The 48,355-nt window shown below is 39.5% G+C and carries 43 protein-coding genes, 1 tRNA gene, 1 other RNA gene and 4 pseudogenes; 21 read left to right on the top strand and 28 right to left on the bottom strand.

Features of this window, described 5'->3' with window-relative positions; genetic code table 11:
* From tolA to pal, 3 genes are all read left to right on the top strand, one after another.
* A partial coding sequence (gene tolA / locus A7A69_RS16925; protein WP_241675278.1) for a cell envelope integrity protein TolA occupies positions 1-556 on the top strand: 556 nt, incomplete at its 5' end.
* Between the two features lie 98 nt (positions 557-654).
* Positions 655-1,938: a Tol-Pal system beta propeller repeat protein TolB gene (gene tolB / locus A7A69_RS15545; RefSeq protein ID WP_152878550.1), complete on the top strand. Its 1,284-nt coding sequence runs from the start codon at positions 655-657 to the stop codon at positions 1,936-1,938.
* 64 nt (positions 1,939-2,002) lie between these two features.
* A complete protein-coding gene (gene pal, locus A7A69_RS15540) occupies positions 2,003-2,572 on the top strand; it encodes a peptidoglycan-associated lipoprotein Pal (RefSeq protein ID WP_120370216.1) in 570 nt (189 codons plus the stop codon).
* A 58-nt stretch (positions 2,573-2,630) separates the two neighbouring features.
* Here pal and A7A69_RS15535 read toward each other — a convergent pair whose 3' ends face one another.
* Positions 2,631-2,822 carry an NF038105 family protein gene (locus A7A69_RS15535; protein WP_004986842.1) on the bottom strand — a complete coding sequence of 64 codons (192 nt, stop codon included), beginning with the start codon at positions 2,820-2,822 and terminating at the stop codon, positions 2,631-2,633.
* A gap of 185 nt (positions 2,823-3,007) precedes the next feature.
* On the opposite strand from A7A69_RS15535, the gene A7A69_RS15530 reads away from it, so the two are divergent.
* The 5 genes from A7A69_RS15530 (at position 3,008) to A7A69_RS15510 (ending at position 6,285) form a co-directional block, all read left to right on the top strand.
* A complete protein-coding gene (locus A7A69_RS15530) occupies positions 3,008-3,979 on the top strand; it encodes a class 1 fructose-bisphosphatase (protein WP_152878547.1) in 972 nt (323 codons plus the stop codon).
* Between the two features lie 49 nt (positions 3,980-4,028).
* Positions 4,029-4,805: a TrmH family RNA methyltransferase gene (locus A7A69_RS15525; protein ID WP_152878546.1), complete on the top strand. Its 777-nt coding sequence runs from the start codon at positions 4,029-4,031 to the stop codon at positions 4,803-4,805.
* A gap of 170 nt (positions 4,806-4,975) precedes the next feature.
* Positions 4,976-5,599: an RNA polymerase sigma factor gene (locus A7A69_RS15520; protein ID WP_151981103.1), complete on the top strand. Its 624-nt coding sequence runs from the start codon at positions 4,976-4,978 to the stop codon at positions 5,597-5,599.
* Positions 5,586-5,906 (top strand): hypothetical protein, encoded by a 321-nt coding sequence (locus A7A69_RS15515; RefSeq protein WP_151981104.1) that lies wholly within the window; start codon positions 5,586-5,588, stop codon positions 5,904-5,906. The genes A7A69_RS15520 and A7A69_RS15515 overlap by 14 nt, the downstream gene beginning before the upstream one ends.
* The gene (locus A7A69_RS15510; RefSeq protein WP_120370221.1) at positions 5,896-6,285 is read left to right on the top strand and encodes a DUF3106 domain-containing protein; all 390 of its coding nucleotides are present in this window, start codon (positions 5,896-5,898) and stop codon (positions 6,283-6,285) included. The genes A7A69_RS15515 and A7A69_RS15510 overlap by 11 nt, the downstream gene beginning before the upstream one ends.
* Before the next feature lie 43 nt (positions 6,286-6,328).
* Here A7A69_RS15510 and A7A69_RS15505 read toward each other — a convergent pair whose 3' ends face one another.
* Positions 6,329-7,585 carry a diguanylate cyclase gene (locus A7A69_RS15505; protein ID WP_151981127.1) on the bottom strand — a complete coding sequence of 419 codons (1,257 nt, stop codon included), beginning with the start codon at positions 7,583-7,585 and terminating at the stop codon, positions 6,329-6,331.
* A 151-nt stretch (positions 7,586-7,736) separates the two neighbouring features.
* Between A7A69_RS15505 and pyrC the strand changes: the two genes are divergently transcribed.
* The 3 genes from pyrC (at position 7,737) to A7A69_RS15490 (ending at position 9,515) form a co-directional block, all read left to right on the top strand.
* On the top strand, positions 7,737-8,771 hold the full coding sequence (gene pyrC / locus A7A69_RS15500) for a dihydroorotase (RefSeq protein WP_120370223.1): 1,035 nt from the start codon (positions 7,737-7,739) through the stop codon (positions 8,769-8,771).
* Complete coding sequence (gene rnt / locus A7A69_RS15495; protein WP_120370224.1) at positions 8,756-9,421, top strand: ribonuclease T; 666 nt, start codon at positions 8,756-8,758, stop codon at positions 9,419-9,421. Before pyrC ends, rnt begins: the two co-directional genes overlap by 16 nt.
* Before the next feature lie 18 nt (positions 9,422-9,439).
* Positions 9,440-9,515: transfer RNA gene (locus A7A69_RS15490), tRNA-Glu, on the top strand.
* Positions 9,516-9,625: 110 nt separating this feature from the next.
* Here A7A69_RS15490 and A7A69_RS15485 read toward each other — a convergent pair.
* The 6 genes from A7A69_RS15485 to A7A69_RS15460 all read right to left on the bottom strand — a co-directional run bounded on the left by A7A69_RS15485 (position 9,626) and on the right by A7A69_RS15460 (position 19,809).
* Positions 9,626-10,870: an NADH:flavin oxidoreductase/NADH oxidase family protein gene (locus A7A69_RS15485; RefSeq protein WP_152878545.1), complete on the bottom strand. Its 1,245-nt coding sequence runs from the start codon at positions 10,868-10,870 to the stop codon at positions 9,626-9,628.
* Between the two features lie 113 nt (positions 10,871-10,983).
* On the bottom strand, positions 10,984-12,582 hold the full coding sequence (locus tag A7A69_RS15480; RefSeq protein ID WP_152878549.1) for an ABC transporter ATP-binding protein: 1,599 nt from the start codon (positions 12,580-12,582) through the stop codon (positions 10,984-10,986).
* Positions 12,557-13,570 carry an ABC transporter permease gene (locus A7A69_RS15475; RefSeq protein WP_151981107.1) on the bottom strand — a complete coding sequence of 338 codons (1,014 nt, stop codon included), beginning with the start codon at positions 13,568-13,570 and terminating at the stop codon, positions 12,557-12,559. Before A7A69_RS15475 ends, A7A69_RS15480 begins: the two co-directional genes overlap by 26 nt.
* Positions 13,570-14,643, bottom strand: a complete 1,074-nt coding sequence (gene yejB, locus A7A69_RS15470; RefSeq protein WP_120370228.1) for a microcin C ABC transporter permease YejB — start codon at positions 14,641-14,643, stop codon at positions 13,570-13,572. The genes A7A69_RS15475 and yejB overlap by 1 nt, the downstream gene beginning before the upstream one ends.
* Positions 14,644-14,672: 29 nt before the next feature.
* Positions 14,673-16,502 (bottom strand): extracellular solute-binding protein, encoded by a 1,830-nt coding sequence (locus tag A7A69_RS15465; RefSeq protein WP_241675277.1) that lies wholly within the window; start codon positions 16,500-16,502, stop codon positions 14,673-14,675.
* Positions 16,503-16,563: 61 nt separating this feature from the next.
* A complete protein-coding gene (locus A7A69_RS15460) occupies positions 16,564-19,809 on the bottom strand; it encodes a LysM peptidoglycan-binding domain-containing protein (RefSeq protein WP_152878543.1) in 3,246 nt (1,081 codons plus the stop codon).
* Positions 19,810-20,019: 210 nt separating this feature from the next.
* Between A7A69_RS15460 and dnaQ the strand changes: the two genes are divergently transcribed.
* From dnaQ to nudC, 3 genes are all read left to right on the top strand, one after another.
* Complete coding sequence (gene dnaQ / locus A7A69_RS15455) at positions 20,020-21,414, top strand: DNA polymerase III subunit epsilon (protein WP_187349246.1); 1,395 nt, start codon at positions 20,020-20,022, stop codon at positions 21,412-21,414.
* A gap of 228 nt (positions 21,415-21,642) precedes the next feature.
* On the top strand, positions 21,643-23,289 hold the full coding sequence (locus tag A7A69_RS15450) for a chemotaxis protein (RefSeq protein ID WP_152878541.1): 1,647 nt from the start codon (positions 21,643-21,645) through the stop codon (positions 23,287-23,289).
* Positions 23,289-24,035, top strand: coding sequence for an NAD(+) diphosphatase (nudC, locus tag A7A69_RS15445; RefSeq protein ID WP_152878540.1), 747 nt, complete (start codon positions 23,289-23,291; stop codon positions 24,033-24,035). The genes A7A69_RS15450 and nudC overlap by 1 nt, the downstream gene beginning before the upstream one ends.
* Before the next feature lie 50 nt (positions 24,036-24,085).
* Here nudC and A7A69_RS15440 read toward each other — a convergent pair whose 3' ends face one another.
* The 4 genes from A7A69_RS15440 to A7A69_RS15425 all read right to left on the bottom strand — a co-directional run bounded on the left by A7A69_RS15440 (position 24,086) and on the right by A7A69_RS15425 (position 27,083).
* Positions 24,086-24,970, bottom strand: a complete 885-nt coding sequence (locus A7A69_RS15440; RefSeq protein WP_152878539.1) for an alpha/beta hydrolase — start codon at positions 24,968-24,970, stop codon at positions 24,086-24,088.
* Entirely contained in the window at positions 24,960-25,661 is a 702-nt protein-coding gene (locus tag A7A69_RS15435) for a BON domain-containing protein (protein WP_187349245.1), read from the bottom strand. Before A7A69_RS15435 ends, A7A69_RS15440 begins: the two co-directional genes overlap by 11 nt.
* Positions 25,662-25,728: 67 nt before the next feature.
* Positions 25,729-26,133, bottom strand: a complete 405-nt coding sequence (locus tag A7A69_RS15430; RefSeq protein WP_152878538.1) for a YraN family protein — start codon at positions 26,131-26,133, stop codon at positions 25,729-25,731.
* Between the two features lie 14 nt (positions 26,134-26,147).
* Complete coding sequence (locus A7A69_RS15425) at positions 26,148-27,083, bottom strand: penicillin-binding protein activator (RefSeq protein WP_152878537.1); 936 nt, start codon at positions 27,081-27,083, stop codon at positions 26,148-26,150.
* A gap of 12 nt (positions 27,084-27,095) precedes the next feature.
* Between A7A69_RS15425 and rsmI the strand changes: the two genes are divergently transcribed.
* Positions 27,096-27,938 carry a 16S rRNA (cytidine(1402)-2'-O)-methyltransferase gene (gene rsmI / locus A7A69_RS15420; RefSeq protein ID WP_152878536.1) on the top strand — a complete coding sequence of 281 codons (843 nt, stop codon included), beginning with the start codon at positions 27,096-27,098 and terminating at the stop codon, positions 27,936-27,938.
* Between the two features lie 35 nt (positions 27,939-27,973).
* Here the strand turns inward: rsmI and A7A69_RS15415 are convergent, their stop codons facing one another.
* From A7A69_RS15415 to A7A69_RS15395, 5 genes are all read right to left on the bottom strand, one after another.
* Positions 27,974-28,228, bottom strand: coding sequence for a hypothetical protein (locus tag A7A69_RS15415; RefSeq protein WP_120370303.1), 255 nt, complete (start codon positions 28,226-28,228; stop codon positions 27,974-27,976).
* A 172-nt stretch (positions 28,229-28,400) separates the two neighbouring features.
* Entirely contained in the window at positions 28,401-29,633 is a 1,233-nt protein-coding gene (locus A7A69_RS15410) for an FAD-dependent monooxygenase (protein WP_152878535.1), read from the bottom strand.
* Positions 29,630-30,835 (bottom strand): 2-octaprenyl-6-methoxyphenyl hydroxylase, encoded by a 1,206-nt coding sequence (gene ubiH, locus A7A69_RS15405; RefSeq protein ID WP_151981116.1) that lies wholly within the window; start codon positions 30,833-30,835, stop codon positions 29,630-29,632. Before ubiH ends, A7A69_RS15410 begins: the two co-directional genes overlap by 4 nt.
* A gap of 26 nt (positions 30,836-30,861) precedes the next feature.
* A complete protein-coding gene (gene pepP, locus A7A69_RS15400; protein ID WP_152878534.1) occupies positions 30,862-32,187 on the bottom strand; it encodes a Xaa-Pro aminopeptidase in 1,326 nt (441 codons plus the stop codon).
* A gap of 60 nt (positions 32,188-32,247) precedes the next feature.
* Entirely contained in the window at positions 32,248-32,880 is a 633-nt protein-coding gene (locus tag A7A69_RS15395; RefSeq protein ID WP_120370241.1) for a UPF0149 family protein, read from the bottom strand.
* A 64-nt stretch (positions 32,881-32,944) separates the two neighbouring features.
* Here A7A69_RS15395 and A7A69_RS15390 point away from each other — a divergent pair, with 64 nt between their 5' ends.
* From A7A69_RS15390 to A7A69_RS15375, 4 genes and pseudogenes are all read left to right on the top strand, one after another.
* A complete protein-coding gene (locus A7A69_RS15390) occupies positions 32,945-33,505 on the top strand; it encodes a hypothetical protein (RefSeq protein ID WP_120370242.1) in 561 nt (186 codons plus the stop codon).
* Positions 33,502-33,786: a cell division protein ZapA gene (locus A7A69_RS15385; protein WP_120370243.1), complete on the top strand. Its 285-nt coding sequence runs from the start codon at positions 33,502-33,504 to the stop codon at positions 33,784-33,786. The genes A7A69_RS15390 and A7A69_RS15385 overlap by 4 nt, the downstream gene beginning before the upstream one ends.
* Before the next feature lie 102 nt (positions 33,787-33,888).
* Positions 33,889-34,074, top strand: a non-coding RNA gene (gene ssrS, locus A7A69_RS15380) — 6S RNA.
* 136 nt (positions 34,075-34,210) lie between these two features.
* Positions 34,211-34,570 (top strand): annotated as a pseudogene (locus tag A7A69_RS15375) (Arm DNA-binding domain-containing protein); the annotation flags it as partial.
* Between the two features lie 500 nt (positions 34,571-35,070).
* On the opposite strand, the gene A7A69_RS16920 reads toward A7A69_RS15375, so the two are convergent.
* The gene (locus A7A69_RS16920) at positions 35,071-35,253 is read right to left on the bottom strand and encodes a helix-turn-helix domain-containing protein (protein ID WP_120370289.1); all 183 of its coding nucleotides are present in this window, start codon (positions 35,251-35,253) and stop codon (positions 35,071-35,073) included.
* Between the two features lie 200 nt (positions 35,254-35,453).
* On the opposite strand from A7A69_RS16920, the gene yddG reads away from it, so the two are divergent.
* Entirely contained in the window at positions 35,454-36,362 is a 909-nt protein-coding gene (yddG, locus tag A7A69_RS15365; RefSeq protein ID WP_152878533.1) for an aromatic amino acid DMT transporter YddG, read from the top strand.
* A 47-nt stretch (positions 36,363-36,409) separates the two neighbouring features.
* Here yddG and A7A69_RS15360 read toward each other — a convergent pair.
* From A7A69_RS15360 to A7A69_RS15330, 8 genes and pseudogenes are all read right to left on the bottom strand, one after another.
* Positions 36,410-36,948, bottom strand: a pseudogene (locus A7A69_RS15360) (MarC family protein).
* Between the two features lie 137 nt (positions 36,949-37,085).
* The gene (locus A7A69_RS15355) at positions 37,086-38,261 is read right to left on the bottom strand and encodes a hypothetical protein (RefSeq protein ID WP_152878532.1); all 1,176 of its coding nucleotides are present in this window, start codon (positions 38,259-38,261) and stop codon (positions 37,086-37,088) included.
* 203 nt (positions 38,262-38,464) lie between these two features.
* The gene (locus A7A69_RS15350; protein WP_152878531.1) at positions 38,465-38,818 is read right to left on the bottom strand and encodes a cupin domain-containing protein; all 354 of its coding nucleotides are present in this window, start codon (positions 38,816-38,818) and stop codon (positions 38,465-38,467) included.
* Positions 38,819-38,831: 13 nt separating this feature from the next.
* Positions 38,832-40,148 carry an NAD(P)/FAD-dependent oxidoreductase gene (locus A7A69_RS15345; RefSeq protein WP_152878530.1) on the bottom strand — a complete coding sequence of 439 codons (1,317 nt, stop codon included), beginning with the start codon at positions 40,146-40,148 and terminating at the stop codon, positions 38,832-38,834.
* Positions 40,149-40,165: 17 nt separating this feature from the next.
* The gene (locus A7A69_RS15340) at positions 40,166-41,371 is read right to left on the bottom strand and encodes an NAD(P)/FAD-dependent oxidoreductase (protein ID WP_241675279.1); all 1,206 of its coding nucleotides are present in this window, start codon (positions 41,369-41,371) and stop codon (positions 40,166-40,168) included.
* Positions 41,360-41,521: pseudogene (locus A7A69_RS16915) on the bottom strand (rubredoxin); the annotation flags it as partial. The gene A7A69_RS15340 and the pseudogene A7A69_RS16915, both read right to left, overlap by 12 nt.
* Before the next feature lie 28 nt (positions 41,522-41,549).
* A complete protein-coding gene (locus A7A69_RS15335; RefSeq protein WP_152878528.1) occupies positions 41,550-42,980 on the bottom strand; it encodes an aldehyde dehydrogenase family protein in 1,431 nt (476 codons plus the stop codon).
* 1 nt (position 42,981) lies between these two features.
* Positions 42,982-44,172 (bottom strand): aromatic ring-hydroxylating oxygenase subunit alpha, encoded by a 1,191-nt coding sequence (locus tag A7A69_RS15330; protein ID WP_152878527.1) that lies wholly within the window; start codon positions 44,170-44,172, stop codon positions 42,982-42,984.
* Positions 44,173-44,495: 323 nt separating this feature from the next.
* On the opposite strand from A7A69_RS15330, the gene A7A69_RS15325 reads away from it, so the two are divergent.
* On the top strand, positions 44,496-46,178 hold the full coding sequence (locus A7A69_RS15325; RefSeq protein ID WP_152878525.1) for a BCCT family transporter: 1,683 nt from the start codon (positions 44,496-44,498) through the stop codon (positions 46,176-46,178).
* Between the two features lie 56 nt (positions 46,179-46,234).
* Here the strand turns inward: A7A69_RS15325 and A7A69_RS15320 are convergent, their stop codons facing one another.
* Both A7A69_RS15320 and A7A69_RS16910 read right to left on the bottom strand, forming a co-directional pair.
* Positions 46,235-47,161, bottom strand: a complete 927-nt coding sequence (locus tag A7A69_RS15320; RefSeq protein WP_120370298.1) for a LysR substrate-binding domain-containing protein — start codon at positions 47,159-47,161, stop codon at positions 46,235-46,237.
* Between the two features lie 267 nt (positions 47,162-47,428).
* Positions 47,429-47,889 (bottom strand): annotated as a pseudogene (locus tag A7A69_RS16910) (transposase family protein); the annotation flags it as partial.
* Positions 47,890-48,355 lie beyond the last annotated feature (466 nt).

Below are 48,355 nucleotides of genomic sequence, written 5' to 3'. Positions count from 1 at the left end.
GGAAAAAGCGAAACAGCAGGCCGATACCAAAGCAAAAGCTGATGCAGCAGCTAAAGCAAAACATGAAGCGGATGCCAAAGCAAAAGCTGATGCAGCAGCAAAGGCAAAACAACAAGCAGATGCCAAAGCTAAAGCAGATGCAGCAGCCAAAGCAAAACATGAAGCGGATGCCAAAGCTAAAGCAGAGGCCGACGCCAAACGAAAAGCTGAAGCAGATGCGGAAGCAAAAGCCTCGGCTGCCAAGCAAGCCGCTGAAGAAGCTGCCCAGAAAAAAGCTGACGCTAAAAAAATTGCATCTACAGCAAAACGTGATTTTGAGCAGAAAATCTATCGCACTTGGGATATTCCAATGGGATCATCTGGTAAAAAAGCAACTGCGCGCGTCACCTTAACCGATAGTGGTGCTGTTGCCTCCGTGATTGTAAATGCAAGCGATCCAGATATGAAAGCGAGTGTAGAAGCTGCTGTTCGTGCAGCCGCACCTTACCCGATGCCTTCTGATGCAGATGCACGTCGTGAAGCAAGAACTTTCACATCAACATTTACTGCTAAATAATATTTTGGTCATAATTACATGGTTTAAATGGATTTTGACCCTGTAATTATGCTAAATACTTTTATTCCACAAAAATGAGCCGCTCTCACAATACGACTATGGATATGAATCGCAAACATCTCTTATCAATCGCTATCATTACTGCACTGAGTTCAGCTTTTGTTCCCCAAGCATTTGCACAACTGCATCTTGAAATCGCCAAAGCACCAGAACAAGCACCTAAAATTGCGATTGTTCCCTTTGCCAATGATCAATCCATTTATCCTATTGTTGAAAATGACCTAAACCGTTCTGGTCGTTTTACCAGTGCATCAAACAATTTACCTGTTACAGGTGCAATTGATCAGATTCAGACAGATGCATGGCAAGCGGCTGGTATTCCTTATGTTGTCGTGGGAAATATCAAGCCTGCCGCCAATAATAGCTCTGAAGTGCATTATCAACTTTATGACGTACAAAAAAAGCAGTTTTTGCTGAATGAATTATTAACCGTACCCAATTCGCGTGTGCGTCAAGCTGCACACATGATCAGTGATGCAATTTATCAGGCATTAACAGGGATTCAGGGTGACTTTAGTGGTCGTATTGCTTATGTCCTACGTAATCCAGTTACCCCTGAACAGCGTTATACTTTACAAATTGCAGATACTGACGGCGAGCAGCCCAAAACCGTGTTGTCTTCGCGTGATCCTATTCTTTCACCTGCATGGACACCAGATGCCAAAAAAATCGCGTATGTTTCATTTGAAACAAAGCGTCCAGCGATTTATTTACAAGATTTGGCAACAGGTCAACGTGAAGTGTTGGCTAGCTTTAAAGGTCTAAACGGCGCGCCAAGTTTCTCACCTGATGGTAAGTCGATGTTGTTTACTGCATCTATGCATGGCAACCCAGAAGTCTATCAAATGAATCTGGAAACACGTCAACTGCAACGTATGACCAATGACAGCGCGATTGATACAGAAGCTCGTTACGCGCCAGATGGCAAATCTTTTATCTTCACTTCTGATCGCGGCGGTTCAGCACAAATTTATCGCTATAGTTTTGATGATGCTTCTGTTAACCGACTTACTTTCCGAGGTGCTTTCAATGCCCGCGGAACTTTAAGTGCAGATGGAAAAAATATTGCACTGGTGCATCGCCCATCTGGTAGCAATTACAAAGTTGCCATTATGAATATTTCAACAGGCATCGTAAATATTTTGACCCCAACCAGTTTAGATGAATCGCCAAGTTTTTCACCAAATGGGCAAATGGTGGTTTATGCCACTCGCGAAGGTAATCGTGGCCTACTCTCTGTGATGTCGACAGATGGCCGATTCCGCATGAATTTACCAAGTGAACAAGGCGAAGTTCGTGAACCCGCTTGGGCACCCAAATAATAATTGGCCGCCTAAATCACGATGAAGCACTTTTATTTTTTAACTGAATTAGATGGAGATCACAATGAAAGCTGTTAAGTTATTCGTTTTACCCGTACTCGCAACTGCTGTCATTATGACAGGCTGTGCAAGCCGTAAACCTGCTGCTGAAATTCAAGCAGGAAATAATCCAAATAGTGCTGGCACAGTCAATACGTCTGGTTTGAGTGACGATGCTGCATTAAATGCACAAAACCTGACAGGTGCGTCATCAAAAGGCGTGACTGCTGCAAATCGTGCTGCACTTGCAAAACGTGTGGTTCACTTTGATTATGACAGCAGTGACTTATCTTCTGAAGACTATCAAACGCTACAAGCGCATGCTCAGTTTTTAATGGCTAATGCAAATTCACGTGTTGCGCTCACTGGACATACCGATGAACGTGGTACACGTGAATACAACATGGCTTTAGGTGAGCGCCGTGCCAAAGCCGTTCAGAGCTTTTTGATTACCAATGGTGTCAATCCGCAACAATTAGAAGCGGTGAGTTATGGTAAAGAAATGCCTGTAAATTCAGGTCATGATGAAGCGGCATGGAAAGAAAACCGCCGTGTAGAAATTAACTACGAAGCTGTTCCACCACTATTGAAATAATAATCGCTTAGGGTGAAAAAAATCGCTTAAAGCAATAGACTTTAAGCGATTTTTTAACTTATGGGCTTTGTTGTTCCTGCTCTGTTTTAGGCGGATGCATGGATTCAATCAAATCGTGTTTATTAAACTCTTTGTATTCAGGTTTCGCCTCATACCCTTTCCACGCTTCATCTACAGACTCTTTTGAAATTTCGTCGAGATTAATCGGTTCATTTGGGGTTGGCATCGCACCGAAGGTTTTGGTCGTCATGCCTCGTCTCCTCTCATACTTATACTGACTTTTCACATCCTTATTATTATTCAACATAACACGTTGCTGTACACTTGCAAGCATAAAATCGCAACAAATAAAGTCATATAATTTTTCTTTTAGGTCGATCTCATCTACACTATAGCCATTTCTAAACGACCCTTTTCATTTTGGAGTTTTCCTGTATGTCAAACCTGAATTTGACGCAATATTTACAACAACAATCAGGCCATTTGACACCTGAACTTGCTCAAGTGATTGAAACCATTGCCGCTACTTGTAATACTATTGATCAGGCATTACAAAAAGGTGCTTTGGCAGGCATTTTGGGTAGTGCAGAAAATGAAAACGTTCAAGGTGAAACTCAGAAAAAATTAGATGTTATCTCAAATGATTATTTAATTGATGCATTAAAAGTTCACCCACATGTTGGTGGTTTGGCATCTGAAGAATTAGATGATTTCACACCAGCTCAAGCAAACGGTAAATATTTGGTGTTATTTGATCCACTTGATGGTTCTAGCAACATTGATATCAATATGTGCGTCGGTACCATCTTTTCAATTTTACCTGCCAAAAATGCAGTCACTCAAGCGGCTGATTTCATGCAAGCTGGAACTGAACAAGTTGCAGCAGGTTATGTTCTTTATGGCCCATCTACGATGTTGGCTTTAACTGTTGGCAATGGCGTTGCATTCTTTACTTTTGATCCAGAAAGTCAACAATTTATTCTGACGGCGGATCAAGTCAAAGTCAGTGAAGAGACACAAGAATTTGCCATTAATGCATCTAATCAGCGTCATTGGGAACAACCTGTAAAACGTTATATTGATGAACTTCTTGCAGGGAAAACCTCAGTTCGCGCTAAAGACTTCAATATGCGCTGGGTCGCATGTATGGTAGGCGACATTCATCGTATTTTATGTCGTGGCGGTATTTTCCTTTATCCTTATGATTTAAAGGATCCGAAGAAAGCAGGACGTTTACGCTTAATGTATGAAGCAAATCCGATGAGCATGCTGATCGAACAGGCTGGTGGCGCATCAACGACAGGCCGTGCCCGTATTTTAGACATTCAGCCAACCGAATTACATCAACGTGTACCTGTGATCATTGGCTCTAAACAAGAAGTTGAGCTGGTGACCAGTTACCATTAATTATTTTTATAGCGATGATGCATCACAGCATCATCGTGGATCTTCTTTTATGGCTATTATTTTTCTTGAATCCAAAGACAACGCTAAAATTAAGCATTTGCGCAGTCTTATTGAGCAACAAGCCTACCGAAAAAAACAACGTCAAACGGTGCTTGAGGGAACTCATCTGTGCCTGTCATGGTTGCAGGAAAAAGGCAAACTTGTCTCCCTTTTTACCACTGAAGCTGCTTTAGAGCATTCAGATTTACAAGCGATTATTGAACAGTACAATGGCTCAGTTTTTGTCATCAGTGAGTCTTTATATAAAGATATTAGTACACTGGGAACCAGTTTGGCCTGCCTTGCTGTAATTGACTTACCGCAAAGTAGCAAAGCACTGGACTTTCACGCAGATACGCTTATTCTGGAAAACATTCAAGATCCTGGCAATGTTGGTACCCTTTTACGCTCCGCTGCTGCCGCCAATATTAAACAAATTATTTGTACTAAAGGATCGGCCTCACTATGGTCACCTCGAGTTTTACGTGCGGCAATGGGTGCTCATTTTAGTTTATATACTTTTGAAAATATTGAACTCGAAACGCTGCTTGATCAGTTTCATATTCCAGTATTTGTCACAAGTTCACATCAATCAAATAGCCTTTATGAACAAGATTTGACGACTCCTTGCGTCTGGGTTTTAGGTAACGAAGGTCAAGGCGTTTCAGATTATGCTTTGGCACATGCACAAGCACTCGCGATTCCACAACCTGGCGGTCAGGAGTCGCTTAATGTGGCTATTGCAGGATCAATTTGCTTTTTTGAAATGGTGCGCCAACGGCTATAAAAAACGTTAATTTATATTAAAGCTGCTTAATCATTGGGAAAAATCATTTAAACTTAAACCTGTAAAAATAACATTTTATATTGTCAACCTATTCTTTCTTTTTGGCGTTATATAGTAGGTAACTGTTAAAAAGGAAGAATGGGGATCGAATGACAGGATTTTCCATTTCTATGGACTTAGCGCCAAAGCAGTCTGGATCTAAAGTTGATAGTGTTCATGTGAATACGGCTGAACAACGCCTGAAACTTTTTATGAATGAGGTCACAGGACGCGCGCTGGTCATGATGGAAAGTGCTACACAGGGTCAGCAAGGTATTGCGATGGATTTGGTACAAGAAGCTTTTATTTCTTTACACAAATCTTATGCCGATAAAACCCTTGATGAATGGTATCCCCTGTTCTACACGATTTTAAATAACAAATTACAGGACTGGCGACGTAAAGAAGCGCGCCGCTCCAACCCTTTTTCGTTTTTTAAAAAGGTGAGTCTAGACAGTGACAATGACGAAGTTATTGAGATTGTGGATGAAACTACGCTCAATCCTTCTGATTTTTTGAGTCAAGAAGTCACCATTGAAGAAATTCAGGAAGCCATTGCAGAACTTCCACCACGTCAGCAACAAGCATTTATGCTACGTGCATGGGAAGGCTTTGATACACAAACAACTGCACAAATTATGAATTGTAGTGAAGGCAGTGTAAAAACGCACTATCATCGTGCAATTCAGGGGCTTCGTACTGCTTTAGCTCATTTAAATCCATCTTTGGGAGGTTCATCAGATGAATCGAGATGATTTTACCAAGCAGATAACGTCCAAGCTTGATGGACTTGCTCGTCATCATAAGCACAAACCGATCGTCATCGCCCATGTTTTGGACACGATCAAACAAGAACCACGTTCTTTTTATAGTATATGGAGAATGTCTGGATTTGCTCTTGCTGCTGCCATTACAGGATTTGTAATCTTGCCTAATAGCTTTGATGCTTCGGATAAGCCACAAAATCAGGTGATTGCAAGTCCAAAACTTTCACCACAAATGGTTGAAGATCTAGAGATGCTGAGTGTTTTAGGTGAGGACAGAGTTCCGCATGGTAGCTAAAAAAATAGCACTAGCACTTTGTGCGCTTAGTTTTTTACAAACCAGTTTCGCTGGGTTTGAACGCTTTTGGATATTTTCAAAAAGTGCAGATTCTCAGGTAAATGAAACGTGGAATACATTATCTGAAAATGAACAACGTGCATTGATTAAACGCTATGAATCTTTGAAAGATGCACCAAAAGATCAGACTGTTGATTTACAGCAACGCATGGACTGGTTTACCCAACTCCCCGAACAAGAAAAGCAAAAAATGCGTGATGTTTGGCAAAAAATGAGTACTCAGGAAAGGAACGATTTACGTAAACGGATGCAAAAAGCACCATTAGAAGAACGTGCAGCAATACGTGAAGAATATATTGAAAAGTACTTAACGCCCTAAATCTACTATTTAAAACCAGTTTTAGAAACTGGTTTTTTATTGGCTAAACCTTGTTACCGCGCAAAGAATGATAATAAATCTGATTACGACCCAGTTTTTTAGCTCGATATAATGCTTGATCGGCATAAGAAAGTAATTCTTTCTGATCGATATTGGGTTCTCCCCTATACACTGTAATTCCTAAACTAATGGTGACCTGATTTGAAACATTTGATTTTTCATGAAGAATTTCAAGTCTTTCAATGGAACGATAAATATTGGATGCAACCGCATAAGCCCCTTGTGCATCGGTTTCTGGCAATAACACCACAAACTCCTCTCCGCCATAACGCGCTACAAAATCCATATGCCTGATCGAATTTTTAATGGCTTTTGCTAAACTAGCAATGACATGATCTCCAAGCTGATGTCCATAAAAATCATTATAATTTTTAAAAAAATCGATATCGATAAACAGAATTCCTAACGAACTGTTATCTCTTCGGGTCTGTAAGTAAAATACATCGAGCATTTCATCAAAACTACGACGGTTGGAAATTTGAGTTAATCCATCATGCTGACTCAAATGCAAAAATTCAGAGGCGTGAATTCTTTGTATATTTTCATTAATTTCTGCCAATTTTGCATTCAAAAACAACATTCTTTCTTTAGACACCAGCATTGAACTAATGGCAAATCCAAGTAAACAGCTTCCAATTAATGCTCTGGTTAAAATTATCAGATGAAAATAGACATTAAACATCGAAAGCCATGCCAAAGTGATCAATGCAGATACCATTCCCACCATCAGCATATGTATTGGTTTTAGTCCACTCAAGATAAAACCCAACATATATATAAATGAGATCAATAGCATGGCTTGATTTTTGAGTGCCTCGCTTTGAACAGTCATCATCAGAATTGAGGTTAAAACGATTGCCCAAAGTACGATAAAACATGCTGCTTTATAAAAATAAGGCTTCAATGATGGAATCATGGCAAAGGCAAAATAAGTCAATAAACATACTGCCCCATTGATCACGCTTAAAATGCATCGAATAAAATCCGAAACAAAATAGCGCTGCTCAATAACCATATAATCGCCTGGCACTGTAAACAGCATGAAAATAATATAAGTGACGAGACCACTCCAAAAAAATTGAATGGTATTCAAACGCGTACGTTCAATATGCATCTTCCAGAACTGCTTTTCCAATACCTTTGGTAGAGCGCGATTCGTCAGTTTTTCACGTACAAGCGAAAGCTTTTCAATTTCTTCTTTTGTTTGATGCAGCTCGTCAAGGTTGTATTTGTAATCCATTACACCCTGCAAGAATTTATCCTTATATGAATAAAAATAGCACACTTATCGTGAATTTTATCAAACCGATTTCGCTTTTTATCCATAAAACTGTTTACCATTTTGGACGTATATGGATTATCATCTGTTTTATTTTTCAGTTTGAATCGTCTTGGATACTATTACTCTTCTTCAGCCCGATGACTGGCATGCTCATTTACGTGATGGTTTAGCACTACAACGTACTGTTCCTGATTTAGCTCGACAATTTGCCCGCGCAATCTGTATGCCTAATTTGGTTCCACCTGTAAAAACAGTCGAAGAAGCTCAGGCTTATCGTGAACGCATTATGGCGCATGTACCTGAAGGGATAAACTTTGATCCACGTATGGTCTTGTATTTTACCGATCACACATCTCCAGATGAAGTGAGTAAAATTAAAGCTTCAGAGCATGTCAATGCGATTAAATTATATCCAGCAGGTGCAACCACCAATTCAGATAATGGTGTCAGTGATATTCGCAAAGTGTATGCAGTGATTGAGCAATTGGAAGAACATCAGGTTCCATTGTTATTACACGGTGAAGTTACTCATCATCACGTTGATATTTTTGATCGTGAAAAGCGTTTTCTTGATGAAGTGTTGTCTCCATTATTAAAACAATTTCCAAAACTTAAATTAGTATTGGAACATATTACGACCAGTGAGGCAGCACATTTTGTTCTTGAACATGATCGTAATGTAGCAGCAACCATTACGCCTCAGCATTTATTGTTTAATCGTAATGACATGTTGGTTGGTGGAATTAAACCACATTTTTATTGCTTACCTATTTTGAAACGTCAAACTCATCAGCAAACGTTGATTGAAGTCGCAACCAGTGGCAACCCTAAATTCTTTTTAGGGACTGACAGCGCACCCCATTCTAAAAATGCCAAAGAAAATGCATGTGGCTGTGCAGGCTGTTATAGCGCCCCCACAGCAATTGAACTATATGCACAAGCATTTGATCAAATGGGTAAACTTGAACGGCTTGAGGGCTTTGCTAGCCACTTTGGTGCTGACTTTTACGGTTTACCGCGCAATACATCGACGATCACCTTGGTCAGAGAGGAACACACTATTCCAGAACAACTTGAATATCTGGATGGTGAAAATATTATCCCACTTTATGCAGGTAAAACTCTTCAATGGAGGAAAGTGTGAACCAACAAATTAGCGCTCCACCTGTTATAGGACAGCGTTTCCGTGGTTTTTTACCTGTCGTGGTTGATGTTGAAACAGCAGGTTTTAATTCACAAACCGATGCTCTACTTGAAATCGCATGTATTCCTATCGTTTATAACGAAACAGGTCAATTCGTACCAGGTGAAGCCTATCATGCGCATATTAATCCATTTGAAGGGGCTAATCTGGATCGCAGATCTTTAGATTTTATTGGCATCGACCCCTTTAATCCAATGCGCGTTGCAATGGCGGAAGATGAAAAAACAGCATTAAGACGTATTTTTAAATCAATCAATGACGTTCGTCGCCAACAGCAATGTACTCATGCGGTATTGGTTGGTCATAATGCACATTTTGATCTTGGCTTTTTACAAGCGGCTATCGCACGCACATCCACTAAAAATCAAAATCCATTTCATAGCTTTTCGGTTTTTGATACAGTCACTTTAAGTGCAGTCATGTTTGGTCAAACCGTGTTGGCAAAAGCCTGTATTCAAGCTGGAATCGAGTTTGATGGCAAAGAAGCACATTCTGCTTTGTACGATACACAGAAAACAGCTGAACTGTTTTGCTATATTTTGAACAAACTCGCACCTTACTTACTTGACACTTTAACGGCAGATTCTTAATATACCGCCATCCTCAACGTCCCTATCGTCTAGAGGCCTAGGACATCGCCCTTTCACGGCGGTAACCGGGGTTCGAATCCCCGTAGGGACGCCAGATTCTAAAAAGCCACTACATCATGATAGTGGCTTTTTTCTAAGTAAATCTAAGTATCTATAAAATTTAAGATCATAAAAAAGGGATTCTCAAGAATCCCTTTTTTTACATTATGCAGACTTACGTGAATTGACCTGACCTTTAATGACCGCTTTGATATTACCTTTGGCATAATTTAAAAAGACCAAAAGCGGAGATAATTTTGGATTCGGTTTTTTTCCTTTACCGATACTCCTAAACTGCGCTGCATACCAGATAATTTCCATAATCGCCATTTTATCGACGAAAGGTAAACCTGTTTTTATAGGTTTAACCGCATACTTCACATCGTGACCTGCAATTAAACGATTCGCCAAATCTGTTTCTACTGCAAACGGGCGAGCAATACCAATAAAATCACAAGCACCACTCTCTAATGCAGCATTCATACCTGCAACTGTACGAAAACCGCCCGTCACCATAAGCTTACATTTCACCTGCTGACGAATTTTCTCAGAAAAGTCTAAAAAGTATGCTTCACGCGCAATAGTGCTGGCTTTACGCTTTTCCGATTTCGCGCCAGCCATTGCAGGCGCTTCATAAGTTCCGCCAGATATTTCAATTAAATCGATTCCAACGGCGTCAATGGCTTTAAATACTGTAATTACATCTTCTTCAGTAATTCCGCCGCGTTGAAAATCAGCCGAGTTAAGTTTGACTGAAATGATAAAATTTTCTGAAGTTGCTTCACGTACTGCTTTATAAATTTCTAGCAGAAAACGCATACGATTTTCAATCGAGCCACCCCATTGATCCTGACGCTTATTCGTCAATGGTGATAAAAACTGACTGATCAAATAACCATGTGCACCATGTAGCTGTACGCCCTCGAAACCTGCTTTTTCACAAATACTTGCGGCTTTCGCAAAGCGCTGAATAATATCCAGAATCTCATCTTCTCGAAGCTCACGAGGTGTTCCAAACATTGTGGCAAGCATAGGACTAAATGGCACAGCAGAAGGTGCAACAGTTTCTTTATTCAATCCCTTTGGACACTGACGCCCTGGATGAGATAACTGGATTAACTGTACCATTTCGTACTGCTTGCCAATATCAGCCCATTTTTTTAGTTCAACTAGATCACGTTCACTTTCAGCTACCACAACGCCAGGCTCATTTTTAGCACGGATATCTACCATGACATTGCCTGTAATGGCACAGCCTAGACCACCTTTCGCCCATGCTTCATAAAGCCCAAGATGCAACTGATTGGGTTGTCCTGCATCATTGGCAAGTGCTTCACTCATCGCACCTTTAATTAAGCGATTTTTAAATGTGGTATTTCTGATTTGAATTGAATCGGCGATCTGTGTCATGTTTTTCTCTTTTAAAAAATCGGAGCCATTACTCCAATTTGAATTAAAAAATGCGTTAAAGTCATTTTATATGTACAAATTGACAATATCACATGTCAATTATATGCAAAAGTTTAATATTGACTTGCAGCAATCAACTGCCGTGTATACTCTGATTGGGGCGATAAAAATAATTGTTCAGTATCTTGATATTCCACGACTTTTGCATGACGTAATACTAAAACTTTTTGGCATAGAGCGCGGACGACTTGTAAGTCATGACTAATAAATAAGTAACTAAACTGCTGCTCTTGTTGTAAACGGCGCAATAACTGGACGATTGAACGCTGTGTCGTACGATCCAGTGCAGAAGTTGGCTCATCCAATATAATAAGTTTGGGTTTTAAAATTAATGCACGCGCTAATGCAATCCTCTGGCGTTGTCCACCTGATAATTCATGCGGATAACGGTGTTTAAATTCAGTCGGCAATTCCACTTGCATCAATGCATCATCAATTAAACCTTCGATTTCGTTGGCTTTAGTCTGTTTTATAACCAACCCCTCACCAATAATCTGTGCGACTGTCATTCGTGGATTTAAACTACTAAAGGGATCCTGAAACACTATTTGAAAATCTGCACGTAATGGTCGTAATTGATTTTCCTTGAGATGATTTAAATCCTGACCAAGTAAAATAATTTGTCCATCACTTTCAATCAATCTGGTCACCGCTAGCGCAAGTGTGGTTTTACCCGATCCACTCTCTCCCACAATGCCTATCGACTCTCCCTGATGGAGCACTAAATCCATCGGTTCTAATGCAACCACATAATCTTTTATACGATTAAGCAAACCTTGTTTAATCGGAAACTTGATTCCCAATTGTTGAAGTACAAGCAGTTGCAATTCAGGATTTACACTTAATGCACGGCCAAAGTCATGATTAAGCAAATGTTGCGTATACGTGCTTTTAGGATGATTAAAAATATCCAGTACTTGACCTTGTTCTTCAACATACCCTTTATTCATCACAATAACCTGATCAGCATAACGCTTCACCAGATTCAAATCATGACTAATCAAAATCATCGACATATTTCGTTTTTGCTGCAAAGTTTTAAGCAAACTTAAAATTTGTGCCTGTAAAGTAACATCCAATGCAGTCGTTGGCTCATCAGCAATTAAAATCTCAGGCTCTTGTGCCAACGCCATCGCAATCATGACTCGTTGTCTTTGACCACCCGATAATTCATGCGGATAACGTCTCAACTTAGTTTCAGGCTCAGGAATCCCCACATCTTCAAGTAGCTCAAGCACACGCTTTCGAACTTGCTGCTTTGACCATCCCTTTAACATCAAGGTTTCACCCACAATTTTTTCTACCCGATGCAACGGATTTAAGGCCGTCATCGGTTCCTGAAAAATCATGGCAATTTTTTGACCACGAATCCGTCGATATTGCGTTTGATTCAAATGCAGTAGATCTTGATCTTCAAATAAAGCTTTGCCTTCTATCTTTAAATGCTGAGGGAGTAGTCCCAGTAAGGCGAGACTACTAATTGACTTTCCTGAACCGCTTTCACCCACAATCGCCAGGGTTTGACCCTGTTTTAGCTCAAAATCCAATTGCTGAACCAAAACTTGACCCATTTCATTTTCAATATGTAAGCCACTTACTTTCAGGCAGGTCATTTGCTGCATTTGATTATTGTCGTCTTGGATCGAATGCATCACGCGTTGCCTCCCCGACATAGATAAGTAGTGATAACACCAGAGCCAAACTAAAGAATCCAGATAACGCTAGCCATGGTGCGGTTAAATTATTTTTACCCTGTAGCAATAACTCACCTAATGAAGCAGCATCAGGCGGTAAACCATAGCCTAAAAAGTCCAGTGCGGTCAGTGCAGTAATATTTGCGGTTAGCATAAAAGGAAGTTGCGATAAACTTGAACTCATGGCATTGGGTAAAATATGCCGAAACATAATCGTTCGATCTTTTACCCCTAAAGCACGTGCTGCACGAACATAATCGAAATTTCTTGCCCGCAAAAATTCTGCTCGAACCAATCCGACCAAAGCAGGCCAACCAAAAAGTAACATAATCAAAAAAAGCCAGTACACATTTGGGGTAAACATACTGACCAAAATCATGACCATGAACAGCATGGGTAAACCACCCCACACTTCAAGAATACGCTGACCAATAAGATCAATCCATCCGCCGTAATAGCCCTGTATTGCGCCAACAATGATTCCAATTACAGCGGAAAGGAAAGTTAAGGCAAAACCAAAGATCAACGATACACGCAAACCATAAAGAATCCGTGCCAATACATCGCGTCCCTGATCGTCTGTTCCAAGCCAGTTTTGTTGGCTTGGTGGTGATGGCACAGGTACGGCCAGATCCAAATTTGGAGTTTGATAAGCAAAGGGAATCAGCGGCCATACTGCCCAGCCTTTATTATCTATCAGCTTTTGTACCGCAGGATCTTTGTAATCCGCTTCGGTTTCAAATACACCACCGAAAGTTGTTTCTGGGTAGGATTTGATAACGGGGAAATAATAGGTCTGATCGTATTTGACCAAAATCGGTTTATCGTTGGCAATAAATTCTGAACTCAACGACAAAATAAAAATAAGCACAAATAAAATAAAACAGCTAAAACCCAAACGATTTTGCTTAAAGCGTTTAAAACGCGCCTGCATCAAAGGAGACATTATTTAGCTCCTCGTGATTCAAAGTTAATCCGCGGATCAATCACCTGATACAACACATCACTGATTAGCCTTAAAACCAGACCGAGCAAGGTAAATAAAAATAAAGTACCAAAAATTACGGGATAATCGCGTTGGGTAATCGCCTCAAAGCCGAGTAAACCTACGCCATCCAGATTAAAAATGATTTCAATAAATAAGTTGCCGACAAAGAAAATTCCAATCAGTGCTTCTGGCAAACCCGCAATCACAATCAGCATTGCATTGCGAAAGACATGTCCATAAAGAACCCGATTTTCAGTTAAACCTTTTGAACGTGCTGCCAGTACATATTGTTTATTCAATTCTTCCATAAAAGAATATTTAGTCAGATAAGTTAAGCCTGCAAAACCACCCAAGACCATTGTTAACAAAGGCAAAGTCATATGCCAAAAGTAATCTTTAATTTTATCGAAAAAACTAAGTTGTTGAAAATTTTCAGAGACTAAGCCTTGCAATGGGAACCAGTGAAAATAGGAACCACCTGCAAAGAATACGATTAACAACACACCAAACACAAAAGTTGGCACAGCATACCCGACTGCAAGCAACATAGACGTTGATTTATCAAAAAATAAACCATGCTGTTTGGCTTTGCGGATTCCAAGTGGAATTGATACTAAATAAATCAGTAAGGTACTCCAAAGCCCAAGTGAAATGGTCACTGGCATTTTTTCATACAACAATTGAGTTACTGGTTTATCTTTAAAGAAACTCGTGCCAAAATCTAACGTAACATAGCCTTTGAGCATTAACCAAAAGCGCTCTGGTGCAGATTTATCAAAACCATACTGGGCTTTTATCTGTTCAATCATTTCAGGACTTAGACCTCTAGCCCCCTGATACGACCGATCAGCTGCAACACTTACTGTTTCACCACCGCCTGTATTATTCATTCCCTGAAAATTTTCAGCCTGATGAATTGCTTGCTCAACAGGTCCACCTGGTGCAATTTGAACCACCAAAAAATTAATCAATAAAATCAGAAATAAAGTCGGAACAATGAGTAAAAGTCGCTTAATAATATAGGTGCCCATATTTGGTTCCTTTGGCGTCTTTTGATGATTTATTGTCTGCGCAAATAATTTGCAACAGCTTGAGCTTTTTTAGGATTTGACCACCAATAATCTAATCCGACCGAAAGTTTAGGTAAAGTTTGTGGATGCTCATACATATCCCAATAGGCATACCAGTTTTCACCTTTTCCATAGGTTAAGATTTGATAATAACCTGCACGTAACAAACGATCTAACACTTTTGTATTGGTAATCAATTCCTCACGACTAGAAGATTTCACCAGTTTTTGAATGACTGCATCGATCACAGGATCTTTAATGCCCGCGAAATTATAATTGCCTACCTGATCTGCGGCAGAACTACTCCAGAATTGAAATTGTTCATTTCCTGGGGTTAGAGACTGCGGCATCGCCATTGTAGTTAAATCAAAATCATTACGGCGCATACGCTCTAAATACTGTGGCACATCGACCTGTCGAATCGATACTGTAATTCCGAGACGTTTAAGATTTCGCACCAATGGCATAAGTGTACGCTGTAAGCCATCTTGATGGATTAACAATTCAAACTGAATCGGTTTGCCTTGATGATCACGTAATTGACCTGCTTTAACGCTATAACCAGCATTGATCAATAACTGTCTTGCTGTTAACAAGTTATGACGATTGAAACCACTACCATCACTGGTTGGATATTTCCAATCGGACAACACCCCTTGTTTCACAATCGGATTTAACTTGGATAGATAAGGCTCCAAGACTTTAATCTCTGCTGCTGAAGGCTTTCCTGTCGCAGCCAATTCGCTATTATCAAAATGACTTTGTAAACGTCGATATTTGCCATAAAACAATGCTTTATTTTGCCATTCAAAATCATAGGCATAACTCACAGCACGACGAAATTGAATGTCATTGAGCGGGGCGCGCCGACTATTCAATACAATGCTTTGCATGGTCATTGGATTACGATGTTTAAACTCAAATTTTTTGACCATTTGATTATTCATGGCTGGAAAATTATAAGCTGTCACCCATTTTCTGGCAGTAAATTCTTCTTGCCATGTATATTGCCCAGACTTAAATCCTTCAAAGGCAATATCCATATTACGGTAATAAACATATTTGAGGCGATCAAAGTTATAACGCCCACGATTCACGGCTAAATCTTTACCCCAATAATCTGGATTACGTTTATAAGTAATACTGCGTCCCGCATCGATCCGCTCAATCAGATAAGGACCTGACCCTAAAATCGGCTCCATGGTGACGCGGCTAAAATCTTTATTTTTCCAGTCTTTTTTGGAGTAAATCGGGAGAGTCGCTAAAATCAACGGCATTTCAGCGTTATTTTCAGACTTAAAGCTAAATTTCACTTGATACTTAGACAGCACCTCGGTTTTGGCTAAGTCTGCAATGTACATTTGCAAGCCCGGATTAGCCTTGGTTTGATACGTGTCAAAGCTAAATTTAACATCTTCTGCGGTGAGGGGCTGACCATTGCTAAACTTAGCTTTTGGATTTAAATCAAAAATAACAAAATTGGTATGTTCAGGGTCAAAGGTTGCCGTTTTTGCCAAAAGCGGATACATCACCGCGGGTTCATCCAATGAAGTCGACATCAGAGAGTCGAAGATAAAATTTACACCATCCGTTGAACTACCCTTACCATTCATACTATTGAGGTTGTCAAAAGTACCATTGCTATATTGACTGAGTATTCCACCTTTTAGTGCCTGCGGATTGGCATAAGGCATATGAACCAATCCACTATATTTTGCAGTTGAATGGATGGCGATATAGGGTGTCGTCTGCACCGCAGCATTTCCCGCACTGCAATAAAAAGTAACTGCAAATACAGCACTTTTTATCACCTTAGACATTATTTTGTTTTGTCTGCTTTGCGAGTTTCGTCCTGAAATAAAATCCATCACCAGATGCAACTTATAAGTTCGGAACTTTAATCACATCGCCAATACGAAGCTGCGCATTTTGTTTCAGATCATTAAGATCAGCCAACTCCGCAATTGCCATACCAAACTTACTTGCTAAACCAATTAAAGTGTCGCCACGCTTAACAGTGTATTCGGTAATGGTTTTTGGAATTTGCAAAGATTGTCCACGCTGTAAAGATGCACGCGCATTCAAATTATTTAAATCCGCTAAATCTTTTGCACTCATGCCCAAACGACTAGCAATACTATTTAAGGATTCACCCGACTTCACTGTATAAGATTCAGTATTGGCAGATGCTTTGCTTTTAGAGGATGTTTTGGGACTGTCCTCTTTGGCAGTTTCAGGTTTAGGCAAATCGCCGGTTATCTTTAACTTTTGTCCAACACGTACATTTGAGTTACGACTTAAACCATTTAAAGCAGCCAGATAATTTAACTGAAGATGATAGCGACTTGCGATACTGGCAAGTGTCTCACCAGATTTAACAGTATGCGTCTCTGGTGAAGTCTCTTGTAACTCAACCTTAGCCGAAGGCGAAATTTCACCTGTTAGTTTCAAACGCTGCCCTACGCGTAATCCAGCGTTACGACTTAAACCATTGAGTTCAGCAAGATCAGCAAGCTCTAAATCAAACTTATTGGCTACACTATTTAAACTATCACCCGCTTGAACAGTATATTGCTCAGGGGTGGTAGAACCCGCAGGAATTTTTAAAGTCTGTCCAACTCGAACACCGCTATTAGCTGCAATATTATTCAAGCTTGCCAGTTCAGCCAAGCTCATTTTCGACTTGCTTGCAATACTGGATAAAGTATCGCCACGCTGCACTTGATAATTTTCGGTTTTAATCTGGCTAGACGCATTACTACGGCTTTCTTTTGTTTCAGCTTTGTCACTGTCCTGAGCAGTTACTTCATGCAATGGAACATTAATTTTTTGTCCCACATTTAAGTTACTAGTCGCGGTTAGACCTGAGGTTAGATCAGCCAATTCCTGATTGGATAAAGCGTAACGATCTGCAATCAGTTTTAAATATTCGCCGCGTTTGACTGTATAGGATTTGGTCGCAACACGTGTGCTCCTGGTTTCATTCGTTTTCACATCATTACGGCTAGTAGTAATGGTATGTGCATTACGTGAGGTCGTATTATCTTTTAACGCCAACTTCTGACCAACAAACAAACCACTGGTTACAGACAAATTATTATAATCTGCCAATTGCTTAACAGTTAAACCAAATTGATCGGCCACGCCTGTCAAATTGTCATTGGCTTTTACTGTATAGCTTTCAGGTTTGACCTCTGGCTTAGGAGTAGAAGGTCGATCTATAGCCTGTGGCTTTGCATCATATAGATATAAACTTGCACCAACAAATAAGGTGTTGTTTGGGTCAATCTGGTTCCATTTAGCAATATCACGCCAGCTCACACCATTTTTTGCAGCAATAATCGCTAAAGTATCTCCAGCCTGAACAGTGTAAGTTGAACGTTTTCCAGAAGGTTGAACGACCACGATATCAGTATCAGTTTTGATATAGGGTTTACCCTGATTATTCTGTGCTTCATAACTGTCTGCACTCACTGTTTCAGCCACTGCTTTTGGATAAGCAAACCCTTTGGTGACTTCCTTACCTTCTGTATCAGCAACGGACTGACTAGTTTGAATCGCAGTTAACCTGATTTTACCATCATAAGGATCGACAATTTCTGTACCTTTAGGTGCAATCGCTTTTAGTTCAGCAACCACTTGATCTTTCTCAGCCTGTGTCGGTTGTGGTTCGAGAGCCTGTTTAACAGTTTCTTTTCCCCCTTCCTGTTTGACCAAAGTCACAATTTGTTCACGCTCAGCTTTAGAAATAGGCGGCTCAGCACTAACAGCTTTAACATTTGTCGCAGGAGTTACTGCAACAGGAATACGTGGTGCACTTGGTATATCCGCACTGGCCGCAAACGCAGCCAACTCATCAGCACTACGCGGTGTGGTTTTTAAAGGCCGAGTAATCGAGGAAATAACATTACTTGTGGTTGAAGGTCGACTACTGCTACTTGCTGTCATCACAGGAGGTTGAGTACGACTTGGTGTTACAGTTTGAGTTGAACCACGAGTTGATGTGCTCACGGTTACATTGGCATTTGGTGCAGGTGTAGTCGTATTACTTGCCCAAAACCCAGAGGATGCTTTTAAAGCTTTGAGCTTGGCATCGACTGATGGATTGACATCCGCAGGAATCAAAATCCGCATCGGGCTTTCTGGATCAATACGCTCACCACGATAACCAGGGTTAAGTGCATACAATTCAGTACGACTTAATCCTGTCAAAGAAGCAATTTGGTTCAAATCGACTGGTGCACCTAACGTGACTTCACGGAAGTGAGGACGGTTGGCAATAGGGGGTAAATTTACATTATAAGCTTTTGGATTTTTAATAATTTGAGCAACTGCCAGAAAACGCGGAACGTAGTTCATGGTTTCCTGCGGCAATTTGAGTGACCAATAATCTGTTGGCAACCCTGCTGCCTGATTTCGATTGATCGCTTGCTGAATACGGCCTGGACCAGCGTTATAAGCTGCCAAAGCCAACTCCCATGAACCGAACTGATTGTATAAACTGCCTAAGAACTCATAAGCTGCTCGGGTTGATTCGACAACATCGCGGCGACCATCATACTGACTGGTTTGCTTCAAACCATAAATACGACCTGTACTTGGAATAAACTGCCACAGACCTGCGGCTGCTGCACTACTCGTTGCAGCTGGATCGTATGAACTTTCAATCACAGGGAGCAAAGCCAGTTCGGTTGGAATACCACGGCGTTCAGCTTCTTTTACGGTGTGATATAAATAACGACTAGCACGCGCACTTAAACGATCCAAATACGGCTGACGTGAAATAAACCAGCTACGCTGCGCTTCAATACGTGGATCCCAATGGTTTAAATCCATTTTAAAACCTACGGTCATACGTTTCCATACGTCGCCATGTTTTAAAATCAGTAAACGATCCCCTTCTACAGCACGCATATCTGTTGCAGAAAGTAAATCTTCAAGCGAATCCAGACTACTGGCATCCAGATAACCTGAGCCTACTTGTTTTGATGTTTTTGTTTTTGCAGTCTGAGGAGTTGAAGAACAGCCAGTGGTTAGACCCATTGCTGCCAAAGCAGAAGCCAATATCGTAATTTTAAAAAGTGATGCTGCGGGAAATTGCCACACCATATTGGTCGGTTTATACATAAAATGTTCCAAACAACTCGCGTAAAGTTTAATTCTTTGATATGCCATTGTAGTGAAGCATGACGCTGAGACAAGGCAATAATTTAACGTGATTTGCGTGGAAATGTTACAAGAAATTAAAAAAAACAGCGAATCAATGGCTCGAAAACCACGATTTGCATATACAATACGGGAAGTTAAGTCCATTTTTTTAGTTTTAGGTTCAATATGATCTCACAAACAATCACGCTCTATGTTGATGGTGCCTGTAAAGGTAATCCTGGCTTAGGTGGTTGGGGTGCTTATATTATTAGCCAAGATGGCGAACATAAACTTTTTGGTGGTGAAGCTGAAACCACCAACAATCGCATGGAGCTGACCGCCGCAATTGAGGGTGTTTCTTTCTGTCCTACAGATGCAAAACTCATCATCTGGACAGATTCAAACTATGTCAAACAAGGCATTACTGAATGGATCCACGGCTGGAAAAAGAAAAACTGGAAAGATGTTAAAAATCCAGATCTTTGGCAAAAACTTGATCAGGTTTGTACAGGGCGTGACATCGAGTGGAATTGGATTAAAGGCCATGCGGGTCATACTGGCAACGAAATGGCAGACCAATTGGCAAACTTAGGCGTTCTGCAACCTGAAAAACAACATATTGTTGTTCCCCAATCTGAGTGGATTGGTCATCAATTATCTGTAGCAGATGCAAAAAAAAAATTTGAAAATGACTGGTTGCTTGACGACCCTTTTGGTCTAGATGTAGCTGATGAACATATTGACAATGAAAGATTACAAGAAGATCAGGTTGACGTAGAGTTACCGGAAACTGATGAATCCAAAGACACGGTTTCATCGCTGAATGAAACAATAGAACAAAGCAAAAAACATCCACATATTGTCACCACGCCAGCGACCTTAAATGTTCAAGGGCCACGCCAACTTATTTTAGATACAGAAACCACAGGTTTTTATTTTCAGGATGGTGATCGCATTATTGAGGTCGGCGCGATTGAAATGATCAATCGTAAGTTAACAGGCAGTTCTATTCATATTTATATCAATCCAGAAAAGCCCGTTGGTGAATCCGAAAATATTCACGGCATTAGTGACGATTTTCTCAAAGACAAGCCTAAATATGCTGAAATTGCGGATGTACTCTTTGATTATCTCAAAGGTGCAGAAATTATTGCACATAATGCAACCTTCGATATGAACTTTCTAAATACCGAGTTCAAACGTGCAGGCTTACCTACTCTTTCAGAAGTATGTGATGTCACCGATACCTTAGCTCTTGCTAAAAGCAAACATCCTGGGCAAAAAAATTCATTAGATGCATTGGTCAGACGTTACGATATTCCTGCGCGTGATCGTACTTTCCACGGCGCGTTGCTAGATGCCGAAATTTTGTCAGATGTCTATCTGGCCATGACAGGTGGACAGGTTTCTTTTGATATGGATGCCCTGTCACAAAATGAAAATCACGGACAACAAAATGGTCGAAAACGTGTCCAAATTGATCTTCCAGTCATTTTGCCTGAACCTGAAGAACTCATACGACATGAGACTTGGGTCAAACAATTTGAAGAAAAACAGGGTAAGGCTTGCTTTTTTGGCAAATAAAATTCATGTGAAGATCTGCTTTTAGTATTCCAAGCTCTAAAAGTTCAGTTATATTAGTTTATAAATAATGTGCTGATGATCAAATTCTATCACCAAAATCATCCATAACTTGGAAGTAAAAACATACAGCATAATGTGTGGGGATGTATGCGTATGTTTCATGATCAGGGATTTAATTCGATCTATCAGGCAATTTGACACCAATAACATAGGAAAGGTGCAGCTTACATGTCTTATCAAAGCTCTATTCACTTCGACCCAACTGCATTATTAATAATAAAAAATGAAATTGATAATTCAATAAAACTCGTTGAAAACGCAGTGAGTACATTGGCAGAAGAACAAGCCCTGCCTTTTGGCATAGATGATGCGCTGAATCAATTTGAACAATGTGCGCGCATTTTAGCCATGATTGATATGCCACGCTTGGCACTCATTACAGATTATTCAGCTTCATTGATGCGTAAAATCATGTCTGAACCACAAAATATTCAGACACAGGATGTAGTTGCTTTAAGTGAAGGCACTACTATGTTAAAACGCTATATCGAATTTATTTGCTTGCGTGAAGTAAAAGTTTCACAATTTCTAATAGATACATTGAATCGACTTGAACTCGCATTAGGGAAACCACAAACACGCGAAGGCGAACAAATTTTACCTTTGCTAGATTGTTTTCAACCTAATTTTAATTTGACAGCAACCCCAGAATTAGAAAAATCTGCCTATATCCATCAACTCTACAAACTCTGTTTGCATAAGCTTCTTCAACATAGTGCAAAACCATTAGATTTTCAGGCGATCAAACTCGTTGGAGCTTATTTAGCATCACTAGCGCAAAATACGCCAAGCCAACAATACTGGCAATTGGTAAACATTGCACTAGGTCATATTGATCACTTGATTTTAAATAATGCACGTTTACGCATATTTATTCAGTTAGAAACCAGTATGGGACAGTTCTTGCAACAGCCTGAGAACTTCACAGCATCCAGTGCAGATTTAGCAGATATACTCAGCCTTTGCATGAGTCAGGAAGATGAGATTTCTGAGCATATTCGTCAGCAACTCAATATTGGTGATGAACAGCTTTCAGATACTCAGCTTGAAGTTTTAAGTCGTCATTTGTATGGCCCAGACTACAACACGATCCACACCGCGAGTGAACTGATTACGGATGCCATGACACAAATCCGTAACGACATTGAATATAACTATCAAAATATGTCGACAGAAAAAATTCAGGAATTACAAGCAAGCTTAAAAAATTTAGCCAACGTATTTAAAGTGCTCAATTTAAACGAGGCGTATCAGGAGCTTTATCGTCAAGCAGAGGCGTTAAACCAACCCACTATTTTAAATGATGAAAATTATGCTCAACAGTTGATGAAAAGCATACTGGCAGCAATGAATTCTATCGGAATTTTAGAGCGTCATTATCTTTCTAGCCGTTTGCAACTTCGCGTCAATAATACAAATATTTCACTGGATCGTCTGGATGATGCGCATCAGGCGTTACTTAGTGAAAGTAAAGCCCTGATAGAAATGGTAATTCAAATGCTTTTACAATGCGAACAGCAGCCTGAGGCACAAGCGCTTGAAGCATTATCCGTTCACTTAAAAGAACTGGCTGGTGCGGCTCTATTTTTAGGCAGCAAAGAGCAACAACTGGCTTTATTACAAACAGCGCAATTTGTACATAACTGCAATGACCAGCAACAAACGCTCAATACTGAACAAATTCGCCTGATTTTAAATGTATTGGCAAGCCTAGATATGCTGATTGACAATTTAAAAAATAAACAACCTGTTTTACAGTCTATGTTTGATGTAGCATTGGAAAATAGTCAGAAATTACAAACAGCGGCGGCCTAATGTCACAACTCTCACTTGCCTATATTTTTCATAATCAACAACTTCTTGTCGATGAAAATTTCCAACTTCCAAAAGTTGAAACACTGGCAAGTGATTTAAAGTTTAAAGCAGGCGATCAGGTGATTGCCAGAGACTTACTTGATAGTGAGGCAATTCCTGAAGGCTTGCAACTTGTACCGATTCGACAGCTCATTACCTTATGGTCTGTCGATGAATTTCAAAAAGCAAGCCGTGCAGTACAACTTTTGGAATGGCGACGTAATCACAAATTCTGTAGTCATTGTGGCCACGAAACTCAGATTCATCCTCTTGAATATGCGATGGTCTGCCCCGCTTGTCGTTATCACCAATATCCTCGTGTTCAACCTTGTGTAATTACCATTATTACCAAGGGTCAAGATGAAGTTTTACTGGCTAAAAATGCAAACAACAAAAGTAATATGTATGGACTGATTGCGGGTTTTGTTGAGGTCGGTGAAACACTTGAAGAAGCGGTACAACGTGAAACACTTGAAGAAGTTGGTTTAAAACTTAAAAATATTCGTTACATGTCAAGCCAGCCATGGCCTTTCCCAAGTAATCTCATGATCGCATTTCAAGCTGAATATGACTCAGGAGAAATACAGCTTCAGGAAGAAGAAATTAGCGATGCGAAATTTTTTAAATTTGATCAACTGCCTGAAATTCCCTTTAAAGGAAGTATTGCACATGCCATGATTATGCAAGTCATGCATCATCCAGCTTGATGAAAATCTAATAGCGCTGTTCGAAACAAGATAAATCTGGAAGCTGTATTTTAGGTTTCCAGACTCTCTTTTAGAAAACTCAAAATAGTGCGTTTGGTCTTAAAATATCGACTAAATAAGCTGGATAACGTACCAATAATTGAGATATGTCCTGTTTTCGGAATAATCGCAATATGGCTATGATTGCCATGCTGCCTCAAAATATGATCAAAATCGATACTGTTTTTTGCTTCAACAATTTGATCATTTTCTGCTAGCAATAAATAATGCCGAATCGGATTGGAATCCACAAAATAGTAAGGCATCACTTGTTGATATGGAATTTCCTGATTAAATGCATCTTGAGCTAGAGGATCCCCCTTATAATCAAAATGATAAGGGCCTGCAATACCAATAATTGCCTTAATATTATCCCGACAATGGACTAAATGAGGATGCGGATGATACACCACTGACATGACATTAAATGCACCGGCAGAATGTCCCATCAAAATCACATTTTGAGTTGAAATTTTGAGTTTCTTCTGATGCTGATCCAAAAAATTTAAGGCTAGCGCCAAATCATCGATATAACTTGGGAAAATATATTCTGGCGCAAGATGATAATTAATGACAGCAACATCGTATCCTTCACGAGCAAATGATTCGCCAATAAACAGATAATCTTTTTTATCGCCATGCTGCCAAGCACCGCCATGAACAAAGACAATTACGGGTTGGCCTTTTAAAGGTTTTTTTGCCTTATACAAATCCAGACGCTGTCTTGATCTTAAACCATAAGCCACATTTTTTTTGCCAATATACGCGGCTTTAGGCGTGATAAAATTAAGCGCATAGCTGCCAAAATCATACAAACGAAACTCATGACAGTGCTGTTTGACTTGCTCAAAACGCTTTTGTAACTGTTTAAGCATCTCATTAGGGCTATTGAGCATTAACTGGCTCGCCCTGATCGGGGTCAATAGCAACTGGTGTCTGCACATCAGGTTGCGCTGTTGTATTACCCACCATAGGGCTTGTTACAATTGAACTGGCAGTTGTCCCTGCAATGGGCTGGTCAATATTATCAATCAGCGTCACAATTTTTGTGACGTTACCTACTTTTTGTAATACATCATTCAAGTCATTCATTTCAGCAGTATTTAGACGTCCCATTACATAAAGTACGCCATCTTCAGTATGAACAAGCACTTTTGTATCGGAAACCACAGGCGCACGTACCAATAAACCACGTGTATTGGCAGTTACCGCCGAGTCTTGCATGATAGTTGAATAACTGACTTGTGGACCAACGGTAATATAATTATGTACCGTTTTGACATCACTCATTGATTTGACATTGTCTTCAGCTAATTGGCGCAGATGCTGATCAGGAACCTGTCCTGTAAGGAGGACATTACTATGAAAACTTTCAATATTGACACGAGACTGCTTAAACCGTGGGTCAAGTTTATATAAATTGATACTTGCTGTACGTTTAATCGAAGAATCAATAAAAACCTGACCTAAACTACGCGCACCAGTTTCTGTTCCCACTGGAGCCGAACCAGTTCCACCAGAAATAAAACTGGCACACCCAGATAAACTCGCCACACACAACACCGTTATTGCAATACGTTTAAACACTCAGCAAAGCTCCCTGAAAACTGTTTTGAATCATGTATGCATCCAACTCAAGAGTAATGAACTCTAGTTACAAAGTAAATGCATTTTCAATCCATTGCTGATCATATCGAAGTTTAGAAAAATCTTGCTGTACTGTTTTTGCAATTTTCTGTGGAAAATCAAAACAAATTACATCAAAACGACAATAAAACTGTTCATAAGCTGGATGACATATCAAAAAGTATTCAGCAGTACGAATAATTTTACGTTGCTGACTAGGACGTATCATTTCACTGGCTTGACCATAGGAACCCATTGAACGTGCTTTGACTTCAACAAAAATTAGCTCATTTCCACGTTCAACAATCAAGTCCAACTCTCCAAAGCGAGAATGAAAATTTTGCTTGACCAGTTGAAAACCCTGTTGCTGTAAAACACGTAATGCCTGCTGTTCTGCCCATTGACCTAAGGCATGATGATGATTCATTGTCATAAATTGATTTATTACTAAAGTGGTAAGATGGTTTTTTTTTGCTTTTGATAACAATGGGGAATTCGTGTCACACGTTGCGAATTCACATCGAGATCACCCGTACGTCCCTCTAATGTAAAATTCTGAATTTTGGGTGTTTTTAAATAAAGCTCGCTTAACATCCATGCATCTGCTCCGAAAGCAATTAAACGCTGATAAGGCATACTCACAGGCTGCTGCAAATAAGCATGAGCAACATCATTCCATTTATGTTCATATAACGCTGGAATATCACAAAACTTTAAACCGTCTGGAATGGGCTGATTTTCTTCAATAGTCGTCGGTTGTGCATACACATTGTTTTTGGGTAAATTTGATAATTGATTTACCCATGCATCATCGCCAAGCAATAGTAAGCCCTGTCCTTTTTTTAACTTTTTAGGTACATCCTGCACCATTTGTGCTGACTGTCCAAGCTGAGACATAACCGACATTAGATACAAGTCGCTCTCTTGTTCATGACCTGTTTGACGTAATACTAAAAGTTGTGAAACCTTGTCCTTGAGTAAAATCTGCTTGAGTGCATATGCATCATCCTGTTTAGCTAGACTAAATTGAATCACGTTTGGCGCCTGCTGCTCAACTTCATTCAATGCCAAGACACGAACGTTTGGATTTAATGCCACAATTTGTTCAACTTCATTTTTTGCAAGTGGCCCCACAATCAATTGTGTTTTTTTATTGAGGTTCTTAGCCAAAATCGTTTTGATGCTTTTTTTGTCAGAATTGATAAATTTAAGGGGAACCTGATCTTCTGACAACGCATAAGCGCTCATAAAACCAGACTTAATATTGCTTGCAGCTCGCGCCATAGGGCCAGATTCGGGTAGAATGACCAGCACTTCAGCTTGCGCTTGAGATATAAAAGCTGCAAAACATACCAGCAGCAATCTTTTTTTATTATTCAACATGGAGTAAACCTTATGAGTGCTCAGTTATTTGTTGTAGCAACCCCAATTGGGCACTTGGATGACATGACCTTTAGGGCAATTGATATTCTTAAATCAGTTTCTATTGTAGCGGCAGAAGATACGCGTCAATCTGCGCAGTTATTTAAGCATTATAATATATCAACACCGCTCACTGCATGTCATGATCACAACGAAAGTAACAAAATTGCTCAACTGATTGAAACTCTAAAATCAGGCCAAAATGTTGCGTTAATTAGTGATGCAGGTACGCCCTTAATTAGCGATCCTGGCTTTAAACTTGTGCGGGCTGCTCAGGAGCATGGGATTCGTGTGACACCTGTACCCGGTGCTTGTGCTGCCATTGCTGCATTAAGTGCAGTCGGACTGCCAAGTGACCGTTTTAGTTTTGAAGGCTTTTTATCTTCGAAATCTTCACAGCGTATCAACCAGCTTGAAAAACTCAAAGATGAAACTCAAACTCTAATTTTTTATGAAGCACCGCATCGAATATTAGACTGTGTCAAAGATATGGTCGCAATCTTTGGTGAAGATCGCCCAGTTGGTTTCGCTCGTGAAATTACCAAGACCTTTGAAACGATTAAAAAAATGACATTAAAAGATTTAGTGACATTTATTGAACAGGATCATCATCAACAAAAGGGTGAAATTGTTTTGGTCGTCGGAGGCAATCCTGAAGAAAAAGATCTTGATCAAGAAAAAATGGATCAGTTACTTAATCGTTTATTACAGGATTTGTCCGTCAAAGCCGCTTCTCAACTAGCCGCCGATTTAACAGGAATAAAAAAGAAAGTGGCGTATCAACGTGCCTTAGAACTCACCCAAAATAATGCCTAGAAGAAAAAAAAACATCACCGAAGTGATGCTTTTTGTTAGTGTCTTGCTTCTTCATCAGCAGGCACTTCAGTAATCGTTCCACCTTTTGCTAAAAAGGCTGCGATTTCATCTTCAAGTGCCTGACGTTGCTTTTGCTTTGCAGTGACCGTAAGCGTTTCGGCTTCTGCAAGATCAGCGTCACTTAAGTTACCACTTTCTTCGCTGTCACTGGCACCACGTTCGGCTGCTTTCGCTTCATCTTCATCAACGACTGAATCTTCTGCTTCATCATAATCATTTGTATCTGTCATTTTCTGCTCCCCATCATGATCAGTAAATGTTTTATGAAACTCATCATAAATTACGAAGAAATGTAGCAATCTCTTGAGCATTCGCAAAGAGGCTTTTGCTCCAAATTCGTATTTTTTTTAACCATATTGGTAATAATATATAAATGATTGTTTAAAAAATATCTAGTGCCCTTTAAATTGAATACTTTGTATTCTTCAAACTGTGCAAACCACTCGCCTGCTGCATAAATGCATCTTTAAATAAATTGGACTGATTGACCTGACGCAAACCAAAATTTCGGGCAAAAATAACGGGGGTCAGTTCTGTACTTTCTAGCCAGCCAATTGTGGACATGCTGTGCATCATGGCTGCATTTTGTCCCTTACGCTCATGCTCAAAACGACGTAAAGTTTGCTCATGCGCCCATGCACCACGTTTAAGGTCATGCAACAATACATCACATAACACCGCAGCATCCAGACAGCCAATGTTTACCCCCTGTCCCGCCAAAGGATGAATTACATGTGCGGCATCCCCAATTAATGCCAAACCTGCTTTCACATAATGTTGTGCTGAACGGGCTTTAAGTGGAAATTGGGCACGAGATCGAACATCTATGACTTCACCTAACATATGCTGACTTTCACGGGTTAGCAGTTGCATAAATTCAGCATCGCTTAAATCTGAATATTCTTCTGCATAATCGTCTGGCAGTGTCCAGACAATCGACTGCCAATAGCCATTTTCATGCTCATCCAGACTTGCCATTGGTAAATAAGCTAAAGGCCCTGTTGGTAAAAAGATTTGTCGCGCCACGTATTGGTGTGGTTTTGTAGTTTTAATGGCACAGCTTATCGCCGCTTGATGATAGTCCAGTACATCTAAACCGATATAAGCCTGATCACGCACAAAAGAGTTTGCACCATCAGCGCCAATAAGCAGCTTCGTTTTTAAAATTTCCCCATCCGCCAGTTCAACCGACCAACCTTCTACTTGCTGTTCAACACGAACGACTTTTACTTGCGTACGGTAGTCCTGAATCTGTTGTAACATTTTCTGTTGGATCACAAGATTCAGTAAACTTGGCTCAACCATTGAACCTAAGGCCTGATCTGGCGTAGGTAAAGCTGCTGACTCATGACCAAACTCAATTTCACCATAGCCATTTTTATTCCAGACATGCATTCCTGTATAAGGCATATGTCTAGGGAGATCATCCCAAACTTCAACTGTTTTTAATAAATGAATCGTTGCTTGACTGAGTGCCAACACACGCGGATTTAAAATATTTTTGACTTGTTCAGGGTCAAGCACAGGCGCAGCATCCAGCACAGTTGCTTGTACGCCGCCTTGAGCTAATAATAAAGCAGTCAGTCCACCCACTAGACCACCGCCCACGATCACGACATCAAGAACATCACTCATGCTTTTAATCCCATGGCATAGTTGGCAACCAGTGGTTTAATTCCAGGAATTACATCAAATGCAACCAATCCTGTATTACGCAGTAATTTTAGGACAGGATTTTGATTACTAAAACCACGAACAACTGAATCACAGAATTTAATGACACGCTGTTGGTCTTTTAAACGAGATTGTTCATAAGCCAATAAATTTTCAGGCTGACCAATATCATCAGATTGAGTTAAATGCTGAGTAATAAAACGTACTAATACATCTGCATCACGCAGGCACAGATTAAAACCTTGCCCCGCAACAGGATGAATCGTGTGTGCAGCATTACCCATTAATACAACTCGACCGACTGCTTGTTTATGCGCCAACACCTGTGACAGTGGATAGCTAAATCGTTTGCCTGTTTTTTCAAATTTTCCAGCCCGATCCCCATAGGTTTGTTGTAAGGCATTCAAAAAATGTTGATCGTTTTCTTCGCCTAACCATTCAGCTTCTGTCCCTTTTTTGACAGGCCAAACCACAGAACGACGATACTCCCCAGGCAAAGGCAGCAAAGCTAAAGGCCCAAGCGCACTAAAACGCTCAAATCCAACTTGGTTATGCGGTTTTGAAGTTTGTACAGCGGTGACAATCGCAACCTGATCATAATCATGAACATCAACGCCAACACCAATCGCCTGACGACAGAAAGAATCACGACCATCGGCAGCAATCAATAATTGGGTTTGGAGTTCTAAAGTCTCCTGATCACGTTGAGCATGAATCGTGACTTGCTGCTGATCTTGTTCAAGTGAAGTAACTTCTACGCCATCTATAAGCTCAATAAGAGATTGCTGACGAACTTGAGTCAACAACACTCGACCTAGCCATGCATTTTCAATCACCTGACCAAAGCTTTCGACTTTTTCCTGCTCTGCCACTAAACGGGCTTTACCGAAACTTCCTTGCTCTGTAATGTGGACTTGAAGAATGGGCGTCGCATGTTGCTGTAATGCATCCCATAGGCCGAGTTGCTGATAAATCATAACACTACGACGTGATAATGCCGTATTTCGAGCATCAAAACTGGAATGATACGGTGCAAGCTGATCATCTTCATAATTCGGATAACGAATTGCTTCCAACAGTTGAACAGCGATATTTTGTTTGGCTAGCATCAATGCCAGACTTAAACCCACCATTCCCCCACCGACAATAATGACTTTTTGCATGGCAAAACTCCTCAATACGTTTATCGTTATAGTTTGGCTTGCGCCATGAGTTGTTCAATATCTTGAATTTCTTTGACAACTGCCCCTGTTAAAACTAGCGGCCCTTGAGCTGTGGCAACAACATCATCTTCAATTCGAATACCAATACCACGCCATTTTTCATCTACTGTTTCATCATCAGGCGCGATATACAATCCTGGCTCAACCGTGACCACCATACCTTCTTCATAAGGTCGCCAATTATTTCCCTTTTTGTAATTACCAACGTCATGCACATCCATGCCCAACCAATGCCCTGTGCCATGCATATAAAATTGACGGAAAGCCTCACTCCCAATCAACTCATCTAGTTCACCTTTAAGTAAACCTAAATCCAGTAAACCCTGAGTGAGAATACGCACAGCCACTTCATGCGGTTCACGATAAGAATTACCTACGCGAACAGCATCAATTGCAGCATATTGTGCCTTTAACACAACTTCATAAAGTGCTTTTTGTTCAGGGCTGAATTTACCATTTACGGGGAAAGTTCGCGTGATGTCAGATGCATAGCATTGATATTCACAAGCAGCATCGATCAGAACTAAATCGCCATCTTTGAGTGCTTTGTCATTTTCGACATAATGCAAAATGCAGCCATTCGACCCGCCCCCCACAATACTGTTATACGATGGCACACAACCGTGCTGACCAAAGATATAATTCAATTCTGCTTCAAGTGTATATTCCATCATTTCAGGATGAACTTTTTGCATGGCACGCGTATGTGCAGCGGCACTAATATCCGATGCAATTTGCATGAGTTCGATTTCTTGCTTGGACTTCATCAAACGCATTTCATCGACAATACGATCTAATTGCAGAATTTGCGATGGCGCACCATTGCCACGACGCTGCTGAGCATCTGCTTGTTTAATCCATTGACTAACACGTGCATCAAACTCAGCACGATGTCCTATACGATAATAAAGACGCTCTTTATTGAGCAGTTTTTCCGCGATTTCTTCATCTAGCAGATCAATGGCATAAGCTTCATCTGCATCATAGTCTTCAATCGCACCATCAATACCCGCCCGATAACCATTCCAGATTTCCATTTCACGGTTTCGTTCACGGCAAAACAAACTATACGTGTAATCATCAACCGTATCGAAAGTTTCAATCACTGCGACTGCTTCAGGTTCAGCAAAGCCTGTCAGATAAAAAAAACTGCTATCGGCACGAAATTTATAGTCTGCATCACGGTTACGATACGCAACAGGACTGGTCTCGATAATGGCAATACTGTTTGGCCCCATATGTACTGCGAGGCGGTCTCGACGAAGTTCAAAATCTGCTTGAGTCAATTTCATGAGGCTATAAATCTTTAATTATCAAGTGGTAAATAAAATTTAAACGATTACATCGTCCAATTAGCTTGGACGATGTGGTGTAAACATTTCAACTACGCTTTGGTTATCTTTTCGTGCAGGATCATTTTGACTCTTGGCATGAAAATTTTTTAACAGTGAACTTTCTTCAACAGGAATTTTTTTACGTCCAATCGAAAGACTCACAGGAATCAGACGAACAAATTCGTACAATTCTTCGTAGCTATTTTCGCCTTCTTCATCATCGTCTGACTCTTCAAATTCAACTGCTGCGACATCCTGTAAATGTTCGATCAATTCCATTTCATCGCTACGGATATGTCCTGATGCCAACCCAAAACCAAGTACCACACCCGCGCTCCAGTCTGCCAACGCCTGAACACGTTCTTGCAAAGAATGCTCATCATCGGGGAGCATTGGTAAATAATCCAACTCATCTTCCGCTAAGGCATGTGCAACATCTTCTGCTTCATCGGTCAGTAGCGCAAGTGCTTCATCTGTTAAATGAGGAACATTCAACGTAGTCAAAATTTGTAACCATTCATCACGGCTTGGTGCATCAGTGACACAAATAATGCCAGTAAGCAAGCCATGTAGCTCACTTGGGCTTGAAATCTCTTCAATTCCGTTAAAATTTGTGAACCATTCATTCCAACCTGAAATATCGTCTTGCATTCGCTTATCCAATCTCTATACTGCGTATATATTACCTTTGATTGCAATTCTGTGCGACTACGTTATGTTAGAACAATTACAGCGTCTACAGACGCATATTGGCGTTTTAAAAACGCGTTTACATCACCTTGAAAGTGAAAATGAGTCACTGACTCAAAAAAAACAACAGGATGAAGAGCATCATCATGCTCAAATTGTGCAAAAAAATGGGATTATCACGTCCAAACAGGAAGAAGTAGAGAGTCTGACTGAGCAACTTTCACAATTGCAAAATCAATTTCAGCAATTGAATACTGATGCAACTGCCCTAGCCGATCGCTATAGCCGTCTGGAAAAAAGTTGCACCGATCTTAAAAATCGTTTTCAGGAAATTTTGGCAGAACGTAACGATTTACGTGTAACCAAAGAAAAATTGCAACTGCAACAACGCCATTCGCAGCAAGAATTACACGACATTCAGCAAGATCGTGATCGTTTACTTCAGAAAAATGAACTTGCTAAATCCAAAGTTGAAGCGATTATTCAGCGTTTAGCTATTTTAGGCACTGAGCAGGATCAAAATGCGCAGGAAATTCAGCAACTGGCAGATCCTAGTGTAGAAAATCAAGAGGAGATTCAATCATGAGTGAACAGGTAATGGTTGAGTTACGACTGATTGAACAAACATTTCGGCTTGCCACAACCGCCTCTGAAAAAGAAGAGCTAGAACGCGCAGGTCAAATGTTGAATGACAAATTTAATGAAATGCGCCGTAATGCACCACGAGTTGAGCATAACAAACTGGTGATTATGGTGGCATTACAACTCATGCAAGATGTACTCAGTATGAATAAATCACTTCAAGAATATGCACATTGTGAGCGTCTACTTGACACAATCTTAAACGATGTCGAACAAATCGTATAAACAATGTAGTGGTATCGCGTAAAGCTTCACCATTTGAAAACTAAGTTTACATAACGACTGGCTTAACCGATTGTCATTAAGCAAAGATAGGTTATACTTAAGCTGTCTCTGGGATGTTCGCCAGCGCGTCTGATTCCCCTGAGCCGATACTATCTTTTTAGGATAGCGCTCTGCGTATTTAGAGCGTATGCCTGCCCTGTGCAGGAAACCCAGCAAGTACGCGTCGCTTCCACCTTGAACTTAAGGGTTCAAGGGTAAAGACATTGCAGCGGCATCTTCGGAGGCATTTATTTTTATATAACAATAATTTAGATAAAGATCTCATCTCAAAACCACCATTATTTTCTTCAAAAATAGACCATTAATAGACTTCATAATTATTGTGTTGTATCGTTAGAAATTGCTTATCACTGCTATAACTAAAATGGCCAATCATATTAAATTTACAAAATCAGCAATAGATTCAATCCCACTTTGTCAGAATAAATAAGTTTTCTATCGAGATACTGCGACAATAGGATTTGGTTTGTGCATCGGTAAGACAAAAAGCTATTTTGCAGAAAAGAAGATGCCAAATGGCAAATCAAAGCGTAAAGTGATAGGAAAGCACGGCGTTTATACACTTGAGCAAGCCAGAGCTGAAGCAAAGCATTTACTTATTTTAATGGATGAAGGTGTAGATCCAGTTCAACAGAAGAAGTAGATCCGTATTGATTATTTGTCTAATCAAGAACTCTCCCAATTAATGCCAACAGTTTCTGAAGTTTATATACTTCTTAGATTAGCATTTGAAGTGCAACAGCATGTTGTTGGCATAATACCTGACTCGGACTTTTAAATCGGAGTCTTTTTCTTGGTCTTTGATTCAAGCGCTGAGTGATTTCTGAAATATATTCATCCGTATAGACATTTAAATCACTGTTTTTTTAATATATTGCCTGATTAAGCCGTTTGTATTTTCATTCGTGCCTCTTTGCCAAGCACTGTAAGGATCAGCGAAATACCAGTCTGTTCCTCATGCTTGAGCAGCATACTCATGCAGGCTGAACTCCTTACCATTATCTACCGTGATCGTCTTTAGCTGATCTTTTATTTCTGAATCGCAGGTTGTGAAAGAGCGCGCCCCCCTTTGTTTTTATCTAGCTGTATAAAACGATAAATTGAATGCAAACTGACTGGAACATGAGAAGCGATTTGTTCAGGGCTCCATTGAAGATGGAGATAAGAAATAATTTTTACCCATATTTCATAGGGAATTCTTTTAAGGTTGGGACATTGACGTCTTTAGGCTATCTTATTCGCATGTTTAACGAAATAACCGTTCTTGGCTCGATTACGATGGATTTCCCTAGAAATCGTTGATGGTGAACGATTCAGTCTCCAAGCAATATGACGCTTATAAAAACCTTCACGTAACAATGTATAAATCTGATATCTTTCTTCTAGGTTGAGATGAATATAGTTCATGATGCAACTTTGACTTTGGTCGGTCGGAAGCAGAATGCTAGCTCATCTTGCTTCTTTCCAATAATCTAATCTCTGTTGCACTTCATTTGATAATCTAGGGATAATAAAAAGTCATTAACTCATGATTATTTATCGTGCTCAACCAACTATTAAAGTACTCATTTAAAAATTATGATTAATTTTTTAATCGGGTCTATCGTATGAGCCGCCAAATCTCAACCTTAATCGGTGTTTCAGCTTTGTTACTTTGGTCCACTTTAGTTGGCTTACTCAGGCTTTCTACAGAAAATTTTGGTCCTATTTATACAGTGACTTATGTATACACCATCAGTGCTATTATTTTGTTCTTAACATATGGCCTGCCCGATTTAAAAAGGGTTTCAAAGAAGTTTCTTATTTTATCTAGCTTACTTTTTGTTATTTTTGAGTTGTGCTTTGCTTTTTCAATCACTCTAGCAAATTCATCAGAAAAATCGATTGAGATGAATATTATTTTTAATATGTGGCCAACTCTAATTATTATTATGTTAGCAGTATTAAAAGAAGAAAAAGTAAACTTAATGACAATATTAGGAGTGATCGTAAGCTTTACAGGTATAGTTATAGTTAACTATCATTCAAATCTAAACTTTATTGATAACTTTTTTAAAAATCCGATTAGTTACCTACTCATTTTTTTAGCCTCTATTCTTTGGGCGGTCTATTGTATCTACACTAAAAAACAAAGTAATGGAACTAATGCTGTTTCACTTTATTTTATCTTAACAGCTACAGCTTTATGGATCCTTACTATCTCTACCCAAGGCCTCCACTTACCACATGTTCGAGGAATTAATAGCTACCTGTTTATCTTTATCAATGCTGTTTTTTTCTCGATGGGTTATCTAGCATGGAATATTGGTATTATCAAAGGCAATATGCCCGTTTTGATTATGTTTTCTTATTTTTCTCCAATTTTCTCATCAGTGTTTTCAGCTTTTGTATTAAACTCCGATTTAACCATCAATTTTTGGTACGGTGCGTTAACAGTTACTTTAGGGTCTTTAATCTGCTGGTTCTCAATACGAAAAAACCATATTCAAAATAACAATGCGAAATTAGCTTCTTAACTTTTTAGTCACAGCCACACTATTTTGGATGTGACTTTTTACTTTTATCAAACTTTATCAATCAAACATGTAACACCATTCACAATCATATCGACTGCGATTGTTCCAATTAATAAAACAGCTAACCACCCTACAATATAAAATAGCAATCAATATATTTGGTATGGCTATAGCGTAAGTGATCATGAGAAAATTTCATCGCTATCAAAACACTACAAGTCACAAACAATAGCAGACTCTACAATAGACATACTCATGCCCGTAACTACAATAATTGCATAATTGTTCCTGATCCAATGATAAATGGTATAACGACAGTCCCAGCCAAATATTCAGGCGTACTTCGCATTCCACCAATGGTATCAGGTCTTTGAAATACATATAGATATCTTATCACTAGAAAAATCAAACCACCAAAAATCAGAAATAGTTCAGCCCTTCCATTTAAATACTGATTAAAAATTGCTTCTCCACCCCATGCAAATAAGAGAAAACCTACATAAGCAATAAGACCACCTTGAATCAAAGCCTTATTAAATACCCTAGTATCCGTATGACGAATTAGAACGATCATATAGATACTCATGAGAAATGGCTTAAGCAGTGAGAAAAATAATATAAATGTACTATAAATGGTGATGACATATTTATTATACCTAAACGACTTCAGGAAGTTTTTAAACTTCCTGAAGATATTGATAAATGAAAAAGCTGTAGAAACTCTTAAAAGCTATAAATCAACATTAGATTTAAAAGTTTGTTCCATTTCCCATCATCACCTGCTGCAAGCGAATTTACATTTCCACCCACAAACGGATCGTTTTTACTCATCACATATTCGGTATATAAAGAAATATTTTTGTAGTCCCACGCCACACCAACAATATTGCGCTGTGAATCATCAAATCCATTTTCTTTCTTGTTAAAACCACTAAAAACAATATACGGCGTAACATTAAGCGAATCTTTAACATTTTTAAAAACATAACTTGTATCAACCGTATAGAAATAGCCCTTGTTCGCAATGTCGTATTCGCCATCAAAAGAGCCGAAAGTTGAGCTAGCTAGACTCAATGCATCTTTATTACTGATCGACTGTTGTCCTCCAGTTAGCACAACGTTCAGATTTTTATAGTTAATGCGGTTAAATAGAGCCCATGTAGTTCTCGTGCCATCAGCAGAAGTTTTTTTATTCTCAATGTCTGAATACCAATAACTTCCACCTACTGACACCTTGAGATCATCTGTACTTAAAAACTTAAGATCCTGATCTACACGTGCCATCCACATATTTTTTTCATTTAGGTTGGTTTTAAGTGGATCAGATGAGGTGACAATATTAGCCGTATAACGAGCTGAATCTTTGCTTGTTCCGTGGTAATTACCACCATCAGTTGCAAAATAAGCCAAATCCACTTTAGTAGCAGACGGTAATTCAAAGTGATAGTTTGCTCCTAAATTGGAGGCATCCTGCAAACCCATAGTGTTGTTAATACCAGCATAAAAGCTGCTATCCCAAAAACGACCTGGTCCAAAAGGAATGGGTTGCACACCCACAGTAATATGATCAGTTGCATTTAAACGATAGCCCGCATAGCCGTAAACTAGAGTAGAGAAATCACAGAATTTATCGTATTGATAACAGCGATATTCGACTTTTCCAAACCAGTCGGATGACTCGTAACCTAGTCTTAAAATAGCTGCATCAAATTTTATTTTCTGGTCTGATGCAGATTCCCCATAATCTTTATCTTGATAATTCCCACGTAAAGCACCTGATATTGTTAAAGCACCCATATCATCACTTTTAGGATCTCCAAAAGTTATTCCGGCAAAAGTAGGAAATGCCATTCCAATTGAAATTAACCCAAATCCAAGTACTAAATAGACTTTGCTCATTTACAATTCCTTGTTTATATGAAGATTTACAGAAAACCTCTCCTGTTATCTGCTTATTTTTTAGACAATTTTTTCTTGTTCAGGAGGAGCTCCTGAAATTTAAAATTTTTGTTAATTCACGTTAGCCCTAATTCAGAGCTAGGTTCTCATAAGAATAAAACGACCCACATCATTCTTTTCCTGAACAATATGGATCGTTTCTGTTATGCAATTCCGTGCAATTCTTTCCAATTACCCGGATGTACGACATAACCAAATATCGCATGTCCACCATAAATGAGTTCGGTTCCTTCAGGAATCCACAACATTTGTCCTGGATGAACTTCATATTTGTGACCGTTAGCAGTGAGCTCAAAACAGCCTTCAATTACAAAAATGACTTCGTCATAAAGTAATTGCCAACTCACTTCTGCACCTTCCCAACGCGCAAAACCAATACCCATGTTTGGGGAAACATCAGCGCCTAGTGCTCTTGCTACATAAGCAGTACCATCTGGTGTTTCACCACGTAAATTAAAAATAAGTTGAGCGCTATCAACTAACTTTACTTCTTTCATCTATTTATCCTGCTTACAATTCACTACGACTGCGCCATTTTTCAAATCTGATACGTGTTTTAACACCTAAACCCAAGAACGGTTCTGGTGGATTTAAGCTGGGCATACCAGTTACATACTGAATATCTTTTAAAGCTTGGGAATCAGAACCAACAACGAGGTCAGCCAATAGCGTTCCAGAAATTGTGCCCCATGCTGCTCCTACACCATTATCACAAGCACTCGCATAAACGCCGTCTTCTAATTCACCAAAGAAGTTAGTGAAGTTACGAGAAATCGCATAAACACCACCCCATGTATGGGTAAAAGGAACATTCGCCAAATCTGGATAACGATCTAAAAATGCTTTGCGATGATCTTCTTGTATCCAGCGACGATTATCATCGTTTATGTTTGCACCATATTTAGGCACGTGCTTATAAGTATTACGGATTAAAATGCGGCGATCAGCGGTCATTCTTAAGGTTGTTCCCGCATGATCGGCTGGAGTAAGTCCCCAATCTAACTCACCACGATAAACATTAATTTCCTGATCAGTTAATGGACGTGTCCAGCTCGCAAAGGTCATGACTGGTAATAAACGGTTCTTCAAGTAACCAAATTCACGCGTAAAAATACTCGTTGCAAGTAGGACTTTAGGTGTTGTGATTGACCCCTCATCACCTTGTAAAAACCATTGATTACTATTTTTTTGCAAACTACGAATTGGAGATTGCTCTAATAACTCAACGCTGTCTGGTAAATTGTCACCCATACCGCGTACTAAAGCTGCTGGTTGCATCAAATAAGAACCAGGAGTAAAAATCGCGCGGCTATAAAAATCTGTACCCAATACTTTTTTAAGTTCTGCTTTTTCGACCCAACGATATGGTTCACCTAAATCTTTCATTAGGTGCTCAAAATGATTGAGATGCGCTTCACCGCGTTCACCTACAGCACCTTGATATTTACCAACCGCAGACCATTGACACTCAATGTTATGGCGCTCTACCAAACCTTGTAATTGAGCAATGGCCGATCGGTTCAAACTCAATAACTTTTGCTTATGCGAAGGGTCTGGATGTGATAAAGCAAATTTATGCGGTAAATCAATTACAAACCCTGAATTACGTCCTGAAGCGCCTTCAGCTATACGCTGTGCATCCACTAAAATAATACGGGCATCTGGTTTGAGTTCAGCCAATCTTCGAGCTGCTGCTAATCCTGCAAAGCCTGCTCCTATGATGGCATAGTCAGCTTTTTGTGAACCTATTAACTTTTTAGGAGACCCTGCTGGAGGCAATGACGCATACCAACCACAGGTACTATCATCATTTGGTAAAGCAATCATTTTGTTATTCCCTTAACTTAAACTGTGGATGGACATGAATTTAGTTTCTCAAGCCACTCGCTACGGTGGTGCTGTAATTGATGACCAAGTAAGGCAAAGCCTGTTAATTTGCCTTGTTCATTGTAGAAACCTGCAGCAAGCTCGCCGTCATGTTGTTCTACGTTCCACTTACCTGTTCCCATTGCTGGCAAGACAGAAAGCGGCAAAATTGGTGTTTTTACTAAAACTGGTGTTGATTTCAAATCCGCAGCAGTTGACTGACCTAAAAGGTTATTCACCAAAGCTGGTAATGCTTGCGTGATTGGATTGATATAAGGTGCCCACTGGCCATTCACTTCTGCACAATCACCTAAAGCAAAAATTGCGGGATCGCTACTACAGTGATCAAGTCCAGTACAAATACCGCGTGCTGTTTCTAGACCAGCCTTTTGAGCAAGTGCAATATTTGGTCTCAGCCCCACGGCACTTAATACCAAGTCAGTTTCAACTGATTGACCATCGTGGAGTGTTAACTGGTAACGACCGTTTTCAGATTGAATAGAACGGATACTATTTTGTAATTTCCACGCTACGCCTAACTGGCTTAAAGCATTTTGTAGAACATGACCTAAAGGTTCTGGAATAAGACGTTCCATTGCCCATTTGCCAAGACCAACAACTGTAACGTTAATATCATGTGCAGCTAAATCATTTGCAAATTCACAGCCGATCAGACCATCACCAAGAATTGTGACATGCTGTTTATTTGATAATTGCTGACGGAAACATCGGTAATCCGCTAGATCATTTACGCTTAGTATTGCCGTCGAATCACCATCAACTGGAATTGCAACTGGTGTTGCCCCAGTAGCAAGTACAAGTCTGCCGTAAGGATAATCACCAATAGTGGTTTGAAGCTTTTTATTGGCTCGGTCAATATGAGTTACTTTCGTATGTGGATAAACGCGGATATTTAAACGTTGTTCCCAACTTAGAGCAGACTCACGAACTAAACTGTCTCCGTCTTTACCTAAGGCTAAAGCATTCGATAAAGCTGGTTTGCTATATAAAGCACCGTCATCAGCAGTAAATACGGTGATAGACAAGTCTGGAGATTGTGCACGTAAAGTTGAAGCCACTTGGTAGCCCGCATGGCCACTGCCAATAATAACGACAGGTTCAATCACTGGAGCTGCAGCTACTATCAGAGCTTCCTCGAGTTCAACATCAGTAATATCGAGCATTTCGAAGTCGGCTTTACCAACCTGACACTCTGGACACATCCAGTCATCTGAAATGTCTTCCCATTTTGTTCCAGGTGCTATCCCGTCATCAGGCCAGCCTTTAGCTTCATCATAGATCCAGCCACAGACAATACATAACCACTTTCTCATCTTGTCTATTTCCCTTATTTCTTACAAATTACACGCTATGTTTCAAACGGATACCGATATTGCGAGTTTGAACATAACTGTAGATGGCTTCCTGCCCTTTTTCGCGACCAAAACCAGATAAACCCACACCACCAAATGGTGTTTCGATACCACCGGCAAACCATTCGTTAATAAAGACTTGACCAGCGATAAGACGGTTAGCTACTCGAAGTGTTTGATTCAGATTTTCACCAAATACACCTGCAACAAGTCCAAAGTCCGTACCATTTGCGATTACAACTGCTTGGTCTTCGTCATCAAAAGGCATGATCACCATAACAGGACCAAAAACTTCTTCTTGAGCAATCGACATGCCATCTTTTGCTTCAATAATAGTTGGCAGGACGAAGTAACCTTCTAGATCTGCAGCTTTCCCACCTGTTAAAACATTGGCACCTTCTTCACGTGCCTTATCAATCATGGCAAGAATCTGTTGTTGCTGATCTTTAGACACAACTGGAGTAAGTTCGGCATTACTTTCGCCAATACCTATAGTTAGGCTCTCTGCAAGATTCACAACAGCTGCTTTAACTTCTTCATAACGGCTGCGATGCACTAATAAGCGGGACATTGCTGAGCAAACTTGTCCAGAGTTATAGAAAATTCCGACTTTAACGCTACTTAGTAATTGCTCAAGATCCACATCAGCAAAAGCAATTGCAGCTGACTTACCACCCAATTCCATTACTGAAGGTGTTGCACGTTCAGCCGCATCTTTCAAAATGCGTTGGCCTGTTGATACCGAGCCTGTGAAAACAATTTGGTTCGTATCTTGGTGTTTAACCAGATGAGTACCAACTTCTGAACCTTTACCACAAAGTAAGTTCACTGCACCCTTTGGAAAACCAACTTTCTCAATAGCTTTCATGAGTAAAACCATGCCTAAAGGTGAAACTTCCGGAGACTTAATTACAACCGCATTGCCAGCTGCTAAAGCAGGTGCGAGCGAGCGAGCACAAATCGATACCGGGAAGTTCCACGGTACGATTTGAACCGATACACCCATTGGAATGTAAGATGTGAAATCTACATAATCTTTACCTAAAGGTACTGAGATTCCTTCAATTTTATCCGCCATACCCGCGTAGTATTCAAAATAGCGAGCCGCTTCATCGAATTCTTCACGAGCTGTATCCACATTTTTGCCATTTTCACGGCATAGGATTAATGCACCCTCTTCAGCAATTTCACGAATTGCATTTGCGGCTTTTAACATCCAAGCTGTACGTTTTGCAGGACGCACATCAGTCAAAGCGCCGCTATTCACACAACGTCTAGCTGCTGCCATCGCGGCATCTGCATCTTCAATACTTGCACGTGCAACTGTTGCAAAAGCTTTATCGGTTGCCGGGTTGATAACGTCCAATTGGCGAGAAGCATCTCGCCATTGGCCATCAACATAGTTGAGGTAATGTTGCATATTATGCCTCCAATGCAGTTTTAGCTTGGGTTGCTAACCATTTTTGGAAGAAGTGAGTTGGTAAATCCATCTCTGGTGAGAAAACCCCTCCACAAAAACCAGGTGAGTGACGACCTTTTTGCATGGTTTCAACGGCAAATACATCTTCAGCAAATACAACTTTCCATGATTCTAAAGTTGCTTCACGGCATGCATCATATTTAGCGTCTAGTGATTCATCACCAACGTAATACAAGCGTAATTTTTCAATTGTTTGTTCTGGGGCGATTGGATCAATCATCATTGCAAATGCATGATCCGCTTGAATACCTAACAATACGTTCGGGAATACTGCAACATATTCAGCATGACGAAGTTGATCTTCTGGCCAGCTTGGGAATTTTGGTAAATGCGTACCCGCCGTAGCTGATAAGTTATATTTATAACTGCCCTGACCAGCAAAGCGATCTTCAAACATAATGTTGTAATGATCTTCAAGTTTTGAATATGTATTTAACGCTGGATGTACCCAAGGTAAGTGATAAGCTTCGCAATAGTTTTCAACTGTAAGCTTCCAGTTACTTTTTACAGGCAACTCAAAAGTTGAACCAACTTTGCTACTACGAATAAGCTCTAAACCATTTTCACCCAAGAAAGGTTTCCAACGATCAACCAATGGTGCAATATGCTCTTCAAACGTCGTTGCATCACCAGAGATATTGACGAAAACCATATCCATCCAGATTGCTGAACGCAGAGCCTTTAAGCCATGTTTTTCACATTTAAATCGTTCATCTTTATGTTGATTAATTCCGCCAACATGTGGAGTGCCTTTTAAGTTACCGTTTAAGTCATAGCTCCAAGAATGGTATTGGCAACGAATTACACCTTCAATTGTGCCTTCTTGTTGGACCAAAATCATACCGCGATGACTACAGACGTTATGGAAAACTTGGATTTCACCTTCACGGTTGCGAATCATTGCCAAAGGCATACCCATAAAATTAACAGGCTTCACATAGTTCTTTTTAGGTAAATCAGAAGCAAAACCAACACACGCCCAAGTTTTACTTAAAATATTGTCACGTTCAAAATTAAAATATTCGCTACTGGTGTATGCTAAATTTGGCATACCATTTGATTCAGTAATAGGGTTTAAAACATTATCGACTTGCTGAACAGTAATTAATTGTTGGTTAACTCGAATATTCATCTGAAGATCTCCATATATTTAAAACTAACGCAGAACTCCCTGCGTTAAGATGATTTGCACTCTCTGCGATTTCTTTACAGATTGTGTAAAACCTAATGGCGACAGACAAACGACTTTTTAGAGGGGTATTAATGAGTTTTTATCATGCATCCTAAAACTTACTCTCCTTTGATAATTTTTAAATGTATTAGGGACCTATGACTAAAACTCACCTATAGATGAGAATAAATCGGTTGAGCAATCTTTATGCTCCTCACTACTCTTTCGCTATTCGCATACAAAGGTTAACAGGTAGTTAACTGCTACACATCCAAGGAGGATTTATGCGCAATACATCAGGAACCCTTAAAAGTCTCAACCCAACAGTGATGGTTGTTTCAAAGTTGTTACTTTTTGTTTTTATTGCGTTTTGTATTTTTAAAGAAAAACAGGCTGGCGAATACTTTCAAATTATCTCAGATGTTTTATTGCAGAATGCAAAATGGTATCTCCTATTTTTAGCCACTTTCTTATTAGGTTTTTTGATTTATTTATGCATGAGTCGATATGGGCATATTAGACTCGGAAAAGATGATGAAAAACCTGAATATAGTAATATTGCATGGATTTGTATGCTTTTCTCTTGTGGTATGGGAATTGGACTGATGTTCTGGTCGGTTGCAGAACCAATTACGCACTATACAAGTAATCCTTTTACTCAAGGCCTTTCAGATGAATCAGCACGAATGGCAATGCAACTCACTTTTTTTCATTGGGGACTTCACCCCTGGGGCCTATTTTGCTTATCTGCTGTTGCTTTAGGATATTTTTCTTACCGTAAAGGCTTGCCTTTGGCATGCCGATCAGTATTACATCCTTTAATAGGTGACAAAATTTATGGTTCTATAGGTAATTTCGTTGATATTATCACCATCGTTTTAACAGCATTTGGTGTTTCTCAAGCAATTAGTATGGGAATTCTTGAGCTCAATGTTGGTCTAAATCATACATTTGGTGTCAATATTGACGTTAAAATTCAATTATTTTTGGTTCTTGTACTTGGTATTTTAGCAACTTTATCTTTATTATCTGCGATTAGTAAAGGCTTTAAAATTATTGCGGAAGGGAACATGGTCTTATCCTATGTCCTTGTCATTGCAGTCATCTTGATTGGTTCAACTCGTTATATTTTTAATACTTTCTTTGAAGGTCTTGGAGATTACTTACAAAATATTGTAGGTATGAGTTTATGGAGTGATGCTCAAAAAGACTCAGGTTGGCAAAGTTGGTGGACTGCTTATTACTGGCCATGGTGGATGACTTGGGCTCCTTTTGTAGGTTTGTTTATTGCTCGCATTTCACGCGGACGCACTATTCGTGAAGTCATTCTTGGTTCACTTGCTGCACCTACTTTACTAACCTTTATTTGGATTGCAGCGTTTGGTGGTGCAGCTCTTAAAATTGAAAAAGCTAACCATCAGACACCAACTCATCAAGTTGTTGTGAGTAATGCTAGGGTTGTACAAGTAGCTAAAGTTAAACCTCATGAAGTTACAATCGCTGAAGCGACTAAAGAAGATCCTGCTCGGGCTGTGTTTGTTTTCTTTGATCATATTTCAGCGAATCATACCATTACAATTTTCTTAAGCGCACTTCTATGTTTATTGTTATCTATCCATATCATAACCATTGCAAACTCAGGTGCTTTGGTCCTATGTTTTCTAGATACTAATGGTTCCACTAATCCATCAGTAGGAATTCGTCTGGTTTGGGCAGTGATTATTCCACTTATTAGTGGAGGCTTACTTTTGGCTGGCGGTCTATCTGCCATTAAAACAGCGTGTGTAATTGCTGGTTTTCCAATATCGATACTACTTGCAATTATGTGTATTTCTTTAATGAAAAGTCTTCGTCAAGATCCGCAAGCTTGGGTCATGATGCCGGAACATGTGCGGCCTGATTTATGTAAAACTAAGATTGAAAAACCAATGAAAGAAATCAAAGCTCCAGTAGTTATAAAAAGTTAGTGCTACATATAAAAACAGGGCTCGAGTTGAACCCTGTTTTTATATTACTAACAATCCTAATTTAAACCTTTCTGCCCCACTTGCCCTGGTAATTGATCCAATAACCAACTGCGAAAATGTTTCACACTTGATGGAATGACTCCCCGATCCGCGGGTTCCAACATACTAAAATTTGCCTCGGTACGTAATACAGTTTCGACTGGACGAACAAGAGAACCATTCTCCAAATAATCATCAATTAAAGACCCCCATGCTAATGCCACTCCCTGTCCATTAATTGCAGCTTGGAGCAACATTGGATAGTTATTAATATTGACTCTATTTTTAGGTTTCACCATAGGATGGTTTACCGCTTCAAACCATTCGGCCCATGTAATCCAATCCTTTTGAGAATCATCTAGATAAAGCAACGCTTTACCAAATATTTCTTCTGGAGAGGTGCCATCCTTAAATTGAGCAAGATAATTTGGACTACAAACAGGAAATACTTCTTCAGGAAATAAAGTAGTAACTTTCATTCCTACTGGAGATGTTCGGCAATAAAAAAGTGCCAAATCAAAGTCCATTTTTTGTAAATCTAAAATATTTTCTGTCGTTAATATTCTTAAATCCACACCTTCGTTATTTTGCTGAAAAGTTGCTACTTTAGGTAATAACCAAAGTGCAGCCATTGCATTAGTAGTTGCTACTGTTATTTGATGTTCACCTTGCCATTTCTTAATTTCAGCCGTTGCTTGTGCAACATTTAGTAAAGCACTATAAATCGTTTGGTAATATTGCAAGCCCATGGGCGTTAAAGAAATATTACGATTTGCTCGAATAAATAATTCTTTACCTAGGTACTCTTCCAATTGTCGAATTTGGCGACTTATCGCTCCTTGAGTAACATTTAATTCATTTGCTGCTTGTGTAAAACTAAGGTGGCGTGCTGCTGCCTCAAACACAATCAAGCTATTCATTGGTGGTAATGGCTTAATCTTCATGGACACTCCTAATTTGTCCCATTTCCGTAGACACTCTTTTCCAATTCGAGTTCTTTTACCAAGCTATTTACTACGAAATTCTATTTTTGAATATGGCAGTATCAAATAAACCATGACTTTTTCTAATGTACAGTGTTTACCTCTATAGTATTGACAATACATACTTGTAAAGCCCATAAAATCTCATAAATATATTTTAATAAAAAGTGAGTAAAAGTATTCCACCCATGAGTTTTTATCATCTGAAACCAATTAACCCGATCCTGTCTAAGCCTCTAATTTTTTAAGCCGAATATTTGGCTTATTCTGATAGCATATTTGGTATATCCACACAACGGTGTATGGATCCCTCTTAAAAATCTGAAATATTAATAGCCTTACTCGTCACCAACTTGTATTGTCCTTTCAATAGGCTGAATAATGTTTCTATTGCGTTGCCTTAAGTGGTATTCATCTGATCATGTTCTTCCGATGATGGGTTATTAAATCCACACATTGTTCTTTTAATAACTTACTTTTTAATTCTTGACTGGTATAACCATAAAATGATTTATGACGCTGAATACGCTGATTTTTACAGACAAATAAAGTGGTACAGTCAATCCATAAGTATCGGTGATGTTGACATTTCATCAAAGCTACACATAAAGATGTAGTGCCAAATAATACAAATTAATGAGATGGATCATACGTTGGTAGCAGGGTAAGCTTTTAAGTAAAGAATTTTTCTAATGTTTCAATAGAAAAGACATTGCAGCGGCATCTTCGGAGGCATTTATTTTTAGACACAAAATAATCAATTGTTCTGGTTTTATTCTTAATTTAAAAACTTAGCTTAGCATTCAATCATATCTATAGACTTATTAGCTACTGTATAATCATGTGCTGTATTTCCAGTTATTATTTGAATCAAGATTCTTAACATATTTAATTTAATCAACCTTAAAAAAACCCCTCCTATCAATTAATAAATATCAAATTTATAGAAACATTTAAGCTTATAATTCTGCAATTAAAATTTAAACCCTAATTATAGAATACTAGTTTTAAAATAACAGCCAAATCCATTAAAAATAAAACTTCTGTAATAAGTTAAGCAGTAGTCCCTTCATTAGGAATAAATCTTTTGCCTTTTCTCCACGCTTCCCTACAAATGAATCAGGCCAGTGTTTCCCCACTAGCCTGAACTTTATT

Source organism: Acinetobacter guerrae, assembly GCF_009372255.1.
Classification (GTDB): Bacteria; Pseudomonadota; Gammaproteobacteria; order Pseudomonadales; family Moraxellaceae; genus Acinetobacter; species Acinetobacter guerrae.
The sequence above is the reverse complement of the archived record's forward strand: the minus strand, read 5'-3'. Positions and strand labels throughout refer to the sequence as shown.

What these genes read in the sequence shown, in the direction of transcription:
- tolB (WP_152878550.1), top strand. Translation starts at nt 655, where the DNA reads ATGGATATGAATCGCAAACATCTCTTATCAATCGCTATCATTACTGCA.
- pal (WP_120370216.1), top strand. Translation starts at nt 2,003, where the DNA reads ATGAAAGCTGTTAAGTTATTCGTTTTACCCGTACTCGCAACTGCTGTC.
- A7A69_RS15535 (WP_004986842.1), bottom strand. Translation starts at nt 2,822, where the DNA reads ATGACGACCAAAACCTTCGGTGCGATGCCAACCCCAAATGAACCGATT.
- A7A69_RS15530 (WP_152878547.1), top strand. Translation starts at nt 3,008, where the DNA reads ATGTCAAACCTGAATTTGACGCAATATTTACAACAACAATCAGGCCAT.
- A7A69_RS15525 (WP_152878546.1), top strand. Translation starts at nt 4,029, where the DNA reads ATGGCTATTATTTTTCTTGAATCCAAAGACAACGCTAAAATTAAGCAT.
- A7A69_RS15520 (WP_151981103.1), top strand. Translation starts at nt 4,976, where the DNA reads ATGGACTTAGCGCCAAAGCAGTCTGGATCTAAAGTTGATAGTGTTCAT.
- A7A69_RS15515 (WP_151981104.1), top strand. Translation starts at nt 5,586, where the DNA reads ATGAATCGAGATGATTTTACCAAGCAGATAACGTCCAAGCTTGATGGA.
- A7A69_RS15510 (WP_120370221.1), top strand. Translation starts at nt 5,896, where the DNA reads ATGGTAGCTAAAAAAATAGCACTAGCACTTTGTGCGCTTAGTTTTTTA.
- A7A69_RS15505 (WP_151981127.1), bottom strand. Translation starts at nt 7,585, where the DNA reads ATGGATTACAAATACAACCTTGACGAGCTGCATCAAACAAAAGAAGAA.
- rnt (WP_120370224.1), top strand. Translation starts at nt 8,756, where the DNA reads ATGGAGGAAAGTGTGAACCAACAAATTAGCGCTCCACCTGTTATAGGA.
- A7A69_RS15485 (WP_152878545.1), bottom strand. Translation starts at nt 10,870, where the DNA reads ATGACACAGATCGCCGATTCAATTCAAATCAGAAATACCACATTTAAA.
- A7A69_RS15480 (WP_152878549.1), bottom strand. Translation starts at nt 12,582, where the DNA reads ATGCATTCGATCCAAGACGACAATAATCAAATGCAGCAAATGACCTGC.
- A7A69_RS15475 (WP_151981107.1), bottom strand. Translation starts at nt 13,570, where the DNA reads ATGTCTCCTTTGATGCAGGCGCGTTTTAAACGCTTTAAGCAAAATCGT.
- yejB (WP_120370228.1), bottom strand. Translation starts at nt 14,643, where the DNA reads ATGGGCACCTATATTATTAAGCGACTTTTACTCATTGTTCCGACTTTA.
- A7A69_RS15465 (WP_241675277.1), bottom strand. Translation starts at nt 16,502, where the DNA reads ATGTCTAAGGTGATAAAAAGTGCTGTATTTGCAGTTACTTTTTATTGC.
- A7A69_RS15460 (WP_152878543.1), bottom strand. Translation starts at nt 19,809, where the DNA reads ATGTATAAACCGACCAATATGGTGTGGCAATTTCCCGCAGCATCACTT.
- A7A69_RS15450 (WP_152878541.1), top strand. Translation starts at nt 21,643, where the DNA reads ATGTCTTATCAAAGCTCTATTCACTTCGACCCAACTGCATTATTAATA.
- nudC (WP_152878540.1), top strand. Translation starts at nt 23,289, where the DNA reads ATGTCACAACTCTCACTTGCCTATATTTTTCATAATCAACAACTTCTT.
- A7A69_RS15440 (WP_152878539.1), bottom strand. Translation starts at nt 24,970, where the DNA reads ATGCTCAATAGCCCTAATGAGATGCTTAAACAGTTACAAAAGCGTTTT.
- A7A69_RS15430 (WP_152878538.1), bottom strand. Translation starts at nt 26,133, where the DNA reads ATGACAATGAATCATCATCATGCCTTAGGTCAATGGGCAGAACAGCAG.
- A7A69_RS15425 (WP_152878537.1), bottom strand. Translation starts at nt 27,083, where the DNA reads ATGTTGAATAATAAAAAAAGATTGCTGCTGGTATGTTTTGCAGCTTTT.
- rsmI (WP_152878536.1), top strand. Translation starts at nt 27,096, where the DNA reads ATGAGTGCTCAGTTATTTGTTGTAGCAACCCCAATTGGGCACTTGGAT.
- A7A69_RS15415 (WP_120370303.1), bottom strand. Translation starts at nt 28,228, where the DNA reads ATGACAGATACAAATGATTATGATGAAGCAGAAGATTCAGTCGTTGAT.
- A7A69_RS15410 (WP_152878535.1), bottom strand. Translation starts at nt 29,633, where the DNA reads ATGAGTGATGTTCTTGATGTCGTGATCGTGGGCGGTGGTCTAGTGGGT.
- ubiH (WP_151981116.1), bottom strand. Translation starts at nt 30,835, where the DNA reads ATGCAAAAAGTCATTATTGTCGGTGGGGGAATGGTGGGTTTAAGTCTG.
- pepP (WP_152878534.1), bottom strand. Translation starts at nt 32,187, where the DNA reads ATGAAATTGACTCAAGCAGATTTTGAACTTCGTCGAGACCGCCTCGCA.
- A7A69_RS15395 (WP_120370241.1), bottom strand. Translation starts at nt 32,880, where the DNA reads ATGCAAGACGATATTTCAGGTTGGAATGAATGGTTCACAAATTTTAAC.
- A7A69_RS15390 (WP_120370242.1), top strand. Translation starts at nt 32,945, where the DNA reads ATGTTAGAACAATTACAGCGTCTACAGACGCATATTGGCGTTTTAAAA.
- A7A69_RS15385 (WP_120370243.1), top strand. Translation starts at nt 33,502, where the DNA reads ATGAGTGAACAGGTAATGGTTGAGTTACGACTGATTGAACAAACATTT.
- A7A69_RS16920 (WP_120370289.1), bottom strand. Translation starts at nt 35,253, where the DNA reads ATGAACTATATTCATCTCAACCTAGAAGAAAGATATCAGATTTATACA.
- yddG (WP_152878533.1), top strand. Translation starts at nt 35,454, where the DNA reads ATGAGCCGCCAAATCTCAACCTTAATCGGTGTTTCAGCTTTGTTACTT.
- A7A69_RS15355 (WP_152878532.1), bottom strand. Translation starts at nt 38,261, where the DNA reads ATGAGCAAAGTCTATTTAGTACTTGGATTTGGGTTAATTTCAATTGGA.
- A7A69_RS15350 (WP_152878531.1), bottom strand. Translation starts at nt 38,818, where the DNA reads ATGAAAGAAGTAAAGTTAGTTGATAGCGCTCAACTTATTTTTAATTTA.
- A7A69_RS15345 (WP_152878530.1), bottom strand. Translation starts at nt 40,148, where the DNA reads ATGATTGCTTTACCAAATGATGATAGTACCTGTGGTTGGTATGCGTCA.
- A7A69_RS15340 (WP_241675279.1), bottom strand. Translation starts at nt 41,371, where the DNA reads ATGCTCGATATTACTGATGTTGAACTCGAGGAAGCTCTGATAGTAGCT.
- A7A69_RS15335 (WP_152878528.1), bottom strand. Translation starts at nt 42,980, where the DNA reads ATGCAACATTACCTCAACTATGTTGATGGCCAATGGCGAGATGCTTCT.
- A7A69_RS15330 (WP_152878527.1), bottom strand. Translation starts at nt 44,172, where the DNA reads ATGAATATTCGAGTTAACCAACAATTAATTACTGTTCAGCAAGTCGAT.
- A7A69_RS15325 (WP_152878525.1), top strand. Translation starts at nt 44,496, where the DNA reads ATGCGCAATACATCAGGAACCCTTAAAAGTCTCAACCCAACAGTGATG.
- A7A69_RS15320 (WP_120370298.1), bottom strand. Translation starts at nt 47,161, where the DNA reads ATGAAGATTAAGCCATTACCACCAATGAATAGCTTGATTGTGTTTGAG.